The 57,671-nt window shown below is 47.6% G+C and carries 55 protein-coding genes and 3 pseudogenes (1 of these 58 running past the window's edge); 17 read left to right on the top strand and 41 right to left on the bottom strand.

Going from position 1 to position 57,671, the window contains the following annotated elements; translation table 11 throughout:
- From dltA to ruvA, 24 genes are all read right to left on the bottom strand, one after another.
- Window positions 1-162, bottom strand: the 5' end (the start) of a protein-coding gene (gene dltA, locus BVJ53_RS07960; protein ID WP_129301951.1) for a D-alanine--poly(phosphoribitol) ligase subunit DltA. It extends 1,359 nt beyond the left edge of the window; 162 of the gene's 1,521 nt are visible here — the first part of the coding sequence; its start codon is at window positions 160-162; its stop codon lies off the left edge, out of view.
- A gap of 17 nt (window positions 163-179) precedes the next feature.
- Window positions 180-329 carry a teichoic acid D-Ala incorporation-associated protein DltX gene (locus BVJ53_RS07955; RefSeq protein ID WP_005714493.1) on the bottom strand — a complete coding sequence of 50 codons (150 nt, stop codon included), beginning with the start codon at window positions 327-329 and terminating at the stop codon, window positions 180-182.
- 516 nt (window positions 330-845) lie between these two features.
- Window positions 846-1,157 carry a thioredoxin gene (gene trxA, locus BVJ53_RS07950; RefSeq protein WP_010493758.1) on the bottom strand — a complete coding sequence of 104 codons (312 nt, stop codon included), beginning with the start codon at window positions 1,155-1,157 and terminating at the stop codon, window positions 846-848.
- 66 nt (window positions 1,158-1,223) lie between these two features.
- The gene (locus tag BVJ53_RS07945) at window positions 1,224-3,584 is read right to left on the bottom strand and encodes an endonuclease MutS2 (RefSeq protein WP_129301950.1); all 2,361 of its coding nucleotides are present in this window, start codon (window positions 3,582-3,584) and stop codon (window positions 1,224-1,226) included.
- 65 nt (window positions 3,585-3,649) lie between these two features.
- Window positions 3,650-4,183 carry a CvpA family protein gene (locus BVJ53_RS07940; RefSeq protein WP_129301949.1) on the bottom strand — a complete coding sequence of 178 codons (534 nt, stop codon included), beginning with the start codon at window positions 4,181-4,183 and terminating at the stop codon, window positions 3,650-3,652.
- Between the two features lie 12 nt (window positions 4,184-4,195).
- Entirely contained in the window at window positions 4,196-4,441 is a 246-nt protein-coding gene (locus tag BVJ53_RS07935) for a cell division protein ZapA (protein WP_129301948.1), read from the bottom strand.
- A gap of 155 nt (window positions 4,442-4,596) precedes the next feature.
- On the bottom strand, window positions 4,597-4,917 hold the full coding sequence (locus BVJ53_RS07930; RefSeq protein ID WP_010493750.1) for a DUF1292 domain-containing protein: 321 nt from the start codon (window positions 4,915-4,917) through the stop codon (window positions 4,597-4,599).
- Window positions 4,918-4,967: 50 nt separating this feature from the next.
- The gene (gene ruvX / locus BVJ53_RS07925; protein ID WP_025012321.1) at window positions 4,968-5,402 is read right to left on the bottom strand and encodes a Holliday junction resolvase RuvX; all 435 of its coding nucleotides are present in this window, start codon (window positions 5,400-5,402) and stop codon (window positions 4,968-4,970) included.
- Window positions 5,402-5,662, bottom strand: a complete 261-nt coding sequence (locus BVJ53_RS07920) for an IreB family regulatory phosphoprotein (RefSeq protein WP_003564007.1) — start codon at window positions 5,660-5,662, stop codon at window positions 5,402-5,404. Before BVJ53_RS07920 ends, ruvX begins: the two co-directional genes overlap by 1 nt.
- 105 nt (window positions 5,663-5,767) lie before the next feature.
- A complete protein-coding gene (locus BVJ53_RS15470; RefSeq protein WP_263932614.1) occupies window positions 5,768-5,902 on the bottom strand; it encodes a hypothetical protein in 135 nt (44 codons plus the stop codon).
- 158 nt (window positions 5,903-6,060) lie between these two features.
- Entirely contained in the window at window positions 6,061-8,706 is a 2,646-nt protein-coding gene (alaS, locus tag BVJ53_RS07915) for an alanine--tRNA ligase (RefSeq protein ID WP_129301947.1), read from the bottom strand.
- Window positions 8,707-9,045: 339 nt separating this feature from the next.
- Window positions 9,046-9,981, bottom strand: coding sequence for a hypothetical protein (locus BVJ53_RS07910; RefSeq protein ID WP_129301946.1), 936 nt, complete (start codon window positions 9,979-9,981; stop codon window positions 9,046-9,048).
- 4 nt (window positions 9,982-9,985) lie between these two features.
- On the bottom strand, window positions 9,986-11,332 hold the full coding sequence (locus BVJ53_RS07905; RefSeq protein ID WP_129301945.1) for a DEAD/DEAH box helicase: 1,347 nt from the start codon (window positions 11,330-11,332) through the stop codon (window positions 9,986-9,988).
- Between the two features lie 5 nt (window positions 11,333-11,337).
- Entirely contained in the window at window positions 11,338-12,294 is a 957-nt protein-coding gene (locus BVJ53_RS07900) for a DHH family phosphoesterase (protein ID WP_129301944.1), read from the bottom strand.
- A gap of 6 nt (window positions 12,295-12,300) precedes the next feature.
- The gene (locus BVJ53_RS07895) at window positions 12,301-13,614 is read right to left on the bottom strand and encodes a DRTGG domain-containing protein (protein ID WP_129301943.1); all 1,314 of its coding nucleotides are present in this window, start codon (window positions 13,612-13,614) and stop codon (window positions 12,301-12,303) included.
- Window positions 13,615-13,730: 116 nt separating this feature from the next.
- Window positions 13,731-14,837 carry a DNA polymerase IV gene (dinB, locus tag BVJ53_RS07890; RefSeq protein ID WP_129301942.1) on the bottom strand — a complete coding sequence of 369 codons (1,107 nt, stop codon included), beginning with the start codon at window positions 14,835-14,837 and terminating at the stop codon, window positions 13,731-13,733.
- A gap of 366 nt (window positions 14,838-15,203) precedes the next feature.
- Window positions 15,204-16,691 (bottom strand): glucose-6-phosphate dehydrogenase, encoded by a 1,488-nt coding sequence (gene zwf / locus BVJ53_RS07880; RefSeq protein WP_129301941.1) that lies wholly within the window; start codon window positions 16,689-16,691, stop codon window positions 15,204-15,206.
- Between the two features lie 29 nt (window positions 16,692-16,720).
- On the bottom strand, window positions 16,721-17,365 hold the full coding sequence (locus tag BVJ53_RS07875; protein WP_129301940.1) for a metal-dependent transcriptional regulator: 645 nt from the start codon (window positions 17,363-17,365) through the stop codon (window positions 16,721-16,723).
- Between the two features lie 159 nt (window positions 17,366-17,524).
- Window positions 17,525-20,131: a bifunctional acetaldehyde-CoA/alcohol dehydrogenase gene (gene adhE, locus BVJ53_RS07870; RefSeq protein ID WP_129301939.1), complete on the bottom strand. Its 2,607-nt coding sequence runs from the start codon at window positions 20,129-20,131 to the stop codon at window positions 17,525-17,527.
- A gap of 273 nt (window positions 20,132-20,404) precedes the next feature.
- Entirely contained in the window at window positions 20,405-20,809 is a 405-nt protein-coding gene (yajC, locus tag BVJ53_RS07865; RefSeq protein ID WP_129301959.1) for a preprotein translocase subunit YajC, read from the bottom strand.
- A 90-nt stretch (window positions 20,810-20,899) separates the two neighbouring features.
- The gene (gene tgt, locus BVJ53_RS07860) at window positions 20,900-22,042 is read right to left on the bottom strand and encodes a tRNA guanosine(34) transglycosylase Tgt (RefSeq protein ID WP_129301938.1); all 1,143 of its coding nucleotides are present in this window, start codon (window positions 22,040-22,042) and stop codon (window positions 20,900-20,902) included.
- Between the two features lie 848 nt (window positions 22,043-22,890).
- Entirely contained in the window at window positions 22,891-23,976 is a 1,086-nt protein-coding gene (queA, locus tag BVJ53_RS07855) for a tRNA preQ1(34) S-adenosylmethionine ribosyltransferase-isomerase QueA (RefSeq protein WP_191983438.1), read from the bottom strand.
- Between the two features lie 19 nt (window positions 23,977-23,995).
- Window positions 23,996-25,027: a Holliday junction branch migration DNA helicase RuvB gene (gene ruvB / locus BVJ53_RS07850; protein ID WP_129301936.1), complete on the bottom strand. Its 1,032-nt coding sequence runs from the start codon at window positions 25,025-25,027 to the stop codon at window positions 23,996-23,998.
- Window positions 25,028-25,106: 79 nt separating this feature from the next.
- Window positions 25,107-25,703 (bottom strand): Holliday junction branch migration protein RuvA, encoded by a 597-nt coding sequence (gene ruvA, locus BVJ53_RS07845; protein WP_129301935.1) that lies wholly within the window; start codon window positions 25,701-25,703, stop codon window positions 25,107-25,109.
- A gap of 89 nt (window positions 25,704-25,792) precedes the next feature.
- Between ruvA and BVJ53_RS07840 the strand changes: the two genes are divergently transcribed.
- Window positions 25,793-26,389 carry a TVP38/TMEM64 family protein gene (locus BVJ53_RS07840; RefSeq protein ID WP_129301958.1) on the top strand — a complete coding sequence of 199 codons (597 nt, stop codon included), beginning with the start codon at window positions 25,793-25,795 and terminating at the stop codon, window positions 26,387-26,389.
- A 104-nt stretch (window positions 26,390-26,493) separates the two neighbouring features.
- Here the strand turns inward: BVJ53_RS07840 and BVJ53_RS07835 are convergent, their stop codons facing one another.
- Window positions 26,494-26,967 carry an S-ribosylhomocysteine lyase gene (locus BVJ53_RS07835; protein WP_010493679.1) on the bottom strand — a complete coding sequence of 158 codons (474 nt, stop codon included), beginning with the start codon at window positions 26,965-26,967 and terminating at the stop codon, window positions 26,494-26,496.
- A gap of 111 nt (window positions 26,968-27,078) precedes the next feature.
- Entirely contained in the window at window positions 27,079-28,212 is a 1,134-nt protein-coding gene (locus tag BVJ53_RS07830; protein WP_129301934.1) for a vitamin B12 independent methionine synthase, read from the bottom strand.
- A gap of 561 nt (window positions 28,213-28,773) precedes the next feature.
- Between BVJ53_RS07830 and BVJ53_RS07825 the strand changes: the two genes are divergently transcribed.
- Entirely contained in the window at window positions 28,774-29,235 is a 462-nt protein-coding gene (locus tag BVJ53_RS07825) for a DUF3290 family protein (protein ID WP_129301933.1), read from the top strand.
- 194 nt (window positions 29,236-29,429) lie between these two features.
- On the opposite strand, the gene BVJ53_RS07820 is transcribed toward BVJ53_RS07825, so the two are convergent.
- Together BVJ53_RS07820 and BVJ53_RS07815 are read right to left on the bottom strand one after the other, a co-directional pair.
- Window positions 29,430-30,275: an alpha/beta hydrolase gene (locus tag BVJ53_RS07820; RefSeq protein WP_129301932.1), complete on the bottom strand. Its 846-nt coding sequence runs from the start codon at window positions 30,273-30,275 to the stop codon at window positions 29,430-29,432.
- A 65-nt stretch (window positions 30,276-30,340) separates the two neighbouring features.
- A complete protein-coding gene (locus BVJ53_RS07815; RefSeq protein WP_129301931.1) occupies window positions 30,341-31,138 on the bottom strand; it encodes a hypothetical protein in 798 nt (265 codons plus the stop codon).
- Window positions 31,139-31,353: 215 nt separating this feature from the next.
- Here BVJ53_RS07815 and BVJ53_RS07810 point away from each other — a divergent pair, with 215 nt between their 5' ends.
- Together BVJ53_RS07810 and nrdI are read left to right on the top strand one after the other, a co-directional pair.
- Window positions 31,354-32,178, top strand: coding sequence for an aldo/keto reductase (locus BVJ53_RS07810; RefSeq protein WP_129301930.1), 825 nt, complete (start codon window positions 31,354-31,356; stop codon window positions 32,176-32,178).
- A gap of 253 nt (window positions 32,179-32,431) precedes the next feature.
- Window positions 32,432-32,905: a class Ib ribonucleoside-diphosphate reductase assembly flavoprotein NrdI gene (nrdI, locus tag BVJ53_RS07800; protein ID WP_129301929.1), complete on the top strand. Its 474-nt coding sequence runs from the start codon at window positions 32,432-32,434 to the stop codon at window positions 32,903-32,905.
- Window positions 32,906-32,923: 18 nt separating this feature from the next.
- Here the strand turns inward: nrdI and BVJ53_RS07795 are convergent, their stop codons facing one another.
- On the bottom strand, window positions 32,924-33,856 hold the full coding sequence (locus tag BVJ53_RS07795) for an alpha/beta hydrolase (RefSeq protein ID WP_129301928.1): 933 nt from the start codon (window positions 33,854-33,856) through the stop codon (window positions 32,924-32,926).
- A 122-nt stretch (window positions 33,857-33,978) separates the two neighbouring features.
- On the opposite strand from BVJ53_RS07795, the gene BVJ53_RS07790 reads away from it, so the two are divergent.
- A complete protein-coding gene (locus BVJ53_RS07790) occupies window positions 33,979-34,437 on the top strand; it encodes a MarR family winged helix-turn-helix transcriptional regulator (protein ID WP_129301927.1) in 459 nt (152 codons plus the stop codon).
- Window positions 34,438-34,523: 86 nt separating this feature from the next.
- Here the strand turns inward: BVJ53_RS07790 and BVJ53_RS07785 are convergent, their stop codons facing one another.
- From BVJ53_RS07785 to BVJ53_RS07765, 5 genes and pseudogenes are all read right to left on the bottom strand, one after another.
- Window positions 34,524-35,195 (bottom strand): HAD hydrolase-like protein, encoded by a 672-nt coding sequence (locus BVJ53_RS07785; RefSeq protein WP_129301926.1) that lies wholly within the window; start codon window positions 35,193-35,195, stop codon window positions 34,524-34,526.
- Window positions 35,196-35,276: 81 nt separating this feature from the next.
- Window positions 35,277-36,431: a cation:proton antiporter gene (locus BVJ53_RS07780; RefSeq protein ID WP_129301925.1), complete on the bottom strand. Its 1,155-nt coding sequence runs from the start codon at window positions 36,429-36,431 to the stop codon at window positions 35,277-35,279.
- A 24-nt stretch (window positions 36,432-36,455) separates the two neighbouring features.
- Window positions 36,456-36,980 (bottom strand): GNAT family N-acetyltransferase, encoded by a 525-nt coding sequence (locus BVJ53_RS07775; protein ID WP_129301924.1) that lies wholly within the window; start codon window positions 36,978-36,980, stop codon window positions 36,456-36,458.
- Window positions 36,981-37,136: 156 nt separating this feature from the next.
- Window positions 37,137-37,484, bottom strand: coding sequence for a hypothetical protein (locus tag BVJ53_RS07770; RefSeq protein WP_129301923.1), 348 nt, complete (start codon window positions 37,482-37,484; stop codon window positions 37,137-37,139).
- 52 nt (window positions 37,485-37,536) lie between these two features.
- A pseudogene (locus tag BVJ53_RS07765) lies at window positions 37,537-38,460 on the bottom strand (proline iminopeptidase-family hydrolase).
- Between the two features lie 166 nt (window positions 38,461-38,626).
- Here BVJ53_RS07765 and BVJ53_RS07760 point away from each other — a divergent pair.
- Together BVJ53_RS07760 and ndk are read left to right on the top strand one after the other, a co-directional pair.
- Window positions 38,627-40,975, top strand: a complete 2,349-nt coding sequence (locus BVJ53_RS07760) for a cation-translocating P-type ATPase (RefSeq protein ID WP_129301922.1) — start codon at window positions 38,627-38,629, stop codon at window positions 40,973-40,975.
- A gap of 88 nt (window positions 40,976-41,063) precedes the next feature.
- Window positions 41,064-41,507, top strand: coding sequence for a nucleoside-diphosphate kinase (gene ndk / locus BVJ53_RS07755; protein ID WP_129301921.1), 444 nt, complete (start codon window positions 41,064-41,066; stop codon window positions 41,505-41,507).
- A gap of 104 nt (window positions 41,508-41,611) precedes the next feature.
- Here the strand turns inward: ndk and BVJ53_RS07750 are convergent, their stop codons facing one another.
- Window positions 41,612-41,962 (bottom strand): hypothetical protein, encoded by a 351-nt coding sequence (locus BVJ53_RS07750; RefSeq protein WP_167470183.1) that lies wholly within the window; start codon window positions 41,960-41,962, stop codon window positions 41,612-41,614.
- 135 nt (window positions 41,963-42,097) lie between these two features.
- Between BVJ53_RS07750 and pepF the strand changes: the two genes are divergently transcribed.
- Window positions 42,098-43,912: an oligoendopeptidase F gene (gene pepF / locus BVJ53_RS07745; protein ID WP_129301920.1), complete on the top strand. Its 1,815-nt coding sequence runs from the start codon at window positions 42,098-42,100 to the stop codon at window positions 43,910-43,912.
- A 65-nt stretch (window positions 43,913-43,977) separates the two neighbouring features.
- Here the strand turns inward: pepF and BVJ53_RS07740 are convergent.
- Window positions 43,978-45,560 (bottom strand): annotated as a pseudogene (locus BVJ53_RS07740) (ATP-binding cassette domain-containing protein).
- 115 nt (window positions 45,561-45,675) lie between these two features.
- Here BVJ53_RS07740 and BVJ53_RS07735 point away from each other — a divergent pair.
- A complete protein-coding gene (locus BVJ53_RS07735) occupies window positions 45,676-46,650 on the top strand; it encodes a helix-turn-helix domain-containing protein (RefSeq protein ID WP_129301919.1) in 975 nt (324 codons plus the stop codon).
- 33 nt (window positions 46,651-46,683) lie between these two features.
- Here BVJ53_RS07735 and BVJ53_RS07730 read toward each other — a convergent pair whose 3' ends face one another.
- The gene (locus BVJ53_RS07730; protein ID WP_129301918.1) at window positions 46,684-47,193 is read right to left on the bottom strand and encodes a flavodoxin domain-containing protein; all 510 of its coding nucleotides are present in this window, start codon (window positions 47,191-47,193) and stop codon (window positions 46,684-46,686) included.
- Window positions 47,194-47,457: 264 nt separating this feature from the next.
- Between BVJ53_RS07730 and BVJ53_RS07725 the strand changes: the two genes are divergently transcribed.
- A complete protein-coding gene (locus tag BVJ53_RS07725; RefSeq protein WP_129301917.1) occupies window positions 47,458-47,955 on the top strand; it encodes a peroxiredoxin in 498 nt (165 codons plus the stop codon).
- Window positions 47,956-48,006: 51 nt separating this feature from the next.
- On the opposite strand, the gene BVJ53_RS07720 is transcribed toward BVJ53_RS07725, so the two are convergent.
- Both BVJ53_RS07720 and BVJ53_RS07715 read right to left on the bottom strand, forming a co-directional pair.
- Window positions 48,007-48,993, bottom strand: coding sequence for an AEC family transporter (locus BVJ53_RS07720; RefSeq protein ID WP_129301916.1), 987 nt, complete (start codon window positions 48,991-48,993; stop codon window positions 48,007-48,009).
- 4 nt (window positions 48,994-48,997) lie between these two features.
- Complete coding sequence (locus BVJ53_RS07715; protein ID WP_263932613.1) at window positions 48,998-50,674, bottom strand: malolactic enzyme; 1,677 nt, start codon at window positions 50,672-50,674, stop codon at window positions 48,998-49,000.
- Window positions 50,675-50,918: 244 nt separating this feature from the next.
- Between BVJ53_RS07715 and BVJ53_RS07710 the strand changes: the two genes are divergently transcribed.
- Complete coding sequence (locus tag BVJ53_RS07710) at window positions 50,919-51,803, top strand: LysR family transcriptional regulator (protein WP_129301914.1); 885 nt, start codon at window positions 50,919-50,921, stop codon at window positions 51,801-51,803.
- A gap of 36 nt (window positions 51,804-51,839) precedes the next feature.
- On the opposite strand, the gene BVJ53_RS07705 is transcribed toward BVJ53_RS07710, so the two are convergent.
- Window positions 51,840-52,775, bottom strand: a complete 936-nt coding sequence (locus BVJ53_RS07705; RefSeq protein WP_129301913.1) for a magnesium transporter CorA family protein — start codon at window positions 52,773-52,775, stop codon at window positions 51,840-51,842.
- 124 nt (window positions 52,776-52,899) lie between these two features.
- Here BVJ53_RS07705 and BVJ53_RS07700 point away from each other — a divergent pair, with 124 nt between their 5' ends.
- The 6 genes and pseudogenes from BVJ53_RS07700 to BVJ53_RS07675 form a co-directional block, all read left to right on the top strand.
- The gene (locus tag BVJ53_RS07700; protein WP_191983437.1) at window positions 52,900-53,256 is read left to right on the top strand and encodes a DUF488 domain-containing protein; all 357 of its coding nucleotides are present in this window, start codon (window positions 52,900-52,902) and stop codon (window positions 53,254-53,256) included.
- Window positions 53,257-53,263: 7 nt separating this feature from the next.
- On the top strand, window positions 53,264-53,821 hold the full coding sequence (locus BVJ53_RS07695) for a 5-formyltetrahydrofolate cyclo-ligase (protein WP_129301911.1): 558 nt from the start codon (window positions 53,264-53,266) through the stop codon (window positions 53,819-53,821).
- A 170-nt stretch (window positions 53,822-53,991) separates the two neighbouring features.
- Window positions 53,992-54,957 (top strand): hypothetical protein, encoded by a 966-nt coding sequence (locus BVJ53_RS07690; protein ID WP_129301910.1) that lies wholly within the window; start codon window positions 53,992-53,994, stop codon window positions 54,955-54,957.
- 242 nt (window positions 54,958-55,199) lie between these two features.
- Entirely contained in the window at window positions 55,200-55,817 is a 618-nt protein-coding gene (locus BVJ53_RS07685; RefSeq protein WP_129301909.1) for a flavin reductase family protein, read from the top strand.
- Between the two features lie 21 nt (window positions 55,818-55,838).
- Window positions 55,839-56,786: an AEC family transporter gene (locus tag BVJ53_RS07680; RefSeq protein WP_129301908.1), complete on the top strand. Its 948-nt coding sequence runs from the start codon at window positions 55,839-55,841 to the stop codon at window positions 56,784-56,786.
- 34 nt (window positions 56,787-56,820) lie between these two features.
- Window positions 56,821-57,123 (top strand): annotated as a pseudogene (locus BVJ53_RS07675) (hypothetical protein); the annotation flags it as partial.
- A 170-nt stretch (window positions 57,124-57,293) separates the two neighbouring features.
- On the opposite strand, the gene BVJ53_RS07670 reads toward BVJ53_RS07675, so the two are convergent.
- Window positions 57,294-57,671, bottom strand: a 378-nt coding sequence (locus tag BVJ53_RS07670; RefSeq protein ID WP_137295984.1) for an RNA-guided endonuclease InsQ/TnpB family protein, incomplete at its 5' end; no start/stop codon positions are given.

Raw genomic sequence — 57,671 nt, 5'->3', positions numbered from 1 at the left:
CGGCTGACCATCTGGCAATGTTTCCGCAAAGAAACCGGCTAGGCGATCACTGCCGTCTTTTAACTGCGCGTACGTGTACTGTTTACCTTCATAATCATAAGCCACGCGCGTCGGATGCTCTGCGGCCACCCGATCAATCGCTGTGATGACATTATCGATCATCTCGGTTTTCCCCCTTTTTAGAACTCATTATAGATGAATTTACTGTTATTGATGCCACTGTATCCGTATAGATAAACCAGAACCAGCAGAATCACGAAATACGTGACGGTCCAAAAGATGAACCGAAATGTGGGATTTTCCCACACCGCTTTTAATTTTGCGAACATCTTGTCACCCCACGTTCTTAATTACAGGTCTATTATAGTTTTACAGAAAACGCCTCGCCAACGAAAAGCGTAACAATCACCTAACAGTTTCGTAATGTGAACCCGACAACTATCTGTCGGACTTCATCTCGGAAAATCATTTAACGTCGCAAAGATTCCACCATATCAACGTTGCTTACGTTTCTAAGTGTTCAATACAAGTCATTCCACAGGCTAAACCACCACGACGAAATAATTCTAATATAGCGATTACATCTGAAAAACCCCACTGATTTTCCTCGATTTAGATTAAGATTCGTTTTTTATCATGGCTTTTATATCCGCACTGAACGGAATTTGCTTTAACCCTCAAATTTTGGGTCTTGCCAATCTGGTTATAAAAAGAAAAGACGCGTAACGTTCGCACGGACTTGTTTGCGTGCTAAACAGTTACGCGTCTTATTTGACACTTTAAAAAAAGCCGCAGCCTTATTCAGACTGCAGCCTCTGATCAGAAAGTTGATCCTCTTGCTTCGATTAAGCGGTGTACTTGTTCAGCGTTGCGTCGAGCTGATCTTTGGTTTGATAGCCAACCAGCTTCTCGACAACCTTGCCATCTTTTTTGATGACAAGCGTTGGGATCGCCATAATGCCAAATGACTTTGGTGTCTCTGGGTTAGCATCGACATCCATCTTGACGAACTTAACGTCATCGCGACTCTCGGCTAACTTTTCGATGACTGGGCTCTGCATACGACAAGGGCCGCACCATGTCGCCCAAAAATCGGTTAGGGTGACGCCAGTGTCGGTCTCCGTCTTGTAGTTTGAATCTGTGACTGCTTGAACCATGAACGGATTCCTCCTCTTACTTTTTGTAACTAAATCATAGCACATTCACTGGTAAAATACTACTAGCTACTTGAAATTAACAATTGTTGCTCCGGATCCGCCAGCATTCTGCGGGGCAAATCCAAAGTTCTTCACTTGCCGATTACGCTTCAGATATTGGGTCACCCCATTGCGAATCGCGCCGGTGCCCAAACCGTGAATGATCGTAACGGATGGATAACCCGCCAACAAAGCCGCATCAATATATTGATCTAAATCAGCCATTGCCTGCTCATAGCGTTCGCCGCGCAAATCCAGCGTGGTGGACGGACCGCTCATGCCACCGCCGCTAACCTTAACTACTGGCCGCTGCGTGGAGGCTTGTTTGGACGGTTTGACTTTTTCCAGTTCTGAAGTTGGTACCTTCATTTTCAAAATGCCCATCTGAACCTGCCAATGATCCTTGTCGAACTGTTCTAATAAGGTGCCGGTCTGATCATAACTGGCAACCTTCACCTCATCACCAACATGCAATGCCTGCTTTTCCCGTTCACGTCGAAGCACCCGATTTTTTTGCAGCGGTTCGTCTTGGTGCAGACGCTTGAGGGCGGTTCTGGCCGCAATTAATTGATTTTCTTTGACGGATCCCGGATTGGTCAGCTGCATTTGCCGCAGCTGCTTAATAATTTTATCCGCTTTTGCCTGTGCCTTGTCAACCATTGCATTGGCTTTTTCCTTAGCCTGTTGCAACTGGGCATCCCGTTCAGTGGTAAATGCCTTATACGCGTCGGCCAATTCATCATGAAGCGATTGGGCATCCGCCAGTTGCCGTTGCGCGGCTACTCGCGCATTCTCTGCCGCCTTACGTTGTCTTTCCAAATCGCTAATCATGTTGTTCAGTTCGTGACTGTCGGAGCTAATCATCGACTTAGCCCGATCGACAATCGGCTGCGGTAAGCCTAATCGCATCGAAATATCAAAGGCGTTTGAGCGGCCGGGAACGCCAACCAGTAGGCGATAGGTTGGCTGTAGCGTTTTGCTGTCGAACTCCATCGATGCGTTGATGGTTTTGGGCGTATTGTAGCCGTACAATTTCAGTTCCGGATAATGGGTCGTGGCCACCACATACGCACCAATCTCCCCAACAGCATCCAAAATCGCAATCGCCAATGCCGCACCTTCTTGCGGATCCGTGCCCGCTCCCAATTCATCAAACAGCACCAGACTGTTGTGGGAGAGCTGTTTAAGAATGTGCACGATATTATCCATGTGGGCAGAAAAAGTAGATAGATTCTGCTCAATCGACTGTTCATCGCCAATGTCAGCAAAAACTTCATCAAAAATACCAATGCGGCTTTCATCGTCGGCTGGAATAAACAAACCCGATTGCCCCATGAGCTGCAATAAGCCTAACGTTTTTAAGGTGATCGTTTTCCCACCAGTGTTAGGTCCCGTAATGACCATTGCTTGGTAATCTGCGCCTAATGGAATGTCATTGCCGACAACCTGATGCCGATCGATTAACGGATGGCGCGCTTGCCGCAACAAGACATCATTATCGGATGAAACCAGCGGCTCGGTTGCTTTCTGGTTTTTAGCCAACTTTGCCTTGGCGTTAATAAAATCAAAATGGCCGAGAACCGCCGCATTGGCTTTGATCTGTCCTGTATATGGTGCCAACTCATTTGACAGCTCGGCCAACACTCGGTTCACTTCAGCCGTTTCTGCCATCTGCGCCTCACGGAGACGGTTATTCAGCGCAACAATGGCTTGTGGTTCAACAAAAAGGGTTTGCCCCGTAGCACTTTGATCGTGAACGACCCCGCCGAATTTACCGCGATAGGCCGCTTTAACCGGAATCACATAACGATCATCACGAATGGTGACAATGGGATCGCTTAAATATTTCGACTGGGCACCGCGCGTATATTCCGCCATTTTACTGCGAATATCGCTTTCAATCCGCTTGATTTGCTCACGAATGCCATGCAGCTCAGGGCTGGCCTCATCGGTCAAAGTACCTTCAGGATCAACGGCGGTCTTCAGACGGCGGGATAATTGCGGCAACGCCGTCAGCTCTTCTTGTAACGTATAGAGTTGACGAAAATCAATCTGATCCTGCAAGTCGGTCAAGAATTTATCGATGGCACTCACTGTTTGCAGTACCCGACTGATGCTGGCCAATTCCTGACCATTTAAAACGGCTCCGATATCGACTCGTTTTAATGCCGGATCAATATTTTCCAGCTGGGGAACTGGGATGCCACCCTTGAGCCGCAACGCCGAAGCCCCGTCAGCTGTTTCATCAAGTGCCCGTTGTACGGCCACCGGATCCGTTAACGGCACCATATTCTGGACCAGCTGCCGCCCTTTTGCCGTTACGACTTGACTCAATAATGCTTGCTGAATCTTGTCGTATTCAAGTGTTTTTAAAATCTTGTTATTCATGTTCTGCTCCTATAACCACGAAGCGCCCAAAGACATCAATTATCCATCCCTGAGCGTCACTGTGTTCACAACCAGAGCGCATTAATAAATTGCGTCAACCCTGGTGAATATTTAATCATAGCTTTGGCAACAATTGAATGATCGAGGCCCTGTTGAATGCCAGCAATCGGAATCAGCGCCAACAGCGCTAAAATGAGAAACAAAAAAATATATCCGATCACCAAATTAGCAATGCCGCCAATTAGAGCACTTTTGCGGTGACTCATTGCTTTATAAGTCAAATCATGGAACCACAACGAGATAGTCCTGGTTATTAACCAACCGATCGTCAGCACCAGCAAAAAAGCAAACCCACGATAAAAAGCGGTGTCTAGCGTCAAACCAATTTTGTCGGAATAAAACGCAAATTGACCAGCATTGGTCGCTGACGGATAAGGAATTAACAACGTGAAGTGTTCCCCTAATGGCTGTGCCAAGGCAGTTGCTGCCAGAAAACTCAGGGCATAACCACCCACGTGCAACCACTGCAACGCCGCCCCGCGACGCGCCCCACTGTAATAAAAATATGCCAACACTAAAATAATCGCAATCGAAATCAAGTCGTTCCCCCACTACGCTTTCTGATCCGGCTCGTTTTGTTGGGCCGCCAACAATTTAACCTGATCCGAAACAGCATTGAAGGCAACTAAAATCGCCTGCTCTTCAGCGGTCAGATCCGGTGCCAGCGTTTTAACCTGATCCAGCCGTTCATTTAACAGCTTTGTCACGGTCAAAAAGTGCTGCTCGGATCCCGGCCCGATAATCGTATACGTTTTATCACCAATAACGGCTTTAAAACGCCGCTTCTCTTCAGTCATGACGCGAATGCCTCCACTCTTTTAAAGAGTATTCTACCATAATTGCCAAATCGCGAGTGGGTGTTGCTAAAGCCGTTTGCCATAACGCGTGTCGGATCACGCTCACATAAAAGCAGACCACCAAAAATCTGGTGGCCTGCTGGGTTATGACTTAATTAATCCTGCAGATTTGAATCGTCATCAGCCAAGAAAGTATTTAATACCTCTTCGACCATATCCCATTCCTCATCGTCTTCGATAGGAAAAAGATCTCCCGAGCTGGCATCCCCATTTGCATCCGGCGTAAACGAGAAAGCTTGAATTTCAACTTCCTGATTATCGCTTTCGCTGGCCGGGTATAAAAGCACGTAGCTTTTGCCGTAATCTTCGGAATCAAACGTGAATAAAACCTGATAGAGTTCTTCATTGCCCTTTTCATCGATCAGCGTAATCTGCTGATTGTCATCACCGGGCGTTACATGTTCGTTATTCGCCATCTTGCGTCTCCTTAAAATACAGGCGGAACCTGTGTGGCCACCTGCCATGATTATTGCTTCGTCAAGGGACCTTTCGCATCCAGATAATTTTGTAGGATCATCTGGGCAGCCACTTTATCAATGACCTGCTTTTGCCGCTTGCGGCTGGCGTCTGCTTCTTCAATCAGCATCCGTGAAGCCTCAACAGTTGTGAGCCGTTCATCAATAAAGTCAACCGGCAAACCAAACGTCTCTTTAAGTAAATCACCATAAGCCTGTGACTTTTCTGCGCGTGGTCCAATTGAATTGTTCATATTTTTGGGTAAACCCAAAACAAAGGCGGTCACTTCATATTGCTTGACCAACTCTTTGAGACGTGTAATCCCAAACTGTTGTTTATCTTCATTGATCCGAATAATCTCCAGACCTTGTGCCGTCCAGCCTAAAGGATCACTGATCGCTACCCCGACAGTCCGAGAACCGACGTCCAACCCCATTAAGCGCATTAAGCTTGCTCCTTGCCAAGATAGTTTCGAACAAGCTCCTCAATGATCTCATCGCGCTCATGTTTCCGAATCAGGTTGCGCGCATCATTATACCGAGGAATATAGGCCGGATCGCCGGAAATCAAATACCCCACTATCTGGTTGATCGGGTTATAGCCTTTTTCCTCAAGCGCCTTATACACAGTTTCCAACGTCTCGTGAACATTTTTCGGATTGTTATCTCGAAAATCAAAATGAACGGTTTGATCTAATGTGCTCATTCTTACACCTCTATTCTATCCGCTTCAAAGACCATTTTACTTGAAAGCCAGCCAAATGTACAATTCCTGAGCAAAAGTAAGTAACAGTCAATGGAGGGTCAGCCATTACCAGTCATCATCGTCTTTATCATCCCCGTCAACTAAGCGAATCATCTGTTTACTCTTGTCAGGGGAACGGGAAAATGAATCGGTGACTCGACTTGCTCTTGGAATCGTTTTCTTCATTTTACCATGAATCATCGCGTCCACACCGCCAAAAAGCAAATACGCCAGAATTCGACCAACAAAATGACTGTTAGTGAATTCTGACGCACGGCAAAACTATTTAAATGGTCTTCAAAAGAATTAATTTAGGCGCTCAATCTGGCCATGGTCGCGTGAAAAACAGCTTCAGGGCACTAAGCCTGTTGGCCAATCACCTGCTTAGCTTCATTTAAAGCCGCCACAATACCGGCCGGATTCTTGCCACCTGCCTGGGCCATGTCCGGACGACCGCCACCGCCACCGCCAACTTTTGGCGCGATGGCTTTGATCAGGTCGCCTGCTTTGATGCCGGCTTTATTCGCGGTTGCATTGGCCGCTACCAATAAGTTTGCCTTACCATTGGCTTCCGTCCCCAATACAAGCACATCCGATGCGTTCTTGGTTTTCCATTCATCGGCCAATTGTCGCAACTCGTTCATCCCGGCAACTTGAACCTGTTTGGTAATGATCTTGAAGTCGCCAACCGTTTCGGCATGGTCAAAAATACCAGCTGCAGCTTGAGCAGCAAGTTTTGCCTGCAACCCGTCCACTGTTTTCTGCTCGGTTTTAAGATCCACCTGCAGTTGCGCCACCTTGCTTGGCACATTTTTCACCTGATCAATCTTCAGATGATCGGCAGTTTCTTTTAGCCAATCCTGTTGTTGCGTCAGATATTCATAAGCTTCTTTAGAAGTTACAGCTTCGACTCGGCGAATACCGGCACCGATACCGGATTCACTGGTGATCTTAAATAATCCTAACGCATTAGTATTAGTTGGGTGCGTGCCGCCGTCAAATTCCTTGTTGTAATCGCCAATCGACACAATTCGCACGACATCGCCGTATTTGTCCCCAAACATAGCGATTGCGCCAAGCTTCTTGGCCTCTTCGATCGGCATCTCTTTCCAGGTAATCGGCAAAGCATCCCAGATTTTCTGGTTAACAATTGTTTCGACTTCGCGGAGTTGCTTCGGCGTTACCTGCCCAAAGTTTGTAAAGTCAAACCGCAAGTAATCCGGTTCGACTAACGAGCCTGCCTGGTGAGTATGCTCGCCCAAAACATCGCGCAGTGCTTGATCAAGCAAATGGGTCGCCGTATGGTTAAGCGAAACTTTTTTCCGTCGCAGCCGATCAACACTCAGCCAGTAAGCTTGGCCTTTTTCCAACTTACCGTTAACGGTCACCGTATGCAGATTCTGGCCATTGGGTGCATGCTGCACATCAGTTACTTCTGCCAATACCGTGCCGTCTTGCGCCTTAATTTGCCCGTGATCGGCGACCTGGCCGCCCATTTCCGCATAAAACGGGGTCTCGTCAAAAATCAACTGCGCCGTGCCGTCACTGACATCATCCTGCAGCTGATCGTCGACAATAATGTCCTGCAGGGTCGCATGCTTATGATCCAATTCGGTCCAGCCGGTAAATTTACTTGGGGTTGTAATGTTCATTAAGACAGTATCCTGACTGCCCATCGACTGGCGATCGCCGCGTGCTTTACGGGCACGATCACGTTGCGCGGCCATGTTCTTTTTGAAGCCGGCCATATCGACTTGCAAGCCTTCATCCTGTGCATACTCGTTTGTCATTTCAACCGGGAAGCCATACGTGTCGAACAACTTAAAGGCATCAGCGCCGGAAATCTCTTTCTTGCCGGTTTTCTTTAATTCGGCAATGATCTGGTTCAACAGATTGACGCCAGCATCCAACGTCTGACGGAATCGCGTTTCCTCGGATTTAATCACCTTTTGGATAAATGGTTGGTTGGCCAGAATCTGTGGGTAATAGCTCTTCATGATTTCGCCGACAACCGGTACCAATTGATACAGGAAATCGTGATCGATGCCTAATTTTTTGCCATTCAGAACCGCCCGCCGGATCAGTCGCCGCAACACGTAACCGCGACCTTCGTTGCTTGGCAGGGCGCCATCGCCAATCGCAAATGTCACCGTCCGCGCGTGGTCCGCGATGATTTTGAATGAAACATCATCCTGCGCATTGGCACCGTACTTCTTACCGGCGCTCATCTTTTCGGTTGCCTTGATAATCGGCATAAACAGGTCAGTTTCAAAAATCGTTGGCGTCCCTTGAATCACGGCAACCAAACGTTCCAGCCCCATGCCGGTATCAATATTTTTATGTGGTTGCTCGACAAAGCGCCCGTCTGGTAAATGATTCAGTTCTGAAAAGACAATGTTCCAGATTTCAACATATCGCGAATTTTCACCACCGGGATAGTTCTCCGGATCATCTTCAGCGACATTGTTGAATGATTGCCCGCGGTCGTAAAAAATTTCGGAATCGGGACCGGATGGGCCTTCACCAATATCCCAGAAATTATCTTCTGCTTCAACGATATGATCGTCAGGAACCCCGACCTTGCGCCATAATTCCTTGGTTACTTTATCTTTCGGATAAACCGTAACATACAGACGCTTAGGATCGAATCCAAACCATTTAGGGCTCGTCATTAATTCCCACGCCCACGGAATCACTTCTTTTTTGAAATAATCACCAACTGAAAAATTACCTAGCATTTCGAAAAAGGTTAAGTGCCGCGCGGTTTTCCCGACATTCTCAATATCATTGGTGCGAATCGATTTTTGGGCATTGGTGATCCGTGGATTGTCCGGTATAACTGAGCCATCAAAATACTTCTTCAACGTTGCAACACCGGAATTAATCCATAACAAAGTCGGATCGTCGACCGGGATCAACGAGGCACTTGGTTCAACGGCATGGCCTTTACTCTTAAAAAAATCCAAAAACATTTGGCGAATTTCGCCACTTGACATTTTTTTCACGATAACTTTTCCTCCTCTTCGCTGACGAACGCGTTAACACAAAAAGCACCATTGCTGCCAAGGGCGCTTACACGCGGTACCACCTTGGTTGCAATGATGCGACTCATTACCACTTCATTAATATTCGTTCAACTGATATCAGGGAGCACATCTTAGCCTGGCGCAACCGCTCTCAGCCAATGCGGTTATTTCTGTCTCACACAGGGATCGACGCATGTCCTAACGATTGTTTATTATAGCTTTCTTGAAAAATGGGGTCAACTCACTTCGGTAAGAGGAGCTTGAACTTGCTGCGTTTTCGACTAGTAAAACCATCTGCATAGCATGATGATTGGGCGTTTAGTTCACCGTAATCGGTGCAACGCGACGATATACGGCCAATGCCATATCTGCCTCTCCTGAAACCTGATAAAACGGCGACAGTGCCAGCGCTTCTTTAGCAGTCGGCTGGGCCGGTAATGCCGTACTTTTTTGCAAGTCTTCGACAATCAGCTCACTACCGGTTCGTTTAACCGGTATGGTCAAGCCAAATCGGTTAGGCAAGTATCGCGGCATTTCCAGTGGCAACGTATTGCCGAATGGAAACAGGCTTAGGTTACCGCCACTTTGCAGATACTCATATTGATCCTGGGTAGGCAGGCGAAAGCCAAAATAGCTCAGTGACTTGCTCAAATCAGCCTTACGCCACGATTTGACGATGCTGACCTGATAATGATGCGCACTGGCCAATCGCAACTTGACGCTGCCGCTCGTCAGGGTAGCCGGCCATCCAGTTTGCGAAAACGGGTCAAGACTGCCGTGGCGATCCAGCAACGTCAATACCTGTGCCCGAATTGCCGCGTACGCCATATGATTGCCCTTGAAAATTCGGGTTGTCAAACTAACCCGGCCCAAGATTTCTTCATTGGCTGGTGTTGCTCTTGTTGCGACCAACATAGCAGGCATGTCGGTTTTTCTAATCGGTGAAAGCAGCTGTTGGATGTCAGCCAAAGTCAAACCACTTTGCGTCAAATAAGGGGCCAACTCTTCTTGATGATTCGTGACGAATCCCAGGCTGACATTTGCCATACCCGGAACCAGCCGCACCCATTCACCACCGATCATCGCTTCAAAAGTGTGAAGCGTCTGGCCATAAAACGTAGCCGTCACTGGGCGAATCGCATCGACTGTCAGCAAGGGGCTCAAGAAATAGCGGATCAGCTGTTGAAAAATAAAGCGTTGTCGTTTTTCATTCAGAGTATTCCATGTCGGCAGCGTCAACTCGTTTACGGCCATATTTTTATCCTCGTTTGCGGTTTTTACGTTTCTCGGCTAATAAGGCTTCGCGACGAGCAACTTTGGCATTCCGTTTGCGTTCCAGTAAAGCGGCGGTGCGAATTTTCTTACGATAGTTTGGCATATGCTTCTGCTTGGCTTTTTTGACTAAACCGCGCATGGCCAGACTCGTTTCCTCCTGCTTAGGCTTACGGTGAACTCGCCGATTCCGGTCATACGTGTCAACCAGTTCGCCTTTGTGTAGGGTCTTAGGCTCAAACTTGATGCCCATATGCTCTAACTCGGCGACCTGGTCTTCTTGACCCGGTTCATAAAGCGTGATCGCCGTACCGGCCATGCCGTTTCGTCCGGTCCGCCCCACGCGGTGAATAAAGAACTCCAAATCCCGCGGAATCTCGGCATTAATTACCATCGAAACCCCTTTGATATCAATCCCACGCGCAGCCAAATCAGTCGCAACCACATATTGATATTTAAGATCGGCCACCTCTTTCATGATGCGCCGGCGTTCACGCGGTTGGACGCCACCATGAATCTTGGCAACTTTCAACCCTTGATGTTTCAGGTAATCATGAATCGCATCAACGCTGGTTTTGGTATTGGCAAAAATCAACACCAGAAATGGATGGCCCATCGTGACAAGCTGGTAAATCAGTTCGTTTTTATCCTGCCCTTTAGCAGCAATCAGGATATTCTCAACAGTGTCGGCAATGACGGACTGTGGTTTGAGTTCAATCATCGTGGGGTGGTGCATGTATTTACGCAGGAACGGCTCGAGCTTTTGGGGAATGGTGGCGGAAAAAACGGCCATCTGCAAATTTTCCGGAAAACTGGACGCAATCGCATCGACAGTCTCAAGAAAACCCATGTCCAACGTCATATCTGCTTCATCAACGACAAAATGACGAACCGAAGCCGGCACTAGGTCATAACGTTTTATCATGTCTAGAATCCGCCCCGGTGTGCCAATGGCAACATGTGGCTGACGATGCTGCAGTTTGTCAATCTGCTTTTGCTTGTCCATCCCACCGACTAACCGACTAATCCGAATAGCCGGTTCCGTTTGGGTCAATTGTTGGGCAACCGCATAAATCTGATTGGCCAGCTCACGGGAAGGTGCCGTGATGACCACCTGGGTTGCATCTTGTTCAGGATCGACCATGCTAAGCAACGGTACCAAAAAGGCGTGGGTTTTCCCGCTGCCTGTCTGACTCTGACCCACAAGATTCTCCCCGCGCAACAGGGCCGGAATCACCTTTTTTTGAATCGGCGTCGGCTGCGTGATCCCCATAGCATCCAGGCCTGCGATCACGAACGGCTTGATTTGGTATTGTTTAAATTGATTCTCCATAATGCCTACTTTCCCGAAGTTGAATAGTCTTTGACCAATTGATCAAGTTGCGTTTCGATTTGAATCACCTCGTCAAAATTAGCGGCTTTGGCACCGCTGGCCAAGGGATGCCCCCCGCCATTGTGCGCTTTTGCCAATGCATTGATAATAGGTCCCTTAGAGCGCAAATGAACCCGGTAACCGCCTTCTGTCTGTTCGATAAATTCAGCCCAGGCGACAACAATGTCAAGCCGACCGGGGGTTCCGACCACGGCACTCACCTGATCGTCCGCTAATTTCCGATCTTCAATGGCAGTGCGTGGCACGATGACGCTCGCTGCCCCGGCAGGACTGATCTTCAAATGGTCAATCACGTACCCTTGCAGTCGGGCTTGCGCCAACGTGACCGTATTCATCCGATTGTTAATCGCGGTTGGGTCAAAATCTTTTTTAATAAGCTCAGCGGCTACTTGCAATGTATGCGGCGTCGTGTTGTTAAAAAGGAATCGGCCGGTATCACCGACAATGCCAGCATAAAGCATTCGTGCCGCTTGATCCGATAATTTTAACGTACCTTCGCTGACAGCGATAAGATCATAAATAAGCTCGGATGCCGAACTAGCATTGTTATCGACCCAGGTAAGATCACCGTATGCATCATCGTTAGGGTGATGGTCAATTTTAATCAGCATTTTTCCTTGATTAAAGCGCGTATCCGAAATCCGCGGTGTGTCAGCTGTATCGGTCACAATCACCAATGCATCCTTATAAACATCATCGCTGATGGTTTGTTCCTGCGCTAACCAGCTTAAATTTCCGGTATCGCTGCCGACTTGATAAACCTGCTTGTCCGGCAAACCCGCGCGAATAGCTTCTGCCAAACCAACCTGGGACCCCAACGCATCCGGATCAGGGTTAACGTGCCGGTGAATAATAATGGGATTATTGGCCTTAATGGCGTTGATAATATCGGTTTGAATCATGTTTGATCAATTCCTTTCTAATAGCTGACAGGTGACAACAGCTTTAGCTACCTGAACCCCATCACTGAGGACATCGACATCAACGGTGGCATCATGGCGTGTCAGTTCAAGTACCCGCAACAAAACGGTCACAATACTTTCCAGTTGTACAGGGCGGAAGGTGGTCAGATTCACACCTTCAACCAACACATTTCGCCGACCGCTGGCATGGAGATACCTTGTGGTGCAGCTATTAATGGCTTCGGCAAGAACTCCAAAACTCATCGTCCCCAACGCATTGGTCATCGCCGGCACCGTTTTGAGTTCAAACCCGCCACCGTACGGCTTTTGCGGCGTAATCGCCGTCAATTGGGCACTAACTTGGTCCGCAATGGTATTGGACAATTCTCGACTATGCGCAATCCCGGTCAAACTGGAAAAGACTGCATTGCGCGTCACAATTCCGAGTAGATTCCAACTGTCGTCGACCACTGGCATCGCATTCATACCGTTATCCTGCATCGTGTGCCCGACTGTGGTAACACTCAGATATGGCTTCACAGTTTGTGGGTCTTTTTGCATTAACCGCTCGATCGGCACAGTCGGCTTTTTACCAGCTACCAAAGCCGGGCGCATCAATCCGACCAGGCGACCGTTGCGGGTGATGACCGGTAACGGATAATGCGGATCCGTCATCGCCAGGTAATCGCCCACGGTAGCTTCGACGCCGATTGTTTCAATCTGGGAAAGTGGCGTATAAATCGCGGCAACTGTTAAAATGTCCTGTTTAATCGCCTGATCGGACAGCGCCCGATTGATCATTGTCGCCACCGTGAACGTATCATAGGCGGTCTGTAACACTGGCAACTGCTGATTATCGGCCAAGGCAATAATCGCCGGACTGGTTTCAAAACCACCAGTGATCAACACGGCAGCACCATCTTCGAGCGCTAACCGCTGAACATCTTCACGATTTCCGACAATCAGCAATGAATTACGCGTAATATATGGCCGCATGGCAGCTGGTGTCATCGCGCCAATCACGAATTTATCAAGCTTCTTATCCATGCCGGCATGACCGCCTAAAACATTAGCATCAATCAAATCAACTAGCGTCTTAAACGTGACGGATTCAATTGGATTTAACGGTTTTTGCTCGATTCGTATCGTTCCGACCCGGGCAATCGTGGAAACGAAACCGGTATTCTCAGCTTCCTTAATCGCCCGATAGGCAGTACCTTCGCTTACCTTCAAATGTTTAGCAATTGATCGAACCGAGATCTTCTTGCCGACCGCTAAATTCGCAATGTAATCCAGAATCTGTTCATGCTTTGTTGCCATACCATCACCCCATTGCAATCTATCGTTAGTATACCATAGCTTTAACTGTACTATGACAGTATGAAAACAGTAGCATTCGACCGCCAGCGGCATGGCAATGAACGCCACTCCAATCCTTATCCCAGTGGTAAATCAATATTTTCATACTGTTTTGGATCCAAGGCGGTTACGGTAATTCCCAGCAAGCGAATCGCTAACTTCGGCAGCTTAACGCTTTGCCAAAGTTGCCAAGCAGCCGCAAAAATATCCTGTTTATTTTCAAAATAATGATCTTGGGTTAAGCGTTTTGTCTGCGTGACAAAATCAACATCCCGAACTTTAAGGACAACAGTCTTGCCATGCATGCCTTTTTGATTCAATGAGGTGACAACGAGCCCCGCCAGTTTGTGAAGCTGGGCCTGAACACTTGTGTCGTCAGTCAGCGGTGTCCCATACGTTCGTTCCTTGCCAATCGATTTAGCGGTTCGCACTGCCACCGGGCGATTATCGACGCCACGGGCATGTTGGTATAAGACAAAACCCATCTTGCCAAACATGCCCAGTAGCTGATCTTGCGATAACGCACGTAACGTTTTGCCATCGGTCACGCCTAAATCCGTTAATTTCGGCAGCGTCTTTTTCCCGACACCGCGAAATTGCTTAATCGGCAAACGATCCAAAAACAGCAATGCCTGTTCCGGCAACACAACAGTCCGGCCGTTGGGCTTGTTATAGTCAGACGCCTGTTTGGCAATGAATTTATTGTAGGAAATACCAATGGAACTGGTTAGTTGTGTGACCTGACTGATTTGATCCTGCAACCATAAGGCCAGCGCAATAGTACTGGAAAAAGCATGATTGGCTGTCACATCCAGATATGCCTCGTCAAACGCAACTGGTTCAATCAAGTCAGTAACTTGATGAAACAAGGCATGAATTTGGGCTGAGACAGCTTTGTATTTAGGAAAGTCTGGTGTTTTAAACACCAGTTCCGATCGCGGCACCAGTTGCAGCGCCTCATTAGCCGGCATGGCCGAGTGCACACCATAGCGCCGAGCAACATAATTAGCTGTCGTCACGACGCCTTTTCCGCCGGTCGTGCGCGGATCGCGGGCAATCACCAAAGCTTTGCGTCGCAGTCGTGGATCATCGCGCATTTCAATCGAGGCGTAAAAAGCATCCATATCGAGATGGATAATTTTTCGAGACGTATCATTTTGTAAAGGCAATTCAAAGAGTGCCATATGCCCCTCCTTACCGTGATTGAAAAGCGCTTGTGCATACTTGGCTATGGTTGGTGTATGGGATGGGATGTTTTCTATGTTGGACGAATAAGCCCGGCTGAGTGTTGCTTTCTATAACGCGTTCGCTGGCGCAGAATCGCCCAAAGCCTCTTACACTCCGGTTTCTAACCAGGCTGGCTCACGCTCATCTATAACGCGCTCACCGGCGCAAAAGCCTGCACATAAGGACCTCTCGCCTAAATGGCTAAGGCCCAGCCATTTAGCGAGAGGCCACTTATGCTCCGGCTTCTGACCGCGCCGGTTCACGCTCAAAAAAGAGGCCATAGCCTTTCTTCGGCCACAGTCCCTTCTCACTGCAAATTAGTCTTAATCTGCCATTTGAACACGATGCGGCTGCCAGAACCATTCGCGGCCGTCACGTGCCAGTAAATCAAATGCTGCCTGTGGTCCCATGGTTGCGGCCGGATACGTCGGCATGTTCGGATCTTGCGACCACGCAGCCTGAATGGCATCAATGAAGTGCCACGAAGCCGACAATTCGGACCAATGGGTAAAGTTGGTCTGATCGCCTTCCAACACATTGTTAATCAACCGTTCATAGGCCTCCGGTGCTGCAGCTGCCGCCTCTGGATCGTGACGGTAACGTAATTCATCCGGCTCAATGGTAAGGCCAGTTCCCAACGCCTTGCCATTGAGCTGTAGTGAATAGCCTTCACTTGGCTCGATATAAATAGTCAAGGTGTCCGGCTTGCTTGTCGCGGATTGACCAAACAACGGCGCAGCGACTGGCTTGAAGGTCAGTGTCAGCTGCGTCGATTTGCGGGTCAGACGCTTACCGGTGCGAATATAAATCGGGACGCCTTGCCATTGCGGCATGTCCAACATAATTTTTCCGGCCACAAATGTCGCGGTTTGCGAATCATCTGCCACGCCTTCTTCCTCACGGTAGCCCCGAACGGTTTTTCCATCGACTTCAGCCCCCGTGTACTGAGCACGTACAAAGTTGGCTTTCGCCGTTGCTAGATCATACGGCTTCAATGCGGCAAACACCTTATCCTTTTCCGCCAAAATATCATTGGTCGTAAAGAATTTCGGCTTCCCCATGGTTAGATAAGACAGCACCTGCATCACGTGGTTTTGCACCATGTCTCGCAACGCACCGGCTTTTTCATAATAGCCGGCCCGTTCCTCAACACCGACCGCTTCCGCCAAAGTAATCTGAATGTTGTCAATATACTTCTTATTCCAGATACCTTCAAAAATCGTATTATCAAACCGAAACGCCAAAAGATTCTGAATCATTTCTTTGCCTAAGTAATGATCAATCCGGAAGATCTGATCATCAGCAAACGTTGCCGTCAGCGAATCATTCAGTGTCTTGGCGCTGGCGTAATCGTGGCCAAACGGTTTTTCGATAATGAGCCGATTAAAACCGGCATCCGTCAACAAATGCTCAGACTTGAGATGACTGGCAATGGTTTCAAAAAAGTCCGGCGCCATCGCCATGTAAAAGACCCGATTGCCACCTATTGCAAACTGATCGTCCAACTTAGCCGCCAGATTTTTCAGCGTGATGTAATGGCCCGCATCGGTGACATCATGGCTTTGATAAAAGAAGTGTTGGGCAAACGCATGTGCTTGCGCAGGATCCGGGTTAAGCCCGGCGATCGCTGTTTCAACCACCTCATGGTAATGCTCATCGCTCCATGGTCGTCGGGCAGTCCCGATCACGGCAAAATGTTCAGCCAACACGCCGCGGCGATAAAGATTAAACAATGCGGGATAAAGTTTACGCGAAGCTAAATCCCCTGACCCTCCAAAAATAATGATCACAGCGCGTGATTCTTCTGGCATGTATACGACCCTGCTTTCTCAAAACCTAATTACAATTCAACAAATATATGAGCAGCGCGATCGGCATCGACCGTCAATTCTTTTCCTGTTCGATCCAATTTAATGATCACCGTACCGGCATTTTTACCGGTCACGGTAAACGCATCGTCAAGTCTCAGATCAATTTTGACGGTATAATCTATTAACGAAACTTCATCGATGAGCCGTTCGATATGACCGCGTTGGCCGACCTCCATTGCACCCAAAGTGACCCGACTCTGCTGGATATAGTGGCCTTCCGCATCCGGAATCACCCCACCGTGGGGACAGTATTCAGGATTACCCAACATCGCGGACAGCCGCTTAGCCATCTCCGGTGTCAACGCATGCTCAAGTTTTTCCGCCTCTTGATGAACAGCATCCGGCGAATACTTCAGGCACTTAACTAAAAACACTTCCCAAAGACGATGATTGCGCACTAAAATAGCCGCTTTTTTCCGGCCTGCCGATGTCAACTGGATCCCCTGATAAGGTGTGTGCGCCACCAGTTTTTCTTCACCCAGTTTATTGATCATCTCACTGACCGAGGCAGCAGAAACATGCATTCCCGCAACTATTTGCTTATTAGAGACCAGTTCGGTGTCACCGCCGATCTCAAAAATTAACTTAAGATAATCTTCTTTATTCGGTGTCATTTTACGTCCTTACTTTTAATTTGCAATCGCTGTACTACATTATGCCATGAGTTGCACAAAAAAACACGTCAATTTCATGACGTGTTTTAGGTGATCGGCACAAAAGGTTAAACTAATGAACCATTGCCGACTATCGTGAAATGCTTAGCATATGCTCGCCTAGAAAGTCGATTCCGTGCCTTCGTATTCATCGAGAATGATGTGCTTCAAATCACTGATTAACGGTTCTTGCGGATTGGTGACCGTGCAGTTGTCTTCGTAAGCAAGTTCGGCAAGTCGATCAACTTGTTTATCTAGATCGGCTTTCTTGACGCCTTGATCCTTCAGACTCAACTTGATGTCGACACTGTGTGCTAGTTTAATAAAGGCCTGAACATAGCTTTCTACCAGTTCATCAGTGGTTTTACCTGGCAGACCAAGATAACGGGCGATTTCTGCATAATCTTCGTTAGCGCGGAAGTAACTGTACTTAGCCCAGATAGCGCGCTTCTTCGGCTGGCTGGCGTTGAAGCGGATCACGTGTGGCATGGTAATCGCGATGCAGCGTCCATGAGGCAGATGGAATGCCTGACCAATCTTGTGGGCAATACTGTGGTTAATTCCCAACAATGCATTGGCAAAGGCCATCCCTGCAATGGTTGAAGCATCATGCATCTTGGATTTCGCAGCGATGTCGCCGTGATAGCTCTTTTCAAGGTTTTCAAATACCAGCTTGATGGCTTCAAGACTCAGGCCCTTGGTATAGTGCGTTGCCATGGTGGAAACATAACTTTCGGTGGCGTGGCAGAGAACGTCAATACCCGAATCAGCCACAACCACTGGCGGGACGGATTCGATGAATTGACTGTCCACAATCGCGATATCTGGGGTCAGCGCATAATCGGCTAAGGGATACTTGATACCGGCTTTGGAATCCGTGATAACCGCAAATGGGGTCACCTCAGAACCGGTACCGGAAGTTGTCGGGATGCAAACCAGTTTGGTCTTATTCAGTTTCGGGAAAGTGTAAGTCCGCTTACGAATATCCAGAAACTTTTGCTTGGCGCCAAAGAAGTCGGCATCTCCAGCATCATTGAATAAGCACATACCCTTGGCAGCATCCATAACCGAGCCGCCGCCGATCGCAATCACAGTATCTGGACCGAATGAACGCATGATATCGGTCCCCTTGAAAACGGTATCGGTTGATGGATCAGGTTCAACATCAACGAACGTTTGCACCTGAACCGGGTTTTCCCGGCGTGCGAGCACATCTTCAATAATCTTCACGAAACCCAGCTTTTCCATGCTGCGGTCAGCAACGATGAACGCCCGCTTAATGCCCTCCATGTGTTCCAGATAGCGAACTGAGTTTTTTTCAAAATAAATCTTTGGCGGTAACTTCATCCATTGCATGTTGTTGCGCCGCTTTGCCATGGTCTTGATATTCAGCAAGTCAACCGTCCCCACATTGTGCGAAATCGAGTTGCCGCCGTAAGAACCGCAGCCCAGTGTCAGACTAGGAATCATTTCGTTATAAAGATCCCCGATCCCGCCGACAGAAGATGGTGTGTTGATCAAGATCCGGCAAGCCTGCATGGTATCGGCAAACTTCAAAGCTAGGTCTTCATCGGCCGTATGAATAACCGCCGTGTGCCCTAACCCGCCAATGTCCAACATGGTTTCGCATTTCTTGAAGGCATCTTCATGCCCATCAGCTTTGACCATAGCCAACACCGGACTCAGTTTTTCACGGGAAAGTGGATACTTCGCCCCAACGCCTTTGAGCTCAGCAATCAGAATCGTGGTACCTTCTGGAATTTGAATACCGGCCCACTCAGCAATTTGCTTAGGACTTTGACCGACAATGCGCGGGTTGACGCTTTGCTTTTCAAGGTTGATCACGGTGCTTTCAAACTTCTTCATGTCCTTAGGTTGGACAAAATAGGCGCCTTGGGCTTTGAATTCTTTCTTCACGGCATCGTAAATGCTGGAATCAACAATCGCGCCTTGTTCGGATGCACAGATCATCCCATTGTCAAAGCTCTTGGAAAGTACCAAGTCATTGACTGCTTGTTTGATATTGGCGCTGGCTTCGATATAAGCTGGAGCATTCCCTGGGCCAACCCCTAAAGCAGGCTTGCCAGAAGAATAAGCGGACTTAACCATGCCTGGGCCGCCTGTTGCCAAGATCGTTGCCACGCCAGGATGATCCATCAGTGTCTTAGTCGCTTCCATGCTTGGTACCGGAATATACTGTAAAGCACCTTTTGGCAAGCCGGCTTTCTCAGCTTCTTCACGGATGACTTCCAGCGCACGCGCTGAAGACTTTTGGGCACCCGGGTGGAAGGCGAAAATAATCGGATTACGGGTTTTGATTGAGATTTCGGATTTGAAGATTGTGGTAGAAGTCGGATTCGTCACTGGTGTTACCCCGGCAATAACCCCGATTGGTTCGGCAATTGATACCAAACCGCGTTGCTTATCTTCATTGATCACGCCAACCGTCTTATTGTTCTTAATTGAATGCCAGATTTCTTCGGTGGCAAACATATTCTTGATGGCTTTATCTTCCCAAACCCCACGGCCGGTTTCATCAACGGCGAGTTTTGCCAATTCCATATGATGATCCAACCCGGCAATCGCCATCCGATGAACGATGTGATCGATCTTTTCTTGATCAAAGGTTTTCATAATCTTCAAAGCTGAGTGCGCATTGGCAACCAGTTCGTCGATCATTTGCTTCACATCAACTTCAGTAGCAGTTTTCGCGGTATTCTTAAGCATGAGCTTACCTCCAAGCATTTCGCAGAATTTTTGTTAACCATTTCACAAGAAGATCATAACCGATTCATGTGAATTTGTAAACAATTTTGGTGAACTTTTTCACGAAAAATTTGCTTGCTCACTGACATTGGCGAAATGATAAGGATTAAAAGCTCTTTTCATTTTGTATTTTTTTGAACTTGGCGCTTTTAAATCACTGGTAATCGTTAAATTGAGCACGAAAAAAAGGCTGGCAAACGCCACCCTTTATTTGATTCAACAATGAATTGCTGACTAATTCTGTTTATTGTCTGCTTCCGAAGCCGTGTCGTCGGCTGCAGTTGCTTGGCTATCAGCTTCTGATGTCGTGGCATTAGCGTCGTCTTTGGCTGCCCGCTGTTCGTCGGTATTGACAGTTTCTTCCGTCTTGGCTGCCGGCGCCGGTGTTGCAGGACGAGAAGCTACACCGCGAACCGCGCTTAAATTGAATGTCAGATAAATACCATCAGAATCAATCACAACTGTCCCTGCTTGCTGGTCAATCGAATCAATTACGCCGTGCAAGCCGCCAATCGTCACGATCGGATCGCCTTTTTTCAACTGGTTCAGCATTTCCTGACGCTTTTGCTGTTGCTTTTTTTGCGGTCGGATCATGAAGAAATACATGAACGCGATGAAGAAAACGATCAGAATGATCATTGAAAAATTACCATTTCCCAAATTAGGCACCTCTTATTTTTAGTTTGTCAACCAATAGTGTAACAGAATTTCGCGTTGTGCTCCAATAAACTAGAAATTCTTTGCCTTGGCCTTGTTATAGCCATAAGCCTCAAAAAAGTCTTCGCGGAAAGCTAAGAGGTCATCATTCGCAATGGCCTCGCGAACCTGCTGCATCAAGTGTAACAGGAAGTACAGGTTGTGATAAGTCGTCAATCGAATGCCAAACGCTTCGCCAACGTGAATCAGATGGCGGATATAGGCGCGACTGTAATTGCGGCATGCATAGCAATCACAATTAGGGTCGAGCGGGCCAAAATCATGGGCATACTTCGCGTTTTTGATAACAAGGCGACCGCGACTGGTCATGCAGGTGCCGTTGCGAGCGATCCGCGTTGGCAAAACGCAGTCAAACATATCAATGCCGCGCAATGCGCCGTCAATGAGCGCATCCGCCGAACCCACACCCATCAGGTAACGTGGTTTATCCTGTGGCAGCAATGGCGTTGTGAAGTCTAAAACGTGATTCATTTCCTCTTTGGATTCGCCGACTGACAATCCGCCAATTGAATAGCCGGGAAAATCCATGCTGACCAAATCCTTAGCACTTTGTTCGCGCAGATCGCGGAAACCTGCCCCTTGAACAATACCAAACAACGCCTGCCAATCCGGATTCTTATGGGCTTTTAGCCCTCGCTCAGCCCAACGACTGGTTCGCGCCACACTTTTTTTGACGTAATCGTAACTTTCAAAAAATGGCGGACACTCATCCAAGCTCATCATGATATCAGGACCCAGCGCATTTTCAATGGCGATGGCTTTTTCCGGTGACAAAAACATTTTCGCCCCGTTAAGATGGTTCTTGAACGTAACGCCGTCTTCCGTGATATGCCGAGTGTCGGCGAGTGAAAAGACCTGAAAACCGCCTGAGTCAGTCAAAATACCTTTTTGCCAGTTCATAAACCGGTGCAACCCACCGGCTTCTTCAATTAGCTCTGGTCCCGGACGCAACCACAGATGGTACGTGTTGGCTAAAATAACGGTGGCACCCATCGTATCTAGTTCCTCCGGTGCCATCGTTTTAACGCTTGCCTGCGTCCCTACCGGCATAAACATGGGCGTCGGGAAAGTCCCGTGTGGCGTGATTAATTCACCCAAACGGGCACCGCTATGCTTATCTTGATGGATGAGACGATATTTAACAGCTGGTTCCATGAACGCTCCTTATTCATCGCAATGCCCTCGCAGCACTGCTATTCCATTTTCTCGTTATGCCAGTTTAACAGAGTTACTTGTATTTTAAAAGCAGAGCTTGTTTTCAATCAAGCGGCTATACTGACATAAAATTTACCTAATCTGAATCCGTTTGCTTTTTTCGGCTTGCGATTCCTGTTAAAATAAACCTAAGGACGGGATCACCGTTACCGTAGTTTTCGCACTTCCCGGGTTTTGACCCGGCCATTGTGATCGTCTATGAATACGTTGTTCCACGCAGCGATGCGTTAAAAGAAAAATCGAGACATGTCTGTAGGTGTGTGTTGATGTGATCCCGTCCGTTATAAAGCCGACTTGCACTGGGCAAGCCGGCTTTTTGCGTGGAGAAAATTACGGGAAGATAAGAAGCAAAAACATACTTCGCCACATTGAAAAATTGTCATGGACATCAAAACTCTAGTGCCAAAGCGGAGCAATCGGAGGCGGGAACGGGCTCAGTGGTGAGATTATACTAGCCGGGCGATATTCCCGGCGTAGTACAAGGCCGAGCTTTGAGCCTCAGCGATCTTTGCTGAGGCTCAAAGTCGTGCCCACCACTCTAGCTTCGCGGTCGCCAGCCCCTGGCCCGCCGGAGATTGCGGAGTTAGGCACGGCGCGAAACACCATTGCTTAAATCTTAGTCATCAGGCGTTTAAGGCAGCTTCTAAATCGGCTTATACTTTCGCCGTAACACGCTCGCAGTCGCAGAAATCTACGTGTAAGGGCCCCAAACCTAAATGGCCAAAGACCAGCCATTTAGGTTTGGGGCCACTTACACTCCGATTTCTAAGCGCTCCTGCTCGCGCTCATCAATAAATAAACATCGCATCCCCAAAACTAAAGAACCGATATTCTTCCTTAATCGCATGCTTATAGGCATTCAGGATGGTGTCCCGCCCCGTAAAGGCAGCAACGAGCATGACTAAAGTCGACTTTGGTAGATGGAAGTTGGTGATGAAGGCGTCGACGACTTTCCACTGGTAGCCTGGCTTGATGAAGATGTCGGTCCAGCCGGAATCTGGTTTGATTTCACCGTCGAACTTGGTGCCGATGGCTTCGAGTGTCCGAATCGAGGTTGTCCCGGTTGCGATGATGCGGCCGCCACTGTCGCGGACCTCATTTAGAGTTGCTGCGGCTTCTGGGGTTAGCCGGTAAAATTCGCTGTGCATTTTGTGGGCTTCAATATTTTCTTCAACTACTGGCCGGAACGTGCCGAGGCCGACATGAAGCGTCAGATAAACCAATTTGACGCCTTTATCCTGCACTTTTTTCAGTAATTCTTTGGTCCAGTGCAACCCGGCCGTCGGTGCCGCTGCGGATCCTAATTCCTTTGAATAAACCGTTTGATACATCTCAGGATCGTCAAGTTTTTCTTTGATATACGGCGGCAGTGGCGTTTCACCAAGCTTGTCCAGAATTTCCATGAAGATGCCATCGTAATCAAAATGAATCATGCGGCCGCCGTGCTCCAGTTCTTTGGTGACTGTCGCTTTCAACAAGCCGTCGCCGAAGTCAATCACAGTGCCAACCGGTGCCTTACGCGCTGGCTTCATCAAAGTTTCCCAGTCGTCGCCGGACGTGTTGTTAAGTAACAAGACTTCCATATGCGCGCCGGTTTCCGGCTTAACACCATAAAGGCGCGCTGGCATCACCCGGGTGTCATTCATGACCAGTGCATCCCCTGGTTTGAAATAATCCAAAATATCATAAAAATGCCGATCCTGCATGGCACCAGTGTCAGCGTTCAATACCAATAACCGACTGGCATCGCGTTCCTTCAGCGGTGTCTGCGCAATTAATTCATGTGGCAGATCATAATCGAAATCCGAAAGTTGATAATTTTTATTTTCTACTTGACGATAACGTTTTTTGTCTTGCACCTTGTTCGCTTCCATTCATTTTAATCGTTTTGACTTACTGCGCCCGGTTATCAGGCTCCGGCGCTGTCATCCCCATATGTGCAAATCCTGCCGGCGTTACCATGCGGCCGCGTGGTGTCCGTTTTAAATAGCCAATCTGCAACAAATAGGGTTCGTACATTTCTTCAATGGTGGCCATTTCTTCGCCGATGTTTGCAGCGATCGTGGATAAGCCGACCGGACCGCCTTGGTAGTCGCGTATCATGAACATCAACAGTTTTCGGTCAATTTGATCGAGTCCCTGTGCATCAACCTGTAACTGATCCAAGGCATGATCGACCATTTGCAAGTCAACCGGACTTTTACCGGCAACTTCCGCAAAATCGCGCACCCGTTTCAGCAGGCGATTGGCAACGCGCGGTGTGCCCCGCGACCGCCGCGCAATTTCATGAGCACCTTCAGCATCAATGGCCATGTCAAACACCTTTGCCGAGCGCTTGATGATTTCACTTAAGTCGTCAGGCGAATAATACGCCATATGTTCGCTAATCCCAAACCGATCACGCAATGGTGCTGACAACATCCCCGCACGCGTCGTGGCACCGATTAGCGTAAACGGCGGCAAAGGAAAATGAACCGGATGCGCGGTTGGTCCCTGACCCACCACGATATCAATATAAAAATCTTCCATCGCTGAATAAAGCATTTCTTCAACGATTTTGGGTAAGCGGTGAATTTCATCGACAAACAGCACATCACCAGGGCGCAATTCGTTCAACAACGCTACTAAGTCGCCCGGCTTTTCGATGGCCGGTCCGGAAGTCGTGCGAATGTTCACGCCCAGCTCATTGGCAATGACTAATGCCAACGTGGTCTTCCCCAGTCCCGGTGGCCCATAGAGCAATACGTGATCAAGGGATTCTTCACGCTGTTTAGCCGCGGTAATATAAACCTGCAATTGGTGTTTGACCCGATCCTGGCCAATGTATTGCGCCAGCATCCGCGGACGTAAGCTCTTTTCAATTTGTGCTTCATTCAAATCGTCAATGTCGCCTGAAACCAACCGATCCTTGTTTGCGTCTGCCAAAAAGGTTCACCCCCTATTCTTAACCCATTCATAAGTTTCTTCATGTTGTCGGCATTGAATGGCTCCAGTATAATCAATGCTACGCACGTCCGCTTAACAAGCGCAATCCTTCGCGCAAATACGCATCGGTTGTTGTGGCATCAAATGCTTTTAAAGCATCTGTGATGCCGTCAACGGCTCGTTGGGTGTATCCTAAGGCAACCAACGCCGCCAACGCATCGGCCAGCGCCGGTGCCACGCCGCTAGCTGTTGGCGTAACGGTAGCTGGTGATGGCTTAGCATCTGCTGAAATTTTTCCTTTTAGGTCGAGAATGATCTGAGCCGCGGTTTTCTTACCGATACCCGGAAACTTGGTCAGAAATTTAACGTCATCCTGGGCAATGGCCGTTGCCAGGCCGCCACTTGATACATTTGCCAAGATGGCCAATGCGGATTTCGGGCCAATCCCCGTGACTGTCAACAACTGGTTAAATGTTCGCTTATCTGCGGAAGATTCAAAACCATATAAGGCTTGATCATTGTCACGGATAATCAGCTGCACATAAATCCGCATCTGCTTGCCGGCTTCAAAATCATACGGATTGGCAACCAGCAGGCGAAACCCGATGCCGTTGACATCAATCACGATATATGCCGGGGTAATTGCCTGAATCGTGCCTTCAAAGTATTCGTACATAAGCTCTCCATTCAGTACATATGTTTGGTACGCTTGATTCATTGTAGCATAGATGTTTTCTTGATGATAAATCGTTTTGAGGCTTAATGATGACTCCCAAAAATATTCGCCATTTGATTAACTTAGCAACCGTAGCCGTTGTCATTGCTTTAATTGCTGTGACAATCTATTGGTATGATCTTGGCATTCTTTCCGACGTCAAGGTCTTGCAAGCTTATATTGCCCAACTCGGTCTGATTGGTGTTCTGTTTTTTGTCATCATTCAGATTATTCAAGTCGTCATCCCAATCATTCCCGGCGGTATTAGCACAGCAGCTGGCGTCATTCTTTTTGGCCCGTGGTTTGGTTTCCTTTACAACTATGTCGGCATTGCGGTTGGCTCGTTCATCAACTTTTTTCTCGCCCGGCGTTATGGCAAACCGCTGCTGACTTATTTGATTTCGGAAAAAACTTACGACAAGTATATTGGTTATACAAAAAATCAAACGCGGTTCGACCGGTTATTTACGCTGGCAATTGTGTTACCGGTCGCACCTGATGATGTGTTGTGTTTGCTGGCCGGCCTCACGAAAATGACCTTCACGAAGTTCTTCTGGATTATCGTGCTGGGAAAACCCCTTACGATTTTTGCCTACAGCATGAGCCTTCTCTATGGCGGCCGCTGGTTGATTGATTTATTCAGTTAAAATAATTGCCATAAAAATGGCGCTGCCAAGTTCGCTCACAAACTTGGACAGCGCCTTTTTTGCGCACACGAACGCGCAATCAGTCATCGATCATTTTGACAAACTCAGACAACCTGACGCACATATGGGTCATCGGAAATGCCGCGGCTCAGAATCAGCTTTGCCCATTCCTTTGCTGAAAATAGACTGTGATCTTTGTAATTGCCGCAGCTCTTGATATCGACACCAGGCACATCATCCCAGGTAATGTCATTAGCAATCGCTTCAAGGCTGGACTTTAGCGCCTTGGCTACTTCAGTTGTGCTGTGCGTGCCCCAGGTAATCAAATGGAACCCGGTCCGGCAGCCAAATGGTGAACAATCGATGACACCATCCATCCGGTCGCGCAGCAATGAAGCTAACAAGTGCTCGATCGTATGCAAACCTGCCGTATCAATTGCTGCGGTGTTCGGCTGAACTAACCGCAGATCGTAATTAGAAATTTCATCGCCTTTGGTACCTTTTTCCGTTGTAATCAAGCGAACATAAGGTGCTTTGACTGCAGTGTGATCCAATGTAAAACTTTCGACTTTTGCCATAAAATCAAAATCTCCTTCTCAATCGTTTACATATTCATCATATAACACAATGACTAAGGGTGCTTAAAAAATCTGCCATTATTCAGCCTCATGGTCTAACTGATTCGACGCTTAAGCATCGGCCCAAACACGATGGGCAATGCGCTGGACCAACGCCAGTTTCGCCCACTGATCATCTTCTGTCAGCTTATTACCTTCTTCTGTTGACGCAAAGCCGCATTGAGTGGATAAAGCCAGATTGTCTAACGGCACGTAAGCAGTTGCCGCATTGATCCGCTCGATCACCGCTTCTTCATCTTCCAGTTCTGGAAATTTCGAGGTAATCAAACCTAATACAATTCGTTTGTTGGCATCGCCATTCCACAATTGCGGCAGCGGTTCAAACGACCCTGCCCGCTGACTATCGTATTCAAGAAACAGCCCATCGTATGGCAAATCACCGATATCATCAGCCACATACTGATAGCCGCCGGAGAACAAAAACGTTGATTGGAAGTTACCTCGACAGATATGCGAGGTAACCGTCAAATCTTCCGGTAGTTTCACCAAAACTGCTTTAATCACGCGGTGCGCCAGCTTGGCCAGTGCCACAAAATGTTCATGCTTCTTCGGATCATTTTCAGTATCCTTCAAGTTTTGAATCAGATATGCCCAGTTTGTATCATCAATTTGAAGGTAACGGTCGCCTAAATCATAAAAGTGCCGGATCGTATCGACATAAGCCTGGACAATATCGGCTAAATAGTCGTCAAAAGTGTCATAGTACTTTGGCCAGTTGTCACTACGATGATCCCGAAACAGCAAAGCTGGACTGGGAATCGTCTGTTTAGGCAGTACCCCGTCAGGCACGATACTTTTAAGATACTTAAATGCCGCAAAAAATGGATGCTGCGGGTTAAAACTGACTTTTCCCGCCAAATGAACGTTCGCAGCTGCGTTGATGCCGCCCTTAAAATCATGCTCATACTTCCAGGAGTCATCTTTTTCATAGCCATTTAAGCCCCAGAAGAAATCCAAATGCCAGTACCGACGGGAGAATTCCCCATCCGTGACCGCATTGAAGCCTAATTCGACCTGTTTTTTCACAATATGATCAATCGCTTCATGCTGAATCGCCAACTCCTGATTCTGTTGAATCTCACCAATATCTAACTGCTGATGCGCCACTTTCAATCGTTCCGGACGCAATAAACTGCCAACTAAATCGGCGCGAAATGGTGCTTTGATTTTAACTTCTTCTGTCATGAAAATTCCTCCTGAGCGTGAGCAGGGGCGCTTAGAAATCAGAGTGTAGGTGGCCTCAAACCTAAATGGCCAAAACCCCCAGCCATTTAGGTTTGAGGTCCTTACACGGAGATTTCTGCGACTGCGAACGTATTAAATGTAAATAAAAATGACAATCCTCAAACAACAAAGACCCTACGTCGCGTCCACGAAAATAGGCGCCCCTTGATCTTTTCGATCAAGGGGCGCCTTGCGCGCGTTACCACCCTTATTCGTGTCAGCATAGCGCCAACACCTCACCAGTACCCAATTCGATACCTGGCATGGTAACGGATGCACCCGTTTTAATGGCGTGAACCACTGAAAAGCTATTTGGAGCTCATCTTCTCCGATTAGCCGATCGCCCGCTCCCACTATCCAGGCTCGCTTGGGATCCGCGCTTCAGATACTCTTCTCCGCAAAGCAATGTTGTCTGTTGAGTTGCGATTATCATAACACCGTCATGTTTCGTGTCAAGAGTAACTTTAGCCACGTGATCAATCTGTTATGATTTAACCAGATCGTTATTTTGGGAGGTGTCTCTTGGGAATGACTTTTTTTGCGTATTCAGTGCTGACTCATCAAGACAATTGGCAAAACATCTTGCGTTACAGCATCATCATGATCGGAGCTCTAGCTATCGTTGCCTACCTGCTTTATTTTCTACGGCACAAGCGTAGCAATAAATACCGTGATCTTTTAATCCTAGTGGCCCTAATCGAGTTGTTGACCATCGGCATTCAGATTCGAGATCTTCAGGCAAGCCGCACTGCCACTGCTGATTCGCAGGCAGTCGCGACTTTATTGCGCAGTGTCGCCACGCAGAAACGGGTGTCTGTTAACCAACTGTATGCAAACAGTAACACAGTCCACACAGGGAGGCTGGTTGTGATTGGCAAGTCCACGAAAAAAATGTACACCGTCACCCTTAACGCCGATAACAATAGTTACCAGCTCACCAAGACGACTTTAATTGTCCCGCAAGTGCAATTTGTCACCAAGTAGGAGGCACGCATGCAACTTTTTCAAGACTTATATTTCGTAACACCAATGAAGCTGCTTTTAGGCTTTATCGTGTTTGTTGTCAAAATTAAAAGCCCACCTCGCAGAACAAGGCTATAAGCCAGAAGACGTGTATATGGCAAGTTTTCTGGGTGGAAAAGTCGTCATCGCGCCTTATGATCATGATGAATCGCGTTTTACCAGATGAACGAATCAACCGCTTTAGCCACCTGCGGATTTTCATGTAGCGCGCTATGCTGAGCATCGCGGCCGAAGTATTCCTTTTCCCGATAAGAAGCTGCTCGCGTGCTGACAAGATAGCGTAAGGATCGCGAAGAATTATTGGACACGCGGCCATCCGAATCGCTGCCGTCATCAAGATCGCCGTAAATATTCAACACCTTAACGCCTTTGGGAAAACGATTCCGTAAGCGCGCCAATTCGGCATAGTTTTCATCCATGGGCGTTGGATAGCCATTATTTGCCAGCTTGATCTGATGAGGTTCATCACCCATACCAATAATGCCGTCAAAATGTCCGGCAATGGCAACATAGTGTTTCATTTTGGGCAACTTGCCTTGATCCTGATTGCGAACCGCGTAAAACATCACCGCCATGTTGCCCATTGAATGTGCCACAAAGTTAACATTGCGCACGCCATAGCGCTGGTAAAGCTGGCGATTGATTGTCGCCAACCAATCAGCTTGTTTCACAGCGTCTGGATTTTTGTTGTCTTGAAAAATCACTTGAACGATGGGCTTACTGACGTGATGCGCGTCACCAGTCCAGTGCACTTTACCGTTTTTGGCAACCGTTGCGGTGAGCACTTTGGTCGCGCCAATCTGCTCGGCCCGCCGAATCAGGGTATTTGTTGAACCGGCACCACCAGAATAACCATGCAAATAAAGTGTCGCAGTTCGTCCAATTGTGGTTTCTTCTTTGGTTGGCGGCGTATCGGCCTGGTTGTTATACCAATACCAACCGGCACCGGCAACAAGCACCACGACCAATAACGCCATCCAAAGCCACTTATCTCTTTTCATGAAACTTCCCTTTCTAGTGAGCGCGAGCCGGCGCGGTTAGGAGCCGGGGGAGTGCGTTATGGGCACTAAGTCTGATCCTCATGATCTTCATCAACCACTGTTTCCCGCGGCAGAAAATGACTCAGCGCCGCAATGACCAACCCAATCACAATGGTCCAGCCAGCCACCCGCTGCCACAAAGGGGAATACGCAAGAAGCAAATCGCGCGCCAGTTCAGTATTAATCGGCATGCGCGTGCTGATGGCGCCGAAAAATGGGCTCGCGGTTGGTAAAATTGCCAAGAATCCGCCCATATACCCCATGATGTAAGTGGAGCGCCCCGTGACCACCAAAAATCGTCGCCAAGAGTGAGCAGTTTTTAGCATAATCAGTAAGACAATTACCATCAAGATCGCCGCCACAATGACAGCGGTTTGGGTCATGAGAACCAGTAACGGATAAACCAGTCCCCAACCTTCTGACATGAGCAGTTGGTTGATTTCACGATTAAGCAGCGTTTTGAGACTCGTCAACACCTTCTTCTGATCAAAATTTTGCCGCTGATCAGTAGCGGCGGTTTTTAAACGGTCAGCCACGCTTTCGTTAATGGTCGCTAAAGATACATGCGTTTGATTCGCCGTACTTGCCGAAATCATTTTTTTCGTCAACCTGCGCGTGTCATCAATGGTGACCAATGTGGATTCCGGACTCAAAGTAGCGCCATTCTTATTGGCAGTTGCGACTAATTCTCGATTTAAGGATTGGGTAATCTGCGTCAGCCCTTTACTGTTAACGATAACCTGTTCAGTCCGTGCCGGTGTCCCTACCGTTAACATCATCCCTGTACTGACGGCTTCAACAAAAAGAAGCACCCAAAAGATCATGGTGAAAAATGCAAACCAGCTTCGGGAGACGGCTCGCCATTGTTGTGTTTTCGTTTGGATCTCCTCCCTTATAAGGCAATATTATACACGAAGCACGATCATGACTTGTACGGATCTTGATATTTGGACTACACTAAATGAAACGGCAATGGCATCACCTGTTATTGCAAAAACACACCACTACGGATATCAGACCGCATAAGGAGGTTGTTTGAATGCATTACACGTTAAACGACGGTAACGTTTTGCCAGCGATTGGATTTGGAACATACAAGTTGAACGGCACGAACGGTGTCAGGGCCATGGTCGGTGCCCTCAACTTAGGCTATCGACTGCTTGATGCGGCATTTAACTATGAAAATGAAGGCGCTGTGGGTGAAGCGGTTCGTCAAAGCGGGATTCCGCGCAGCCAGTTGATCATTGCGTCCAAGCTGCCTGGTCGTCATCACAGGTATCAAGAAGCAATTGATACGATCGAGGAAGGTCTGTACCGAGCCGGCTTGGATTACTATGATTTGTACCTGATCCATTGGCCGAATCCTAAGGAAAATCTCTACGTCGAAGCTTGGCAGGCTCTGATCCAGGCGCAACGATTCGGCTTGATTCGCTCAATCGGCGTATCTAATTTTTTGCCCGAACACATTGATCGGTTAATCAAAGAAACCGGCGTCACACCTGTCGTCAACCAAGTAGAACTGCATCCTTACTTTAATCAGCAGGCTCAACGCGAATACGACGAAGCTCACAACATTCAAACCGTTGCATGGAGCCCCTTGGGTCGCGGTGCCGTCTTGAAAGAACCTGTCATCAAGCAAATTGCCGCGAAATACGGTAAAAATGTCGGCCAGGTCATTCTTCGTTGGGATCTTCAACATCGGGTTTTACCAATTCCAAAGTCGGCGCATTTATCACGACAGCGCACTAACCTTGATATTTTTGATTTTAGCCTGACGCCAGAAGAAATGGCAGCCATTGATCGGTTAAGTAAGCCAAATGGCCGTTTAAGAGATCAGGATCCAGCTGTTTATCAAGAGTTTTAAATTGTTGCTTTTAACGCGTTCGCCGGCGCAGGAGCCTGCGTAAAAGGGCCTTGGACGCGATGGCCTAAGCCCGGGCCATCACCCCCAAGGTCATTTATACTCCGACTCCTAAACGCGCCAGCTCACGCTCACTCAAAAGAAGTCGCGGCGCATCTGAATGACGACACCACGACTCTTTTTTCCGGCCATTTACTGAACCATCAGCGATCATTTCATTTTTAACGCACTCATTATAACGAAAGAGGCTATCATCATGACTGAACCAATTCGCGTTTTATTCATTTCAATCTCCGGCAATACCCGTGCCTTTGCCCATCGCTTAGCCGACTATGCACAGACGCTGCACCAGCAAGATCCTAATAATCCGCCGATTGAGCTAAAAGAGATTTCCGAAGCCACCCAAAGCGACGGGGAAACCAAGCCTTTTTTTGTCATGGTACCGACTTATCTTGATGGTGGTAACGGCATCGACAACGGTGTTAAGGAACTGATGACCAATGCCATGGGTGATTACCTGGCAGAAGGTGAAAATGCCGATCTTTGTCTTGGCATCATCGGTTCTGGCAACCGCAATTTCAATGAACAGTATTGTCTCACGGCCAAACGCTATGCCGAAGAATTCGATGCGCCGTTTCTTGCCGATTATGAACTACGCGGTACACCCAGTGACGCTGAAAAAATTTACACAATTTTAAAGCAAGCTGTCGCTAGTGACGCAAAACACTGAACACGGAAATGCAAGCGATCACCAGTTGGCGTTAAACCAGCCAACCACCTTTTTTGCGTAAACTTGCGGGTGATCCGGAAAACTGCGGGCGTGGGCAGCGCCTTTGACCACCCATAATGCTTTCTTAGCCTTGGTCGCCGCGCGATAGTTTTGGTAAACCATCTTCGTCGGCACGAAGGTATCCTTGCTGCCATGAATAAACAAAATCGGCCGCGTATTTTTGTGTAAAGCATCAATGGCGCTGGCATCAAACACGTTGTAACCGGTTTTAAGCGTTGCTGTCAGCGCAACTGCTGGCACCAGCGGCCATTTAGGCAAATTAAACATGGCCTTGGCTTGATAAGCAAGTTCGTCAATAATGCTGGTGTAGCCGCAATCTTCGACAATACTTTTGACTTGTGGCGGCAGCTTTTCACCACTGATATACATCACCGTCGCGCCACCCATTGAGACCCCATACAAGGCAATCTGACTTTGTTTGCCTTGTTTTTTGATAATTTGATTGATCCATTTCAAGTAATCAAGCCGATCCGGCCAGCCGTAACCGATATAGTTGCCTTGTGACTGGCCTTGGCCGCGATCATCCGGCGCCAGAACATTGAAGCCGGCATCATGGAACATTTTGATTTGCGGCGCCATGTATTCTTTGTTCGTCATGTAGCCATGCGCCACCACAACGGTTTTAGTCGTTGGTTTGGCCGCCGGAACATAATCCGCCACCAACTTAAGCTTGGCGCCCACCGCCTCTTGCGTCCAGGTTTCTTTATGTACGGATTTAAGCCATGCCTTCCCGTCCGTAATGATGCGACTCTCTTTGCCACTCAAAAAAGACTTCTTTGAGGGCACGAATGCATATTGGTAAAAATAAAGACTGGCACCAATTAAGCCCACCACAATTATCCCAATGACTGACAGTATCCCTATCAGCCATGCTTTTTTATGTTTTCGCACTTTTTATAGCCTCCATAAGTAGTTCAAGCCCTTTACATAACTAAAAAGTGTACCGCAACTTTTAAGAATTTCAAGTTACATATAGCCTATGTTTTGTTAAGATAATGTCTGGAGGAAGAAAAATGACTGATAAACCCTTACTAGAGGCATATGTGGATGCCTATTTTTCAACATTTAAAAATATCAACGAACTGATCTCAGAACCCATGGCCCAATACCATTTGAGTTTCGAGCAATATCGGATTTTGTCAGACATTGCCAATGATCCCACCATCAGCCTAACCGCCATTGTCGCTAAGCGCGGCGTGACCAAACCGGCTGTTGCACGGCAACTACGCGTGTTGCGCAACTTGGATTACGTGACGCAATCCAAGTTCGAAGCTGATCGGCGACGCAATACGCTACAGCTGACACCACTTGGACAACAGGTCGAAGCCGCGATTACCAAAGAAGCCAGTGAGCGCTTCAACGAATGGGTGTCCACTTTAGGGGAACGGAAAGCCAAGCAATTTGTGAAGCTTCTAAATGAGATCGGCACAAAAGTCATCCAGCCGCAGCAAGCTGCAAGAAAAAAGCAATAGACTGCAGCATCTGGATATAAAAACGACGTCAAAGCCGGGAGATTCAGGCTCTGGCGTTTTTTTGTTGCTTGCGAATACCAATGCGCTCAGGACTTGGCATTTAACTTGGCAACCTTCGCTAAGCCTTCCGGAATTGCTTCCGGCTTGTCGGCCAAGACTTTGGCGCCGGCATCTTGCAACTCCTTGGCCGAACCGAAGCCATAAGTGACGCCCAACAGCTGAACGTGATTATCCAAACCACCGGTCATGTCGTTTGCCCGATCACCAATCATGACGCTGGTAGCCGGATCTGTCTGCGTCGCCTTCAGCGCATAAGCCAAAACATCTGTCTTCGTCACTCGCGTCTGCTCATCATCGCTGGCACCGTAAGCACCGGCAAAATATTGATCCAATGAAAAATATTTAACCAAACGATGCAACATGGTCTCAGGCTTTGCCGAGGCAATATAAAGCTGGTCACCTTGGTGCTTCAAAGCGGTCATAGTATCTAAAAACTTAGGATAGAGTTTCACCTGATACAGACCCTCTTCCTCGTAGTAATGATGGAAAGCGTCAATTGCTCGTTTAACCTCGACATCATCCAATTCCGGCCAGACTTTCGGCAACATGTCCACTAGTGCCGGGCCGATAAACTGCACATAAGCCGAATTATCCAAAGGCCGCAAGCCACGATCCTGAACCATGTATTTTAATCCCGCAACAATGCCTTCTTCTGAATTTGCTACGGTACCATCAAAATCAAAAAATAAAGTTGCCATTGAGATCCTCCTTATTTTAACCGCCCATAAACGCCTCAAACCGTCACGATCACTTATGTCGTGGTGAGCTTACGACTTACATTATACAAGTTCCTGTTCCCGATGGAGGGCGTCCTTTAGAATTACCGGGGCAATTAAGGTTGTGAGGACGATAACCACAATGACTGCCGAATAATACTCGGCATCCATCAACTTAGCCTCAAAACCGATTTGGGCCACGATCAAGGCCATCTCGCCGCGGGACACCATGCCGGCGCCGACGACGTTACTTTGCAACCAGGTCGCACCGGCCAGGCGATCGCCGAGGCCGCAACCGACCCACTTGGTCACCAAAGCCAACAAGGTCAAAATGGCGATAAACCCGATGTCGCGGCCAAACGTATCAAAGCGCATGTTCAAGCCGACACTGACAAAGAAAACCGGAATGAACACCGCATAGCCAATCGCACTCAGACTGCCGTCAACTTCCTGGCGATAATGGGTCTGCCCAACTGCGACCCCGGCAAAAAAGGCACCGATAACTGCTGACATGCCGACAAGATCCGCTACATAGGCCATCCCCAGGCAAATCAGCAACGACATAATGGTGACAGCCGAAGCCGGAAACAGCTTTTCCGCCAGCCCCATCAAATATGGTGCCGCCCAGCGGACTACTAGATAAATCCCAACGAAATAAAGCAACTGTTCAACAATTTGCAGCCAGAACGGCACGCTGGCTGTCTTTTGTTCCCCTAAAACCGCAACCGTGAAACTCAAAATCAAAACGGTCAAAATATCGTCGACCACCGCGGCACCCAAAATGGTCGCTCCGTTGCGGCCGTCCAGTGCATGCAGCTCTTTTAAAACCTCTACGGAAATCGAGACAGATGTTGCCGCAAAGGTGATGCCGAGAAAAAGGCTGCTGGTCAAATTGAATCCCCAGACGTGGGCAAAGCCGAACACGACGACCACAGGCACGATCACCCCGATTACCGCTACCAGCATGCCGGGTTTGAAGTATTTTTTCAGTAAATCCAAATCACTTTCGAGCCCTGCTAAAAACATCAAAATAATCACGCCAATTTCTGCAAATAATGAAACCGTATGGCTAGGCGTCAACCAGCCCAATAATGCCGGTCCAATTAAAATTCCTGCTAACAACTCACCAATCACGGCAGGCATTTTCAGCAAGCGGCTGATATGCGCAAGTATCAATGTTGTTACCAAGATGAGTGCTAAGTTGCCAATATCCTGCATATTTTTCCTCCATTTCGAAAATCGTCACCCCGTTGTCAGCTGCACCTCGTAGGCATTTCGTTCTGGCACCGGCTCATCCATGTACACAATCCCCCGAAAGACGAAACCCATCCCCGTAATTGCATGTTGCATAATCACATTTTGTGCATGGGTATCGACCCGTAAATCTGTAAAACCGCGGCGATAAGCTTCACTCATGATGTTGCTGAAGAAAATCCGGCTCAGATGTTTGCCGCGGATGCTGCCATCAAGCGCAAACCGATGGACGGCCAGGTACGGCACATCGGCCAGCCAGCCTTCCCCATCGATCCGGAGATAATGCGGATCCGGGCCCACGACCAACGCCGCAAGTCCGGCCACTTTCCCGTCAACCACAAGCACCCGACCGATCCCGGTGGCAATGTCCCGCTCAATGGCTGCCTGATCCGGATAAGTACCTTGCCATTGAGGAATGCCCTGATCGCCTAAAAACTTGCGAGCAGAGGCAATCACTCGCATCATATCAGGAATATCGTTTGTCGTTGCCGCGCGCATGAAAATGGTTGCCATCAGCTTCATCTCCAAAAAATAATTGTATTGCCCTATTTTCCCGCATCTGGTCGTGAGTTTCAATCTGTGCGTTAAAAGTTAAGGTCTCGGCTCAAATTTAGTGACAAAAAGGCCCTCGCAAAATGAACTGCGAGGGTTATTCCGATTCTACCCAGCCTAATGCCGGTGATGCATGTGATGTTTCTTGTTCAAAGGCACCTCTTCATACTCCGGTGCAAAGACGTCATGGGCGCCGCGATGTTCTGGCGCCAACCGCCAGTTGTGACGACCGTGATGATGCTTGTGCATTTGCAACTTAAGGCTTAACTGCTTAGTTCGCTCTTTTTCGATGCGCAGCTTCTGATGGCCGTGAATGATCATAATACCGCCACCGAGTGCCAACGCAATTGGAATTAAATGCACGACGGCCATCGGGATCATTAATTCCGGTTGTTCCTCAATCGCCTTATCAAACGCGTGAACTGGTTCAAATAGATCATCTTTTAATTCATCAATGCTAGCCATGAAAGCACCTCCATTACCTGAGCAATTTTAAATTACCAACCTTATTATAACGTTAATTGTCGCTTAAAGGGGGTTTTGCATCGGTTTGCGCGAGCCACTGGCCTAAATGGCTGAAATAATCGGTAGGATTGTCCAGCATCTGCCCATGCCCGGCGTTTGGGGTAACATGCAATGTGGCATTCGGCATCGTTTTGGCCATCCGTTCAGCAGCGGTCAACGGCATGGTTTCATGGCCGCCAAACGTTAAATAAGTCGGCACCGTGATTCGATGAATATCGGCCCGGCGATCCCAATTTTTAAGTGCCCCGACCATCACAAATTCATTGTCGCCTTGAAAATAGTGATATACCGGCGTTGCCAGTGTTGAAATTAAGTGTCGTGGCTGGGGATCGGCTGCGTGGTGCAGGTAATGCTCACCTAATTCCCTCACCAACGCCTGGTATTTAGCATCGTCAAAAGTGTGGCGAGCCTCGACTTGTTGCATGTACGCAACATCTTCAGGTGAAAACATCTTTTCGCGAATCTGGTTGATGTTCACCAGATATTCATCCAGATTATCAATCATCGAGCTTAGAATTAGCCCTTTAAGGTGTTCGCCATATTTCAACGCATACTCGATTGCCAGCACCCCGCCCCAAGATTAGCCAAGTAGGTAAAAATGATCAATTCCCAACTGCTGCCGAACATTTTCCACCTCATCGACATAATAATCGATGTTGAGGAACCGCTTTTGATTGGTCGGGTCCGCAAAGTCGGGTTGATCGGAAAAGAAGGAACCCAGTTGGTCGTAACGGGTGACGCGGATCCCATAAGGCGCTAGTTTTGGGGCAAAGTTTTCAAACACTTCGTTGGTGCCGCCGGGTCCACCGTGCAGCGTCATCAGGTGAATATGGCCTTGACCTTGCGTCTGGGTCCATAAATGATAACCATTCGGCAATGTCACAAAACGGGTTCCGTTCGGGTTTAGTTTTACCATGCAATCGCTTCTTTCCTGTCATTTAGCCCTTATTATGACGGTTACCGCGGGGTCAGACAATAGCGTGCAGGCAGCATAACTTCAAAGATTCGTAAAAATAAGTGCCATATTCGGCATCTCGTTGTATAGATTGGTAAAATAAATAAAAAGTATTGGAGGGCATGCGATGGCAGCACACAAGATTTCACCAGATCAAGGTTTGTCGACAAAGCAGGTTCAGGAACGGTTTGAGAACGGGCAACACAATCTGCCGCTGAAACCGTTGACCCGTTCTATTGGCCAAATTATCCAAGTCAACACGTTCACTTTATTTAACTTGGTCAACGTTGTCCTTGGTGCGCTGATTATCACCACCGGCAGTTATAAAAACCTGTTATTCCTTGGCGTTGCCATCATCAACACTGCCATCGGTACCATTCAGGAAATTCAGGCGAAGCGGCAAATCGATAAAATGTCGATTCTCGCCGCCGCCCATGCCACCGTGATTCGTGATGGACACCAGCAAAAAATCGATCTTGAACAACTGGTCATGGACGATATGGTGATTCTCAAACGCGGTGATCAGATCCCAGTCGACGGTACCGTTGTTGCCACCAACGGCCTTGAGAGTGATGAAAGCCCACTGACCGGTGAATCGCGGCCAATCACCAAAAAGGTAGGTGACCCATTGCTTTCTGGTGCTTTTGTGGTTTCCGGACAAGCGACTATGCAAGTTACCGCTGTCGGTAAAGATACCTTTGCCGCTAAACTTTCATTGGAAGCAAAGGCAGAAAAAACGCGCCAAAGTCAATTGTTGGCGACGATTAACCGCATCATTCGGGTTTTGACCTATGTGCTCATTCCGATCGGTGTCATTCTTTTTTCCGTTTCCATGATTCGCCGTGGCAACTATAATCGGGCCATTTTAACCACCAGTGCGGCCATGATCGGGATGATCCCAGAAGGTCTGGTGTTACTGACCAACGTGGCGCTGGCTGTTTCTGCCCGCAACTTGGCTGTCAAACGCGTGCTCGTTCGGGCCTTACCCGCCATCGAAGCCTTGGCGCGTGTCGATACGATTTGCCTCGATAAAACCGGCACCATCACCAGTGGCAAACTTAAAGTCGCCAACACATTGCCAGCAACTGGCCACACAGCCGAAGAGGTTACGAGTGCTGCTGCAGCCATCGTTTATGCACTCAATGATGATAACGAAACCGCCTTAGCCATCAAAGCCGCAACCGACGCTGACGCTAACCAACAAATCACGCAAACCATGCCGTTTTCATCTGCGCGTAAATGGTCAGGTGCCGTGGTTGACGGACGCGCCTTGTTTATGGGTGCCCCGCAATTTACTTTTGGTGAACAGCTGCCTGCCGACATTGCGACCCAAATCAAACAAGCCGCTTCAAACGGCTATCGCGTGCTGGCGGTGGGAACCGCCAAAACGCTCGCCCAGCCGCTTGTGAACCCGGAACTGCTTGGCCTTATTTTGATCACCGATGAATTACGCCCGACTGCCATTAACACCTTTGATTTCTTCAAGAGTCAAGGCGTGGCATTAAAGGTGATATCCGGTGATGACCCGATCACGGTTGCCAATATTGCGAAACAAGCACGCCTTGAAGGAGCGGATCGCAGTGTCGACATGAGTAAGGTCGCTGCCGATGCTACTGATGCTGATTTTCAGGCTTTGGTCAAGCAGTACAACGTTTTTGGCCGCGTCACCCCAGATCAAAAGAAACAGCTCATTATGGCTTATCAGGCGCTAGGTCATACCGTTGCGATGACTGGCGATGGGGTCAACGATGTGCTGGCTTTGCGCCAAAGTGACTGCAGCATTGCCATGGCCTCTGGGGCCGATGCTGCCAGTTCAATTGCGGATTTCGTTTTACTGGATTCTAATTTTGATGCTATGACCGGTGTGCTCAACGAAGGACGCCGCGTCATCAATAACATTGAAAGTGTCGCTTCAATGTACCTAGTCAAAACTATTTACTCAGTTATTTTAGCAACCATTTTCGTCTTTCTGCCACTTGATTATCCCATCGTACCGATTAACATCACACCGGTGTCAGCCATTGGCGTTGCCATCCCATCCTTCTTCCTGACACTGGAGCCTAATTTCGAACGTGTTACTGGGCAGTTCATGCAGAAAGTCATGACCGTCGCCGCTCCGGCCGCCATCAGCGTGGTCATCTATACCTTACTGCTGACTTGGCTGGAGTCTTTCCTAAATCTCAGTTTCGACACCACTTCAACAATGGTCGCCATGTTGATCGGCACGATTTCCCTTAATGTGTTGCTGGTCGTCGCCCGCCCCTTCAACCGGCTCAAGGTCGGATTACTGGCTAGCCTTAGTGTCGCCTTGTTCCTGGTATTCTTTGTTTTCAATCATGTCTTTTCACTCGCAAATCTATGGCATTGGCAATTGGCATTAATCTATCTACCACTGATGGCCTCCACTGTACCGTTTTATCTTTTCATCCAGGAATTCCTTGGCCGACGGGTGTTATCGAAAATCAATTGGCACTAAACAAAAATTCCAGCCGCCATTTGGTGTGACTCGTGTATACTGAATTTGGATGAACTTTCTGAAAACATTTAGGAATCGAGGCATACGCATGGCAGAGGAACAATCTTTAGTCTTAGTCAAACCCGATGGCGTCGCTAACGGCCACATCGGTGAGGTGATTACCCGCATTGAGCGGCGCGGCTTTACCATTGAAGCCTTAAAGGTCACCCAGGCAACAACTGCTCAATTGCACCAGCATTACGCCGCGCTTGTCGGCAAACCCTTCTTTCCAAAAATCGAACGCTTTATGACCAGCGGCCCGCTTGTGGCGATGATTGTCAGCGGCTTTAATGTGATTGAAGCTATTCGAAAAATGACTGGCGCGACCAATCCAGGAGAAGCAGCACCAGGTACCATCCGCGGCGATTTTGGCCGGGAATGGGCCGACCAGACCATCCGCAACGTCATTCATAGCTCAGATAGCGAGGAAAGCGCACGACGGGAGATTCCGATTTGGTTTGCGGACAAGCAATACGCACCTAAGTCATCATGACTACAACAGGCGACTATATACTGATAGCCGCGAAAAAACGCTGTACGAACTTTGTCACAATCGCACAGCGTTTTTTTATGTCATCCTGTTGACGGGAAGTACACTTAGTAATACGTGCGCCGATTGCCAAAGTTCAGCTTGGCAATAATCGTATTCGGCTCCGTCTGATCCGGTGACTGGATCCACAAGCCGCGCGAAGCCAGTTCTTTAAACAAATAATTCGCGGCAGCAATTTCTTCAGCGGCAGGATCATCAATCGTTGCCCCAGCTTGATGCGCTTGGGCAATAGCGTTGTCAACGGACAGGACCACCGTGTCAGCAAAGGTCGTTTCCAAAGTCGCATACAATTGTCCCAGTTTATCGTCGAGATAGGTTTCTAAAGCTTTGAAAAATTCCGCATGATCGGCTTTTCGATCAAAGTAGCGCGCCACTAACTGATTGTTGTCGATACCCATTCATAACACATCCTTTTTATATAATTCTACCATGAGCAGTTTGCCGAAAGAAATAATCGGTTCAACAAGCTACTAACCCGTACCTTAAGCGCGAACAATGCTATACTTTAGCCACCATGTGAAGGAGGTTTTTATATGAGCGAAACTGAGTTACCTAAACGCCAGGCAGTTGATCCGAAGCTGACTTGGGATCTAACCCCGATCTTTCATGACGACTTTGCTTACGCTGAAGCGATCAAACAGGTCCGCGCCTTAACCAAGGATTTTGTCCGCATGTATCAGGGAAAATTGACAGAGCCGGCCATTATTGTCGATGCATTGGCCGACTACGGTACGATTGTAGCCCTTGATAGCAAAATTGCCCACTGGGGGTTCATGCCGTATTCAACCGATACCACCGATCCGAAATTGCGGGAACGACAGGCACAGGTCACCGCATTGGGTGGCGAAATCGGCGGGCAACTGAGCTTCTTCCAAGCCGAACTCACTCAGTTGTCTGAAACCGTACTTGACGCCGTTGTCGAGAAGGCACCCGATTACGCCGGCTTCATTCGCCAAATCAAAGTGGCCAAGAAAGGCGCCTTGCCACCTGTTGCTGAAAAGGTATTGGCAGAATTGTCCCCGGTTTTTCAGGCCCCCAGCAACATTCGCGATCAAACGATCTTTGGCGACATGGACTTTGGCACGTTTACGGCCCATGGCAAAACTTATCCCCTTTCGTTCGTGATGTACGAAGAAAATTACCAGAAACATCCTGACACCGAAATCCGCCGTGCCGCGTATGCCCAATTCAACAAGACCTTGCGTCGCTATGAAAACACCATGGCTACCGGCTACCTAGCACAAGTCACGCGTGAAAAAATTACAGCAACCATGCGCGGTTACGATTCCGTCATTGATTACCTTCTCGCTGACCAAGAAATCAACCGAGAAATGTTCAACCGCCAAATTGATGTCATCATGCGCGATTTAGCTCCGATTATGCGCAAATATGTGATCCACGTTAAAACGCTTTGGAGACTGGATCACATCGGCTATACCGACCTGCAAATCGACATTGACCCAAGCTATGCTCCGAAAATCACCTTGGATCAGGCTCAGGACATGATCAAAAATGCCACGGCCTTGATGGGCAAGGATTATCAGGACCAGATGATCCAAGCGTTCACGGATCGCTGGATTGATTTTCCTGCCAATCAAGGTAAAGATTCCGGTGCGTACACAGCCGGGCCTTACGGTGTTCATCCCTACGTTGAAATGACCTGGAGCAATACCTTGCCCGCCGTGTACACCCTAATTCATGAATTGGGACATACAGCGCAGATGGTTCGTTCAGAAAAAGCCCATAACGTGCTTGATTCGGAATTCAATGATTACTTAGTCGAAAGCCCTTCAACGTTTAACGAGCTGCTGTTAACCCACTACCTTGAAGAAACCGCTAAAGATCCGCGCATGAAACGATTTGCCTTGTCACGTCTTTTAAATGACACCTATTTCCACAACTTTGTCACACACTTGCTAGAAGCCGCCTTTCAACGCGAGGTTTACACGTTAATCGATAAAGGCGAGAGCTTCGATGCTGCACGCCTTGATGCGATTACGCGTAAGGTTTTGACGGACTTCTGGGGACCGGCTGTCGAACTTGAGGAAGGTGCCGACTTGACGTGGATGCGGCAAAGCCATTATTACATGGGGCTGTACTCCTATTCCTACTCTGCCGGCTTGACCGTAGCCACTCAAGCGTTTCAAGCCATTGAGCAACAAGGCAAGCCCGCCGTGGATCGCTGGCTGCGTTATCTAGGTCTCGGCGATTCACTCGACCCTGTTGCCGCGGCGCGTGTTGCTGGTGTTGATGTCACAACGGATGTCGCGTTGAAACATGCGATTAGTTTCTTGGGTGATACGGTGGATGAGGTTATCGCGTTAAGTAAGGAAATCGATCAAGGGTAGCATGAGTTTACGCAAAAACCGATGTCAACAAGGCATCGGTTTTTTGATGGTAACAGATAATCTGCCTATGCATCCTCATCAAACCGAATCACCTGATCGTATTTTTGCTGCCACGATTTGCTGATATGATGGGCGACTTCGATTAACGTTGCTGATCCCTGCAGCAAGCGCGCATGCAGTTGATCGCTTAACGTTTTGTCTAGCGCAGATGTCACTTCATCAGCTAGCAAAATGGGGCGTTTTCGCAATAATGCCCGGGCAATTTCAAGGCGCTGGATTTGGCCACCTGACAGATTGTGTCCGCCATCGCCAACCTGATAGTCCCACCCTTTTTGAGCGATTAGGGCTGTGAGCCCGGCATCGGCTACGGCTTTGTTCAAGTCTGCCTGCGAAAAGTGGCCGCCTAACGTCAGGTTAAAACGGACCGTGTCATCAAACATAAATGGTGTCTGCTTGATCAAACCGAACAAGCGGCTTAATTGCCCACGGGTTGCTTCCGTGATTTGCATATCACCGAGCCAATACTGCCCGGCAGACAAAGGTAACTCGCCAGCCAGGAGTCTCAACAGTGTCGATTTACCATAACCGGACGGTGCCATGATTAAAACTTTTTGTCCTGGTGCAATCGTCAGGTTACGGGCATCAAGAATTTTCTGGTTACCGATCACCACCGAGGCATCTTTTAAGCGAATCGTCCCGTTTGATGCCTCATTGTCGGACAAAGCTTGCATTTTAGGCACCGCTTGCTGGATTTTGGCGACTGATGGTTTTGTCGTTTGCCACTTGTTTAATGACTCAATCATCATAATCAAGGGATTGCGCATATCATTGGAGAGCTGAACGATCCCCATAAATAAAGCCAAAGTTGAGGCGTCTACCATCACGCGGTAAATGCCAACGCCAAATGGCAGAAGAACTCCAAACCAAAGAGCCAGCAACATCCCTAAAACATTCATGTTCCCCGTCAGGATCGTTAATCTTTTCAACCGGTCTTCCAAGCCGCGAGCAAGCCCGCCGATTCTTGATTTAACAACTGCTTGTGCCTGATAAATTCTGATCGTATCTCTGCCTGCTAAGTAATTCTTAATGCCGGTTGTCCAACGGCTATTGGCATCCGACCAATCTGCTGACGCCTTATGCAATGGTCCCTGAACGACATGCGCTACCGTCAGCGGTACCAAATTGCCCACGAAAAATGCCAAAGCGGTCAACCAATCAAATGCAAAAGCGCCAATCATCGCGCCCACAAAAACAATGATCTGGTTAATGATGGTCAGTTCGCTTGTGATCCCGTTTGTTTCAATCATTTTTAAATCGTTCGTCATAAAAGATAGCGCAGATGTTTGGGTGCTGGCTAAATCGGCCTCATCTACCAGATAATTCGCCATTGCCGCCTTAATTTTCAAGTTGACTTGTCGGGTGATCACCGCCTGTAAGTACATCACCAACCAAGCAGCTAACGACGCACCAAAAAAATCACCAAACTCGGGACAACCGCCTGCCAGAATTGCGCCATGGATCGTGCCGATGCAGTCTGAATGAGCATTGTCAAACAAAATGCCACCCCGACATTCATCAAACTATAAAATAAAGCAGCACCGGTATAGATCACTAATTGCCATTTATGGCCATATTTCCAAGTTAACATCTTAACCACTCCCATTTGCTTCAACTAACCCAATCTGATCAGATGGCTTGTTGTTTAATATACGTAGGTATATGCTGAGAGACATGATAAATGTCATATATGAAAGGCGATCATCATGGAAATCGGCTCGCTTCTGCGCCAAATCCGCACGAATAAAGCTTTGACACTTGCTGATGTGGCTGATGAGGCTATTAGCAGTTCTTATCTGTCAAAAGTTGAACGCGGGCAAAACGACATCACGGTTACTAAATTGATTCATTTGCTTCGCCGGTTGGAAACCACCCCGGAGGAATTTTTATATCTTGTCGCTAACGGCTTGCGCCTTGGTTATGGCGATCGTGATCGACTTCTGGAAACGTATTTTGGTAAAACCACGGCGATGTCAATTGATCCCAAAAAGATCCCTCAAATCATTCAAGCTTTACAACTTGAGGAAGAAAAGGCCCAAATCGTTTTTGAAAAAGCACCCTCGCTAAAACATAAATTAGCCGTTAACGGACGGGCGATTTTAGCAGCTTTATTCCAATCACTGTTTGTTGAGGATCGCCACGAGTTACCGGTACGTCCCGATCTGACCCATGTTGCGGAACAATATCTACAACGATTAGATAATTGGGGTGAGTTAGATCTGTATTTTTACATACTCTTTAGCATTGCCATGCCGGCCGCCACGCAACGCCGATTATCAACCATTGCCATCAAGCGCAGCCATTACTATCGTCACTTCACAAACACACCGTTGCTTTTGCTCAATTTGCTGGAAAATCAGGTCATGTTGGAAATGACGAGGCAAGATAACCAAGCTGCAGCGCATTATTTAGCTCAATTAGAAAAAGCGCTCGACAAACAGCCAAGCGCTGAGTTCGCTTTGTGGGCTCGCTTTCACAAAGCAGAATTATATGTCAGAAACGGTCATCACAAGCAGGCCGCAACCTTGCTTGAACAAAATATCCAAATGGCCACCACGTTAAAATTACGCGATCTGGCTGACATGTTTTCATATGCCTGTCCGATTATTCTGACCGAGCCACCAACATCGGTGTATAAGTACTTTCACATTATGATTGGCACCCTTGAGGAAACTGCTTAAGCCGTCAGCCCGCTCACTCGTATTTAACACAAATTAAGTCTGAACTGCATCGTGCGTAAAAGGAGCGTTCAATAAACTGGTCACTTCGGCAACTAGTGGCCCAATCGCCTCTTGAACGGCAGGATATGACTTGCTTCCCCCGTGCTTTAATGCTCGGATCGCTCGCAGTCGCCGGAAAAAGTTCATTTGGCTGAGTTTGGGATAACCCTGCACATAGTAAAAATTGGTTAATGGACAATCACGCATGAGCTGATATTGTTTAATTTGCTGGCAATTCACAGTGTCACGGCGAACCACGCCGCTGCCAAACACAATAACGATATCAGGCAGCACGGGTTTGAATTGGCGGAAAAATGATTTCAAGCCAAGCACCTTATTCCCAACAAGGTGCCCGCCGTAAATAATCAAGGTGCGGTTTTCCAAGTCCGAAGCTGTTAAAAACTGCACATCAATCACTTCGCAATGTAAGGTTTGCGCAATACTCAACGCAAACCGCTGGGTAAAACCGGTTTCGGAAGTATAAACGACTAATGTTTGCTGCATTTGGCTGCACCCCCTATTGACTGTGAATCTAGCACGCGATGTGTCACAAACCGTTTGATGACTTTTTATGGTCTGCCCAAGACAGGTGCTATAACATCTTTCTTAATTTAACCTTACATAAATATTTATATTCACGTCAATGTATATGCTGGTAAATTTATAACAATTAAGTTGCATACGTGTCAGACAGCGGACAATCATGATACACTAACTGTGTTGTCTTTAATCTCACCTGTCTCGACCACTTAAAGGAGTGTTTTTTCAATGGAAATAACCAGACACGGCACCGTCATCACGACCAACGGCACCCCAACAGCATTAGGCCATCAACTGCCAACTTTTACCGTCACCGATGCAAAAGGTCAGCCAATCAAGACTGACGACCTTACCCACCGGCTAACCCTAATCAGTGTTGTTCCCGACATCAACACACGGGTCTGCAGCATCTCAACTAAACATTTTAACCAGGATATGGATGAGTTTGACAATGTTGATTTTTATACGATTTCGACCAACACCCCGCAAGAACAACAATCTTGGTGCGCAACGGAAAATGTAACGAAAATGCAGCTACTTTCCGACCAGAATGCTGATTTCGGCAAGGCCATGGGACTGTTCGTTGCCGACAACCACACTGATGCCCGCAGCGTTTGGATCGTTGACGGCACCGGAATGGTTAAATATCGGGAACTGATCACGGAACAAACAAATGAGCCTGATTACGTCAGCGCATTGGCTTACTTAGAGGCGCATCAAGATTAATTTTGGGCGAAAAAAAAGGGCCACGAATGGCTCTTTTTTCATGATTAAATATTAGGCCAGTCCCTGAACCAGCATCATCAAAATCGGAACGACCACTACGAATAACACAGTCGAGGTCGTGACAACATTGGTGGCGTACTTCACGTCGGCGTGGGCTTCCGTTGCCAAAATCGGCAGTACAGCAAGACCCGGTGCGCCCGCCTGAATAATCAGTGTTTGCGCTTCGAGACTTGGCACATTGAAACCTGCCTTCATGCCCAGTAAAATCAAACCCGTAATTAACGCCGGCGCGATGACGAACCGGCCAATCAAGGCCACGATGGTATCACGGTCAAACCGAATCGCTTTTAGTCCAGCATCAGCCAAAATAATCCCAATATAAATTAGCGACAGAGGGGTAACTAGGCTGCCAACGTAATTCAACGTATTAACTGCAAAACTTAACCAGCCAACGTGAATAAATGGTATCTTCAGGAGAAGGAAAACCAAGGCAACCAAGAAACCAACCAGTGGTGCCGGCAATAGCTTCTTCCAGTTAAAACCAGCGCCACTTTTTTCTGTCTTTTCCTGCGTCGGATCATCCCATGCCATGATGAAGGCCCCGAGTGTCCATGTTGAGACCGTGTTCACCACGTAATACATCAGGAAATACGGCACCGCTTTCTGACCGAACAAGGCAAGGTTCAACGGTAACCCGATAAAAATGGTATTGGCATTCACAAACATATTGATAAACGTCCCACGCCGTCCCGGGCGTACTTTAAGAAGCCAAACTAGTAAAAAGGCAATCAGATAGCCTAGAATGACAGCGCCGAAACCGTAAACCAACCCTGACGACAAGCTTACCAGTTTATCAAAGGTCAATCGTTGTAGCACAGAGATAAAGATTGACGCAGGCAAAGCAATTTTCATCAACAAATCAGAAATAGTTTTCCCGAACTGATCATCAAACCGCCCTTGTCGCCGCAAAACATAACCCAAGGCGATTAGTAAAACGAGGGTCAGCACACTTTGAATTGATGTACTTAATGCAGCCACTTTTTTATTCCCCCAAGTCTAATTCGATTGAACTCGGCAGAGGCCGATATTCTGGTTTCCATGTCATATCAGCAACAGCCTGCTTAGCATCGCTGATTGGTTGTTGATTCAAGCCATGCTTGATAGCATCTTCTGCAACTGCAACTGCGACTGTTTGGCTAAATTGATCCAATTTAGAGACCGGTGGTAATACCGCTGCCCCTGGCTGATCAGGATCAACAATGCCACCCAAACTATGTGCCGCTGCAGAAATCATCGAATCGGTTAGTAACTTCGCGGTGGAAGCAATTGTGCCCAACCCTAAACCTGGATAAACCAAAGCGTTATTTGCCTGACCAATTGCATAACTAACGCCTTTATAAGAAACATTCGCAGCTGGAACGCCGGTAGCAATCAATCCGCGCCCATCGGTCCATTTAATTAGATCTTCTGCTTTGGCTTCTGCCAGCTTGGTTGGATTCGATAGTGGAAAAATAATTGGTCGATCAGTGTGAGCCGCCATTTCTTTTACAATGTTTTCGGTAAACGTGCCAGGAACTGTTGAAGTTCCGACCATGACTGTTGGATGTACCGCTTTAACAACCTCTTCAAGTGTCGTAAGCTTATCCGCGTTGGCAAATTCGCTACGGGAACGCGCAAATGGCTTTTGCTCTGGTGTCAGGTCGGTCATATCGTCAAACAACAAACCCTGTTTATCGACCAAATAAAAATGCTTCTTTGCTTCTTCAGGACTCAGCCCTTCTTCAATAAACGCTTCATACACGCGTGCTGTAATCCCTGCACCCGCTGTCCCAGCACCAAAGCTCAAATAAACTTGATCGGTGAGCTTCTGTTTAGAAATGTTCATAGCGCCTAACAGTCCGGCCAGCACAATGATACCGGTTCCTTGAATATCGTCATTGAATGTCGTGATTTTGTTTTTGTATTGATTCAGGATATCAGCAGCATTACTACGTCCAAAATCTTCAAAATGCAAATATAGATTTGGAAATAACTTTTCGGCCGTTGCGACAAATTTATCAACGAACTGATGATACTTTTGCCCATAAACTCGCTTGTGTCGATTTCCAAGATAAAGTTCGTCATTTAGTAAGGCTTCATTATTTGTCCCAACATCCAAAACAACTGGCAAAACCTGACTCGGATCAATGCCAGCCGCAGCAGTATAGACCATCAACTTACCTACTGATATATCAACACCTTGGGTTCCCCAGTCACCGATACCAAGAATACCCTCAGCATCGCTCACTACCAATAGGCGAATGTCGCGCCCATCAGCACTGTGCTTTAACGCACTTTCAATATGATCAGGATCGTCGATGGAAAGATAAGTGGCATTTTGGGGATTCACAAACAACGCACTGTAATTTTCGATTGTCTCAGCAATGGTAGGGTCATAGACAATCGGCATAAATTCATTGATGTGCTCAGAGAACAGCTTATAGAACAGAACGTGGTTTTCGTTAAACAACGTCATTAAGAACTGTCGTTTAGCTAAATCAGTTGGCTTTGTTTGAAACTGATCATAAGCCTGTCTGACTTGCTGGTCCAAAGTTTGCACTGCCGGTGGTAACAGACCGTTCAATCCGTACCGATTCCGCTCTTCTTGAGTGAAAGCAGTTCCCTTGTTTAAAAATGGATTATTCAAAATTTGCTCTGGTGTATATTTCATTTTTAACACTCCTCTTTTCACATGTCGACACACTACGCCTCATCTAAACTTATAGTCAAACTTTATAACAGTGATAAAATATCTTTATATGCTGACAAAATATTTTTTTCGTCACATAAACGCGCTAGACCGTGCATAAAATTGGGTGTAAGGAACTCTGTTAGATCGGTTAAACCCTCGACCCTTCAAATACAAGTTTGCTTAAACGCCGATTGAAGCCTGCACATGCTTGCGCTTCTTAGGAGGTTCTTACTTGAATACTCGTGATTTTGAATATTTTCTTGGACTAACTGCAACACGGAACTTCTCGCAAACTGCTGAAGACTTTGCCGTCAGCCAGCCGACTATTACTGCGGCTATCAAAAGGCTGGAAGACTATTTTCAAGCGCAATTAGTCATTCGTGATCGTCGTCATCACGATGTCAGCGTGACGCCAGCAGGTGAACAATTGGCCAGTCATGCCACGATTCTCTTGCATCAGTTATCCCTAGCAAAACAGGACATTGCTTGGGACCAAAAAAGTAAGATCCGTCTTGGACTGCCACCGATTATCGGTAGTTACCTATTTCCAAAAATTGCTACAGCACTAAGCGCGGCTGGATTGATGCCCCAGCTAGAAACATTTGAGGGCGGCTCAGCTGCACTTCTCAATCAAATCAAAGATGGTCACCTTGACTTTGCGTTGTTAGGAGGAAGTGGTCCATTAGTCGAGCCTGACTTTCATATCATTCCAATCGATACGGCACCGTTTGTCATCATCACCGCCGAAAATGACCCATTAGTGCAACAAACGCATGTCTCGCTGGCGTCACTGAAAAATCGGCAGTTCATCACTTTAAGCGATGACTTTGTTCATGCGCGTGCATTTTCATGGTTTCAACAGCAACACAGCTTCAGGCCAAATATCATTTACCGGACCACCGATGTTCAGTTGTTAAAACGTCTTGTCGCGCAGAATATCGGTATTGGCTTCTTAACTAAGCTTGCCATATATGCCGAAGATCATCTCGGTACGCTAAAAATTGACGATCCCAACCAACCTGATTTCACCATCTCCTTTGTTTATCGTCAAGATCGCGTCTTGACTTCCAATATGACCCGATTTATGCAAATTCTAAGTGCTGTGAAATTGGATTAGCACCCGACTTCGCAAAGTCTCTGCTTTTTCACTTGACTAAAAATAATCTTTTCGCCACAACCACCATGCAGTGAGACCACATAGAACAGCTGTGCTTCCGATTAGCCACCAGAAAATCCAGTACGCTTTAGCAAACGGTAACCGTACGTTCATGCCATAAATGCCCCCAACGATTGTCGGAATCGTTAGAATAATGGTCAGACTCGTCAAAACCTTCATGATAAGGTTTAAGTTATTGGAAACAATCGAGCTCACCGTTGTTGAATATTGGTCCAGCAGCTTATTGGTAACGCGCACCATTGTTTGGGCTTCAATAACTTCAACTTCCACATCATGTAGTCGGCGAAGATAACCACCGGTATTGAAATAGCGTTCATCTTCCCGTATTGTTTTCACCAAATATCCTGAATGATCGAGTGCCGCATCAAAGAAGACTAGGCTTTTTTGCATCGCCATAAGTTGATAAAGTTGCGTATTTTTCGTAGCTTTACCTAAACTGCCTTCAACTTGTTTTGTTTCATCATTCAGCTTACCCATATCGACCACAAATTGGTGCAAAACTCGCCATAGCACCTCTAATGCGAACTCTTCCGGTTTAGGTGAAAGCGCGTGCTGGGCTAAGTCATTGAATGCCTCCAACGGGTAATCCGTAATGGTCATCACTTTATCAGCTAATAAGATCATTGTTAAAGGCACTGTATTGAACTGTCGAAATCCCATCTCACTTGTCATTTCAATCGGATAGCGCAACACGATCAGCTTCGGCATTTTATCAGCGGAGTTGAGTCCTTCCACCCGAGCATTTTCGTGTTGATCAAGCGCCGCGTCCACATAAGTTTGCGGCAAGCCATACTTGGTCGCTAGCGTTTGCAGTTCTTGAGACGATGGTGACTGCACACGAATCCAGTTAGCCCGATCATCTGTTGCCACCTGCACATTGCGTTGCTTTTGAAATTGATAGAACGTAATCATATCAACACCTCTTTAAATCAGTATATCGTATCGATAACAAAACATTCATCTCTTTCAACTCGTCTAGCGTATCGCACTTAGGCATCCACCTCTTGCCAAAACTGGTATGATAATCGTAGAGGTGATGATTTTGAAAGTAACACTCGAACGTATCTATCAAAAACCCCAGGCAAGCGGTTTTCGCGTCCTCGTTGATCGTATTTGGCCGCGTGGCATCAGTAAAGTCAATGCCGCCTTAGACTTGTGGGCCAAAACTATAGCACCATCTGCTGAACTGCGTAAGTGGTTTGGCCACGATCCGTCCAAATATGCCGAATTTAAAAAGCGTTACTCAGCAGAATTAGCCGCCAACCCAGATTTACCAGACTTCGTCAAAACGCTTAAGGCGCATGAGCAGGATCCGATCATCATGTTATACGGTGCCAAAGACGAAACTCATAACCAAGCCGTTGTTTTAAGCGAATTTCTAAAAAATAAGTGAGGTTTCCATGTCCACAAAAGCCGAATTCCGCACCCACCAGCTTAAACGCCTTCAGGCTGCTGCCGATGAAACTCAAGCTGCCAGCGAGTCGTTAATGGCTACCTTATTTAAAACGTCCTTCTGGCAACAGGCTAAAAGTATCGGTATCACGGTCAGCAGCCCTTTTGAAGTAGCTACGGCACCGATTATTGCCGCGGCACACGCTGCTAATAAAGCGGTTTTCTTACCGCGGGTTATGCCAAAACGTCAGATGGTTTTTCTACCAGATCCCGGTCATAAGCAACTCGTAAAGAGTGCATTTGGTATCCCTGAGCCTGCCTATCAAGCCAATTTGGTTGAACCGGCGCCAGATCTTTTGATTGTACCTGGGATCGGCTTTTCACTGGCAGATAAATACCGTATCGGTTTTGGTGGTGGCTACTATGATCGCTTCTTGGCAAAATATCCAGGCCACACACTAACCCTTGTCCCGCCAGTTATGGCCTTTCCTCAACCCGATTGGCCAGTCGAACGTTTCGATGTACCTATCGAAACGTTGATTCTAGCCAACGGCGACATTATATAAAGACATTTAAAGATATCGTCTTCGCACTGCTTATTTTGAACCGTCTGTCATTAAGCAGAAAAAAGGCGCCAATCAATTGCTTTTGGCAGCCTTTTTGGTTTTGCTTGTGTTTCAAACCTGCATACCCTAATATTGGATAATAGCTTTCACTATATTTCAGGAGGCAATTCATGCGACGTGAACGTATTCGAAGAAATCGGAGGAGGCTTTACCTCACATTAGCGGGTATTGGCGCGGTCATTGTTTTCATCGCCGTTTTCGTTTGGCTGGTATTGCGCGGTGCAAAGGTTCAAGGACCAGTAGCTTCGTCTTCCGTCATTAGCATTTCCAGTTCATCATCGACGGTCACCCGCTCATTTAAAAGCGGTACTTATACAGCTTCCGGGGACGTCGCTGACATCAACGGGGACCACCACGATCTGACGGTTTATGTGAAGTTAACATCATCCAAAACATATACCAGGTTAATCATTCTTGACGCGGGAAGTCAGCCGCGCATTATTAACGATACTGGCGATATTAAACAAAAAAAAGGCAAGTTAACGCTCAGTTCGACACAAGCCAATGTTTATACGTATGCCAATTCGAAAACTTATAAGCACAATCAACCGGCAACAACGGTTGAATATGCTGCAAGAGGGGCAACCGGCACGGTTCGTGATTACACAAAGGTCTTAAAAAAAGAGCTCAATAACACCATCACTTTAAAAGGCAAAACCCCTCACAACTATCGTTACCTAACTACCAACCTGCCTTTGCAACGATCTAAGAAGAAGCTTCTCAGCCTTGATGATTTCAAGGCAAAGCAGACTGCTTCAAGTGCTGAATCAAGTTCAGTAACAAGTGAGCCATCGATTTATGAGCAACCGCAATCCAGCAGCAAATCTCTTTCTTCGCAAGTTTCGGTAACACCAACGCCTTCTACTGCGCCAAGTGTGGAAAGTGAACACAGCCAGAGCAATCAAGCCGGGCAATCCGGTGGTACTACAGGTAATCATTCGAACGAAAGCCCTGATACATCAACCAACAACGGCGTTAATAATGGCCAGTCAACTCAGAACAAGGTACCAGATAACAGCAAAGCACCTTCTTCTACGCCGCCGTCTAGTGCTCCTTCGACTAATAGCAATTCCTAACAAAGGCACCTTTCCTTCAGCCGATCAATGAGCAGTGTTTGAGATAATTTTCTCTAACATTGCTTTTTTATTGAACTTTTAACCGTGAATCACCGAGTATACACACTATCAGAGCACTCAAATAGTTATTAACCGAAACAAAAGTTACATCGCTTTGACGACAACTCGCACCTGCGCTAAACTTGCAGTCATGACGTGGTTTTTGAGCGCAATTCCCCATTCACCAGCCACCGGAGGCTACTATGATTAACTTACCTGCCAACAAGCTATCCCCCCGCGAGCAATACAAACTGCTGTCTGGAAGCATCATTCCCCGCCCCATTGCGTGGATCACGACGCAGAGCACGACCGGTGTCATCAACCTGGCGCCATTTTCTTTTACAACCGGGATTTCCAATCAGTTGCCATTATTATCTGTGTCCATCTTGCGGGAAGGCCAGCAGCCAAAAGACACCGCGGCGAATCTGCTGGCGCGCCGTGAAGCGGTCGTGCACATGGTCAGCATTGATCTCGCCAAGGCGATGAACCAAACAGCCGCTAGTTTACCACCGGATCTAAGTGAATTGAACTTGATTGATCTGCCGCTGGTGGCCAGTACCGAAATTCAGGTGCCCGGTCTGCAAGCCACGCTTGTTCGTTTTGAAACTCAGCTTTATCAATATGTGCCGATTCGTGATCGCACCGGAGTGATCATCACCGATCTATTTATTCTGGAAATTCGACAATTCCACTTTGCCGATACGGTACTTGATTTACCAAGCTTACACGTTAACTCTGCCGCTTTGGAACCAGTGGCACGGCTTGCCGGCCCTACCTATGCCAAACTTGGTCAAACTTTTACCTTACGACGGCCAAAATAATTTATAAGGAAGTGTTGGTATTTGACCGCATTTATCTCAAGCGTCTTTGGTGTTTTAGAAATTCTCATTTTGATCATTCTCGGCTATTTTCTTACCGCGCGCGGCTGGTTTAATAACCATTCAAGCAAGGTCATTGCTAAGGTTGTCACCCAAGTCGCACTGCCGGCTTATATGATTGTCACCATTGCTTCAAAGTTCACGGCCGGCATGCTGCTGCGATTATTGCCGGATTTATTATTTCCGGTGTTATCTATGATGATTCTTTTCGCGCTGTCCTTTTTGGTGTGTTACCTGTTAAAAGTTCCAAAATCGCGAAAAGGCACTTTTAAATCGATGTTTTTCAACTCCAACACGGTTTTCATCGGGCTGCCTGTCAACTTAGCATTATTTGGTCTCCGCAGCTTGCCTTATGTGCTCGTTTATTACATGGCCAATACAACCATTTTTTGGACGATTGGTGTCTACCTGATTCAGGGGGATGGCCCGAAACCGGCCCGATTTAATTTAAAAAAAGCACTTGGGAAAGTTTTCTCGCCACCATTACTGGGTTTCATGTTAGGCATTGTCTTAGTGTTGCTGGACATCAAGCTCCCATCTTTTTTGATGTCAGATCTCACTTACATAGGCGCTTTGACGGTTCCCGGTTCCATGTTTTTCATTGGAATTGCCTTATACGAAGCCGGCTGGAGTAAACTGCGTCTCAGCAAAGAAGCATGGGGCATTTTCAGCGGCCGGTTTCTGTTTGCTCCGCTGCTCATGACGGCGCTCGTCGCCTTTGCTCCGGTACCGACCTTGATGAAGCAAATCTTCATCCTGCAATCTTGCATGCCAGTCATGACCAATGCACCGGTTGTCGCCAAACTTTACGATGCGGATGCTGATTACGCCGCGATCATGGTCACGGAAACCACCCTTTTGTCCATGATCGTCATCCCCATCGTCATGACCTGTATTCAATTCATTCATTAGGGGAGATGTGGATGTGAAAAAAATAGTTGGGCTCATGATATTGCTTCTACTAAGCGGTTGTTCTCAGACGACTGCGAATGACAAATCGTCACCGTCGCGTACAACCGCCAGCACACGGGCATCCGAACATATCAAGGCCGGGAAGAAAACCAAAAATGCCGCGCCAAAAGCAAGCCTTGCTACCTTGGTCGGTCACGCGTTCGTGCAACAAAATGATCCTACCAAAGCAATTCGCGTGACATCTTCAACCAGTGGCTATTACCTTGAAACACTATCCAATCAAGATGGCGATTTTGAAAGCACTGATCAAGGCATTTTTGCAGCTCAGCTGACGGTCAACCACCACTGACTAAAGTCAGTGGCTTGTGAGCAAACACCCTTCTTACGAGCGCTTGAATCACAATTTGCACAGATACACCACTGCAGGCAGTTCGTAGAACTGCTTTGTCTTACACGGCAATTACCAGTGCCTTTAGCGTCCCCAGGTTGCCATAGGGACGAGCCTAATCAGGCTAATTTAGCAAGCCCTTTGATCAGTACGTTCTGCGCGGCATTGTGATCGCGAACGTGATGGGTATGGCATTTAGGACACGTCCATTCTCGATCAGCAAGCCTAAGCTTATCAGTGCCTTCAGTCCCCATGACGAAGCTGCAACTATGGCAGGTTTGAGTGGTATTCCTAGGATTGACCGTTACAAACTGGCGACCATAAAGGTCAGCCTTGTAAGTTAGCATGCCTAAGAAGGTACACCAGCCTACGTCTGCGATACTCATTGCCAAAGCATGATTTTTTAGTAAGTTCTTACTTCGCAATTCCTCTGCAACCACTAAATCGTGGTTCTTGATGAGTGTGGTTGAGACGTTGTGCAAGAAGTTCTTACGCCG

It is taken from the genome of Lacticaseibacillus chiayiensis (genome assembly GCF_004123795.1).
Classification (GTDB): Bacteria; Bacillota; Bacilli; order Lactobacillales; family Lactobacillaceae; genus Lacticaseibacillus; species Lacticaseibacillus chiayiensis.
This window is presented reverse-complemented; position numbering and strand designations above follow the sequence as displayed.

Coding starts and splice junctions, on each gene's coding strand:
- BVJ53_RS07955 (WP_005714493.1), bottom strand. CDS start 329: ATGTTCGCAAAATTAAAAGCGGTGTGGGAAAATCCCACATTTCGGTTC.
- trxA (WP_010493758.1), bottom strand. CDS start 1,157: ATGGTTCAAGCAGTCACAGATTCAAACTACAAGACGGAGACCGACACT.
- BVJ53_RS07945 (WP_129301950.1), bottom strand. CDS start 3,584: ATGAATAACAAGATTTTAAAAACACTTGAATACGACAAGATTCAGCAA.
- BVJ53_RS07935 (WP_129301948.1), bottom strand. CDS start 4,441: ATGACTGAAGAGAAGCGGCGTTTTAAAGCCGTTATTGGTGATAAAACG.
- BVJ53_RS07930 (WP_010493750.1), bottom strand. CDS start 4,917: ATGGCGAATAACGAACATGTAACGCCCGGTGATGACAATCAGCAGATT.
- ruvX (WP_025012321.1), bottom strand. CDS start 5,402: ATGCGCTTAATGGGGTTGGACGTCGGTTCTCGGACTGTCGGGGTAGCG.
- BVJ53_RS07920 (WP_003564007.1), bottom strand. CDS start 5,662: ATGAGCACATTAGATCAAACCGTTCATTTTGATTTTCGAGATAACAAT.
- BVJ53_RS15470 (WP_263932614.1), bottom strand. CDS start 5,902: ATGATTCATGGTAAAATGAAGAAAACGATTCCAAGAGCAAGTCGAGTC.
- BVJ53_RS07910 (WP_129301946.1), bottom strand. CDS start 9,981: ATGGCCGTAAACGAGTTGACGCTGCCGACATGGAATACTCTGAATGAA.
- BVJ53_RS07905 (WP_129301945.1), bottom strand. CDS start 11,332: ATGGAGAATCAATTTAAACAATACCAAATCAAGCCGTTCGTGATCGCA.
- BVJ53_RS07900 (WP_129301944.1), bottom strand. CDS start 12,294: ATGATTCAAACCGATATTATCAACGCCATTAAGGCCAATAATCCCATT.
- BVJ53_RS07895 (WP_129301943.1), bottom strand. CDS start 13,614: ATGGCAACAAAGCATGAACAGATTCTGGATTACATTGCGAATTTAGCG.
- dinB (WP_129301942.1), bottom strand. CDS start 14,837: ATGGCACTCTTTGAATTGCCTTTACAAAATGATACGTCTCGAAAAATT.
- zwf (WP_129301941.1), bottom strand. CDS start 16,691: ATGCCAGAAGAATCACGCGCTGTGATCATTATTTTTGGAGGGTCAGGG.
- BVJ53_RS07875 (WP_129301940.1), bottom strand. CDS start 17,365: ATGACACCGAATAAAGAAGATTATCTTAAGTTAATTTTTGAGATCGGC.
- adhE (WP_129301939.1), bottom strand. CDS start 20,131: ATGCTTAAGAATACCGCGAAAACTGCTACTGAAGTTGATGTGAAGCAA.
- yajC (WP_129301959.1), bottom strand. CDS start 20,809: ATGATCATTCTGATCGTTTTCTTCATCGCGTTCATGTATTTCTTCATG.
- tgt (WP_129301938.1), bottom strand. CDS start 22,042: ATGGAACCAGCTGTTAAATATCGTCTCATCCATCAAGATAAGCATAGC.
- queA (WP_191983438.1), bottom strand. CDS start 23,976: ATGGAAGCGAACAAGGTGCAAGACAAAAAACGTTATCGTCAAGTAGAA.
- ruvA (WP_129301935.1), bottom strand. CDS start 25,703: ATGTACGAATACTTTGAAGGCACGATTCAGGCAATTACCCCGGCATAT.
- BVJ53_RS07840 (WP_129301958.1), top strand. CDS start 25,793: ATGACTCCCAAAAATATTCGCCATTTGATTAACTTAGCAACCGTAGCC.
- BVJ53_RS07835 (WP_010493679.1), bottom strand. CDS start 26,967: ATGGCAAAAGTCGAAAGTTTTACATTGGATCACACTGCAGTCAAAGCA.
- BVJ53_RS07830 (WP_129301934.1), bottom strand. CDS start 28,212: ATGACAGAAGAAGTTAAAATCAAAGCACCATTTCGCGCCGATTTAGTT.
- BVJ53_RS07820 (WP_129301932.1), bottom strand. CDS start 30,275: ATGAAAAGAGATAAGTGGCTTTGGATGGCGTTATTGGTCGTGGTGCTT.
- BVJ53_RS07815 (WP_129301931.1), bottom strand. CDS start 31,138: ATGATCTTTTGGGTGCTTCTTTTTGTTGAAGCCGTCAGTACAGGGATG.
- BVJ53_RS07810 (WP_129301930.1), top strand. CDS start 31,354: ATGCATTACACGTTAAACGACGGTAACGTTTTGCCAGCGATTGGATTT.
- nrdI (WP_129301929.1), top strand. CDS start 32,432: ATGACTGAACCAATTCGCGTTTTATTCATTTCAATCTCCGGCAATACC.
- BVJ53_RS07790 (WP_129301927.1), top strand. CDS start 33,979: ATGACTGATAAACCCTTACTAGAGGCATATGTGGATGCCTATTTTTCA.
- BVJ53_RS07785 (WP_129301926.1), bottom strand. CDS start 35,195: ATGGCAACTTTATTTTTTGATTTTGATGGTACCGTAGCAAATTCAGAA.
- BVJ53_RS07780 (WP_129301925.1), bottom strand. CDS start 36,431: ATGCAGGATATTGGCAACTTAGCACTCATCTTGGTAACAACATTGATA.
- BVJ53_RS07775 (WP_129301924.1), bottom strand. CDS start 36,980: ATGGCAACCATTTTCATGCGCGCGGCAACGACAAACGATATTCCTGAT.
- BVJ53_RS07770 (WP_129301923.1), bottom strand. CDS start 37,484: ATGGCTAGCATTGATGAATTAAAAGATGATCTATTTGAACCAGTTCAC.
- BVJ53_RS07760 (WP_129301922.1), top strand. CDS start 38,627: ATGGCAGCACACAAGATTTCACCAGATCAAGGTTTGTCGACAAAGCAG.
- ndk (WP_129301921.1), top strand. CDS start 41,064: ATGGCAGAGGAACAATCTTTAGTCTTAGTCAAACCCGATGGCGTCGCT.
- BVJ53_RS07750 (WP_167470183.1), bottom strand. CDS start 41,962: ATGGGTATCGACAACAATCAGTTAGTGGCGCGCTACTTTGATCGAAAA.
- pepF (WP_129301920.1), top strand. CDS start 42,098: ATGAGCGAAACTGAGTTACCTAAACGCCAGGCAGTTGATCCGAAGCTG.
- BVJ53_RS07735 (WP_129301919.1), top strand. CDS start 45,676: ATGGAAATCGGCTCGCTTCTGCGCCAAATCCGCACGAATAAAGCTTTG.
- BVJ53_RS07730 (WP_129301918.1), bottom strand. CDS start 47,193: ATGCAGCAAACATTAGTCGTTTATACTTCCGAAACCGGTTTTACCCAG.
- BVJ53_RS07725 (WP_129301917.1), top strand. CDS start 47,458: ATGGAAATAACCAGACACGGCACCGTCATCACGACCAACGGCACCCCA.
- BVJ53_RS07705 (WP_129301913.1), bottom strand. CDS start 52,775: ATGATTACGTTCTATCAATTTCAAAAGCAACGCAATGTGCAGGTGGCA.
- BVJ53_RS07700 (WP_191983437.1), top strand. CDS start 52,900: ATGATTTTGAAAGTAACACTCGAACGTATCTATCAAAAACCCCAGGCA.
- BVJ53_RS07695 (WP_129301911.1), top strand. CDS start 53,264: ATGTCCACAAAAGCCGAATTCCGCACCCACCAGCTTAAACGCCTTCAG.
- BVJ53_RS07690 (WP_129301910.1), top strand. CDS start 53,992: ATGCGACGTGAACGTATTCGAAGAAATCGGAGGAGGCTTTACCTCACA.
- BVJ53_RS07685 (WP_129301909.1), top strand. CDS start 55,200: ATGATTAACTTACCTGCCAACAAGCTATCCCCCCGCGAGCAATACAAA.